Annotated in this window: 49 protein-coding genes, 1 other RNA gene and 1 other annotated feature (1 of these 51 running past the window's edge); of the genes, 41 read left to right on the forward strand and 9 right to left on the reverse strand. The window is 45.2% G+C overall.

The annotated features are described in order from the left end of the window. Positions 1-370 precede the first annotated feature (370 nt). The 5 genes from DWX28_RS08300 (at position 371) to DWX28_RS20245 (ending at position 5405) form a co-directional block, all read left to right on the forward strand. Complete coding sequence (locus DWX28_RS08300; protein ID WP_118252426.1) at positions 371-2464, forward strand: hypothetical protein; 2094 nt, start codon at positions 371-373, stop codon at positions 2462-2464. Beyond that, a complete protein-coding gene (locus DWX28_RS08305) occupies positions 2461-3099 on the forward strand; it encodes an ABC transporter ATP-binding protein (protein ID WP_022213714.1) in 639 nt (212 codons plus the stop codon). The genes DWX28_RS08300 and DWX28_RS08305 overlap by 4 nt, the downstream gene beginning before the upstream one ends. A gap of 41 nt (positions 3100-3140) precedes the next feature. After that, positions 3141-3329 carry a hypothetical protein gene (locus DWX28_RS19520; RefSeq protein ID WP_118252427.1) on the forward strand — a complete coding sequence of 63 codons (189 nt, stop codon included), beginning with the start codon at positions 3141-3143 and terminating at the stop codon, positions 3327-3329. Positions 3330-3558: 229 nt separating this feature from the next. Next, positions 3559-5253: an IS1634 family transposase gene (locus tag DWX28_RS08315; RefSeq protein WP_118252428.1), complete on the forward strand. Its 1695-nt coding sequence runs from the start codon at positions 3559-3561 to the stop codon at positions 5251-5253. A gap of 23 nt (positions 5254-5276) precedes the next feature. After that, positions 5277-5405, forward strand: coding sequence for a hypothetical protein (locus tag DWX28_RS20245; protein ID WP_255420398.1), 129 nt, complete (start codon positions 5277-5279; stop codon positions 5403-5405). A 450-nt stretch (positions 5406-5855) separates the two neighbouring features. Here DWX28_RS20245 and DWX28_RS08320 read toward each other — a convergent pair whose 3' ends face one another. Next, positions 5856-7235: an aldehyde dehydrogenase gene (locus DWX28_RS08320; protein WP_118252429.1), complete on the reverse strand. Its 1380-nt coding sequence runs from the start codon at positions 7233-7235 to the stop codon at positions 5856-5858. Positions 7236-7388: 153 nt separating this feature from the next. Here DWX28_RS08320 and DWX28_RS08325 point away from each other — a divergent pair, with 153 nt between their 5' ends. After that, the gene (locus DWX28_RS08325) at positions 7389-9011 is read left to right on the forward strand and encodes a hypothetical protein (protein ID WP_118252430.1); all 1623 of its coding nucleotides are present in this window, start codon (positions 7389-7391) and stop codon (positions 9009-9011) included. Positions 9012-9048: 37 nt separating this feature from the next. Here the strand turns inward: DWX28_RS08325 and DWX28_RS08330 are convergent, their stop codons facing one another. Further along, a complete protein-coding gene (locus DWX28_RS08330) occupies positions 9049-9738 on the reverse strand; it encodes a YoaK family protein (RefSeq protein WP_118252431.1) in 690 nt (229 codons plus the stop codon). Between the two features lie 176 nt (positions 9739-9914). On the opposite strand from DWX28_RS08330, the gene DWX28_RS08335 reads away from it, so the two are divergent. After that, positions 9915-10829, forward strand: a complete 915-nt coding sequence (locus DWX28_RS08335; protein WP_118252432.1) for a LysR family transcriptional regulator — start codon at positions 9915-9917, stop codon at positions 10827-10829. 45 nt (positions 10830-10874) lie between these two features. On the opposite strand, the gene DWX28_RS08340 is transcribed toward DWX28_RS08335, so the two are convergent. Next, a complete protein-coding gene (locus tag DWX28_RS08340; protein ID WP_118252433.1) occupies positions 10875-12245 on the reverse strand; it encodes a CapA family protein in 1371 nt (456 codons plus the stop codon). Between the two features lie 153 nt (positions 12246-12398). Between DWX28_RS08340 and DWX28_RS08345 the strand changes: the two genes are divergently transcribed. Continuing rightward, complete coding sequence (locus DWX28_RS08345; RefSeq protein WP_118252434.1) at positions 12399-13250, forward strand: deoxyribonuclease IV; 852 nt, start codon at positions 12399-12401, stop codon at positions 13248-13250. 104 nt (positions 13251-13354) lie between these two features. Here the strand turns inward: DWX28_RS08345 and DWX28_RS08350 are convergent, their stop codons facing one another. The 3 genes from DWX28_RS08350 to DWX28_RS08360 all read right to left on the reverse strand — a co-directional run bounded on the left by DWX28_RS08350 (position 13355) and on the right by DWX28_RS08360 (position 16910). Further along, positions 13355-14344 (reverse strand): 2-hydroxyacid dehydrogenase, encoded by a 990-nt coding sequence (locus DWX28_RS08350; RefSeq protein ID WP_022215292.1) that lies wholly within the window; start codon positions 14342-14344, stop codon positions 13355-13357. A 172-nt stretch (positions 14345-14516) separates the two neighbouring features. Then, a complete protein-coding gene (aroA, locus tag DWX28_RS08355; RefSeq protein WP_118252435.1) occupies positions 14517-15803 on the reverse strand; it encodes a 3-phosphoshikimate 1-carboxyvinyltransferase in 1287 nt (428 codons plus the stop codon). A 15-nt stretch (positions 15804-15818) separates the two neighbouring features. Further along, on the reverse strand, positions 15819-16910 hold the full coding sequence (locus tag DWX28_RS08360) for a prephenate dehydrogenase (protein WP_022215294.1): 1092 nt from the start codon (positions 16908-16910) through the stop codon (positions 15819-15821). 228 nt (positions 16911-17138) lie between these two features. Between DWX28_RS08360 and DWX28_RS08365 the strand changes: the two genes are divergently transcribed. Next, the gene (locus tag DWX28_RS08365; protein ID WP_118252436.1) at positions 17139-19229 is read left to right on the forward strand and encodes an elongation factor G; all 2091 of its coding nucleotides are present in this window, start codon (positions 17139-17141) and stop codon (positions 19227-19229) included. A gap of 115 nt (positions 19230-19344) precedes the next feature. Here DWX28_RS08365 and DWX28_RS08370 read toward each other — a convergent pair whose 3' ends face one another. Next, positions 19345-20568 carry a dicarboxylate/amino acid:cation symporter gene (locus tag DWX28_RS08370; RefSeq protein WP_118252437.1) on the reverse strand — a complete coding sequence of 408 codons (1224 nt, stop codon included), beginning with the start codon at positions 20566-20568 and terminating at the stop codon, positions 19345-19347. A 214-nt stretch (positions 20569-20782) separates the two neighbouring features. Here DWX28_RS08370 and leuS point away from each other — a divergent pair, with 214 nt between their 5' ends. The 16 genes from leuS (at position 20783) to pgeF (ending at position 38182) form a co-directional block, all read left to right on the forward strand. Beyond that, entirely contained in the window at positions 20783-23185 is a 2403-nt protein-coding gene (gene leuS / locus DWX28_RS08375) for a leucine--tRNA ligase (protein ID WP_118252438.1), read from the forward strand. Positions 23186-23250: 65 nt separating this feature from the next. Continuing rightward, positions 23251-23429, forward strand: a non-coding RNA gene (ssrS, locus tag DWX28_RS08380) — 6S RNA. A gap of 64 nt (positions 23430-23493) precedes the next feature. Then, entirely contained in the window at positions 23494-24546 is a 1053-nt protein-coding gene (locus DWX28_RS08385; protein ID WP_022215299.1) for an aldose epimerase family protein, read from the forward strand. Positions 24547-24615: 69 nt separating this feature from the next. Next, on the forward strand, positions 24616-25779 hold the full coding sequence (locus tag DWX28_RS08390; RefSeq protein ID WP_118252439.1) for a SpoIID/LytB domain-containing protein: 1164 nt from the start codon (positions 24616-24618) through the stop codon (positions 25777-25779). A 114-nt stretch (positions 25780-25893) separates the two neighbouring features. Beyond that, positions 25894-26799 carry a YihY/virulence factor BrkB family protein gene (locus DWX28_RS08395; RefSeq protein WP_118252440.1) on the forward strand — a complete coding sequence of 302 codons (906 nt, stop codon included), beginning with the start codon at positions 25894-25896 and terminating at the stop codon, positions 26797-26799. A gap of 1 nt (position 26800) precedes the next feature. Then, positions 26801-27023 (forward strand) — a binding site (T-box leader). A gap of 66 nt (positions 27024-27089) precedes the next feature. After that, positions 27090-28109 carry a phenylalanine--tRNA ligase subunit alpha gene (pheS, locus tag DWX28_RS08400; RefSeq protein WP_118252470.1) on the forward strand — a complete coding sequence of 340 codons (1020 nt, stop codon included), beginning with the start codon at positions 27090-27092 and terminating at the stop codon, positions 28107-28109. Between the two features lie 155 nt (positions 28110-28264). Further along, positions 28265-30682, forward strand: coding sequence for a phenylalanine--tRNA ligase subunit beta (gene pheT / locus DWX28_RS08405; protein WP_118252441.1), 2418 nt, complete (start codon positions 28265-28267; stop codon positions 30680-30682). After that, entirely contained in the window at positions 30682-31296 is a 615-nt protein-coding gene (locus tag DWX28_RS08410; RefSeq protein WP_118252442.1) for a histidine phosphatase family protein, read from the forward strand. Before pheT ends, DWX28_RS08410 begins: the two co-directional genes overlap by 1 nt. 170 nt (positions 31297-31466) lie before the next feature. Continuing rightward, positions 31467-33098, forward strand: coding sequence for a MotA/TolQ/ExbB proton channel family protein (locus tag DWX28_RS08415; RefSeq protein WP_118252443.1), 1632 nt, complete (start codon positions 31467-31469; stop codon positions 33096-33098). 14 nt (positions 33099-33112) lie between these two features. Next, positions 33113-34129: an OmpA family protein gene (locus tag DWX28_RS08420; protein WP_118252444.1), complete on the forward strand. Its 1017-nt coding sequence runs from the start codon at positions 33113-33115 to the stop codon at positions 34127-34129. 121 nt (positions 34130-34250) lie between these two features. Then, positions 34251-34598, forward strand: a complete 348-nt coding sequence (gene rplS / locus DWX28_RS08425; protein ID WP_022215307.1) for a 50S ribosomal protein L19 — start codon at positions 34251-34253, stop codon at positions 34596-34598. Between the two features lie 90 nt (positions 34599-34688). Then, positions 34689-35282, forward strand: a complete 594-nt coding sequence (lepB, locus tag DWX28_RS08430) for a signal peptidase I (protein ID WP_118252445.1) — start codon at positions 34689-34691, stop codon at positions 35280-35282. 7 nt (positions 35283-35289) lie between these two features. Then, positions 35290-36147: a ribosome biogenesis GTPase YlqF gene (gene ylqF, locus DWX28_RS08435; RefSeq protein WP_022215309.1), complete on the forward strand. Its 858-nt coding sequence runs from the start codon at positions 35290-35292 to the stop codon at positions 36145-36147. Continuing rightward, a complete protein-coding gene (locus DWX28_RS08440) occupies positions 36148-36903 on the forward strand; it encodes a ribonuclease HII (protein ID WP_118252446.1) in 756 nt (251 codons plus the stop codon). It begins immediately after the preceding gene. Positions 36904-36957: 54 nt separating this feature from the next. After that, positions 36958-37308, forward strand: a complete 351-nt coding sequence (locus DWX28_RS08445; RefSeq protein ID WP_118252447.1) for a YraN family protein — start codon at positions 36958-36960, stop codon at positions 37306-37308. A 22-nt stretch (positions 37309-37330) separates the two neighbouring features. Continuing rightward, a complete protein-coding gene (gene pgeF / locus DWX28_RS08450) occupies positions 37331-38182 on the forward strand; it encodes a peptidoglycan editing factor PgeF (RefSeq protein ID WP_022215311.1) in 852 nt (283 codons plus the stop codon). A 95-nt stretch (positions 38183-38277) separates the two neighbouring features. Here pgeF and DWX28_RS08455 read toward each other — a convergent pair whose 3' ends face one another. Further along, entirely contained in the window at positions 38278-39450 is a 1173-nt protein-coding gene (locus DWX28_RS08455) for a ribose-phosphate pyrophosphokinase (RefSeq protein ID WP_022215312.1), read from the reverse strand. 167 nt (positions 39451-39617) lie between these two features. Between DWX28_RS08455 and DWX28_RS08460 the strand changes: the two genes are divergently transcribed. From DWX28_RS08460 to DWX28_RS08480, 5 genes are read left to right on the forward strand one after another with little or no spacing between them, the layout of a single operon-like run. After that, positions 39618-41000, forward strand: coding sequence for a DUF512 domain-containing protein (locus DWX28_RS08460; protein ID WP_022215313.1), 1383 nt, complete (start codon positions 39618-39620; stop codon positions 40998-41000). Next, positions 40963-42288 (forward strand): ribosome biogenesis GTPase Der, encoded by a 1326-nt coding sequence (gene der, locus DWX28_RS08465; RefSeq protein WP_022215314.1) that lies wholly within the window; start codon positions 40963-40965, stop codon positions 42286-42288. Before DWX28_RS08460 ends, der begins: the two co-directional genes overlap by 38 nt. Before the next feature lie 5 nt (positions 42289-42293). Then, the gene (plsY, locus tag DWX28_RS08470) at positions 42294-42944 is read left to right on the forward strand and encodes a glycerol-3-phosphate 1-O-acyltransferase PlsY (RefSeq protein ID WP_022215315.1); all 651 of its coding nucleotides are present in this window, start codon (positions 42294-42296) and stop codon (positions 42942-42944) included. An 11-nt stretch (positions 42945-42955) separates the two neighbouring features. After that, positions 42956-43963, forward strand: a complete 1008-nt coding sequence (locus DWX28_RS08475; RefSeq protein WP_022215316.1) for an NAD(P)H-dependent glycerol-3-phosphate dehydrogenase — start codon at positions 42956-42958, stop codon at positions 43961-43963. Next, positions 43957-45321, forward strand: coding sequence for an MATE family efflux transporter (locus DWX28_RS08480; RefSeq protein WP_022215317.1), 1365 nt, complete (start codon positions 43957-43959; stop codon positions 45319-45321). The genes DWX28_RS08475 and DWX28_RS08480 overlap by 7 nt, the downstream gene beginning before the upstream one ends. An 83-nt stretch (positions 45322-45404) precedes the next feature. Here DWX28_RS08480 and DWX28_RS08485 read toward each other — a convergent pair whose 3' ends face one another. Continuing rightward, entirely contained in the window at positions 45405-46232 is an 828-nt protein-coding gene (locus DWX28_RS08485; RefSeq protein WP_243002388.1) for an aldo/keto reductase, read from the reverse strand. A gap of 365 nt (positions 46233-46597) precedes the next feature. On the opposite strand from DWX28_RS08485, the gene DWX28_RS08490 reads away from it, so the two are divergent. From DWX28_RS08490 to acsV, 11 genes are all read left to right on the forward strand, one after another. Continuing rightward, a complete protein-coding gene (locus DWX28_RS08490; RefSeq protein WP_022213879.1) occupies positions 46598-47002 on the forward strand; it encodes a hypothetical protein in 405 nt (134 codons plus the stop codon). 80 nt (positions 47003-47082) lie between these two features. Next, complete coding sequence (locus tag DWX28_RS08495) at positions 47083-47268, forward strand: CooT family nickel-binding protein (protein ID WP_118252448.1); 186 nt, start codon at positions 47083-47085, stop codon at positions 47266-47268. Between the two features lie 46 nt (positions 47269-47314). Beyond that, a complete protein-coding gene (locus DWX28_RS08500; RefSeq protein WP_022213881.1) occupies positions 47315-48241 on the forward strand; it encodes a methylenetetrahydrofolate reductase in 927 nt (308 codons plus the stop codon). 28 nt (positions 48242-48269) lie between these two features. Then, on the forward strand, positions 48270-49040 hold the full coding sequence (locus DWX28_RS08505) for an ATP-binding protein (RefSeq protein ID WP_022213882.1): 771 nt from the start codon (positions 48270-48272) through the stop codon (positions 49038-49040). A gap of 187 nt (positions 49041-49227) precedes the next feature. After that, positions 49228-51120: an anaerobic carbon-monoxide dehydrogenase catalytic subunit gene (cooS, locus tag DWX28_RS08510; RefSeq protein WP_022213883.1), complete on the forward strand. Its 1893-nt coding sequence runs from the start codon at positions 49228-49230 to the stop codon at positions 51118-51120. 24 nt (positions 51121-51144) lie between these two features. Further along, the gene (locus DWX28_RS08515; protein ID WP_022213884.1) at positions 51145-51918 is read left to right on the forward strand and encodes an ATP-binding protein; all 774 of its coding nucleotides are present in this window, start codon (positions 51145-51147) and stop codon (positions 51916-51918) included. Between the two features lie 17 nt (positions 51919-51935). Next, positions 51936-54065: an acetyl-CoA decarbonylase/synthase complex subunit alpha/beta gene (acsB, locus tag DWX28_RS08520; RefSeq protein ID WP_022213885.1), complete on the forward strand. Its 2130-nt coding sequence runs from the start codon at positions 51936-51938 to the stop codon at positions 54063-54065. Positions 54066-54260: 195 nt separating this feature from the next. Beyond that, positions 54261-55202 carry an acetyl-CoA decarbonylase/synthase complex subunit delta gene (acsD, locus tag DWX28_RS08525; RefSeq protein ID WP_022213886.1) on the forward strand — a complete coding sequence of 314 codons (942 nt, stop codon included), beginning with the start codon at positions 54261-54263 and terminating at the stop codon, positions 55200-55202. Between the two features lie 25 nt (positions 55203-55227). Next, positions 55228-56574 carry an acetyl-CoA decarbonylase/synthase complex subunit gamma gene (gene acsC, locus DWX28_RS08530; RefSeq protein ID WP_022213887.1) on the forward strand — a complete coding sequence of 449 codons (1347 nt, stop codon included), beginning with the start codon at positions 55228-55230 and terminating at the stop codon, positions 56572-56574. 75 nt (positions 56575-56649) lie between these two features. Continuing rightward, entirely contained in the window at positions 56650-57438 is a 789-nt protein-coding gene (gene acsE / locus DWX28_RS08535; RefSeq protein ID WP_022213888.1) for a carbon monoxide dehydrogenase/acetyl-CoA synthase methytransferase subunit, read from the forward strand. Positions 57439-57582: 144 nt separating this feature from the next. Further along, positions 57583-57671 carry the 5' portion of a corrinoid activation/regeneration protein AcsV gene (gene acsV / locus DWX28_RS08540; RefSeq protein WP_118252449.1) on the forward strand. Its footprint extends 1840 nt past the window's final position, so only the first 89 of its 1929 coding nucleotides appear in the window; it begins with the start codon at positions 57583-57585; the stop codon falls past the right edge of the window.

The raw sequence follows: 57671 nt of genomic DNA on the forward strand, positions 1-57671 counted from the left end.
GTACTATATTCATTGCTTGCTTATCGAAATTATCTTGTATAAATATGGGTCAAGTTAAGGTGAAAGCAAGGGGTAATCAAATATAGAGTGTAATATGAAATGAAAAAACTTCGTTGTACAATGAATGTGTGTCTAATAAGTCATCAAGCACAAAATGGTCGATTTTCGAATACAGGAACTCTGGTTTCCAAATTTACGGAAGTACGATTTCACCGCACAAGAATATTCAGTATTTGTTATAAAATTCTAAAGTATAGAAGAAAAGTGATGTTTGAAAGGTTACGAGAAATTGAAATATTCTCAGACATTGAAAAAACTATGAAAACTAAAAGCGAAATTGTTAAATGTGTAGAATAGAGAGGTTGGATGCGTGGAAAAAAAGGTTGTGATATTGCTTACTATTATGACTATGGTAATCAATATATTTTCATTTTTGTATATCAATCAAAAAACTATAGATAAAATATTATACGATAAAACTACCGTATCTTTTAAAATCCATACAGATAAGGATTTGCCAGATATTTTGACAAAGGTAGATAAGTTCTCGGAAACAAATAAAGTTGAGATCGCACAATATAGCTTTTTGAGTTCTAACAAAACAGACATATATTCTACAATGCAGGAAAAGTATAGTGAAGCTTTGAATGTATTAGCCAGCTTTTCGGACAAAAAAATAAAGGTACATGAATTTGAAGAGCTTCTTGATGTAGGGTTTAAGAACTTATTATATATAGATACTAAGGATGAAGAAATGATTCAAAAGTTTTCAAATGAACTTGAAGAAGAGTGCGAGATTCAATATTCACTGCCAAGTAGTTTGAAAAATATGAGTTTTATTTCTACAAACATAAATCCTTTGCCGGTCTTTGTTCTTTTTTATTTCCTATTTATATTAATTGTATTTTTTTATTATTCAAGAAACAGGAAAAAAATTGCTATCTGTAGATTATGGGGATATACACATGTACAAATCTATGGCATGGTAAGCAGATTTATATATATGCCGTTATTTTTACCTCTTGTCCTGAATGGATTGCTGGTCGGCGGAATCATATATAGGTTTGGATTTTCTAATCCATTGCTTCAAGTTGTTTACGGGACGATAAAATTAAATCTAAGTATCATATTTTTTCTGATGTTTTCGTCGATCATTGCGTTTCTGATTTCTTTTGTTACTGTAAGCAATACTAGAAGACAGATGATGTCGAGAGGAATGATTATATCAAATATTTTAAGGCTTTTTTTACTTTTTTTAATACTTCTCTTTATTAATAATCTTTTTGAAGAGAAAAAGGAGCTGGACAGAGATCTAGATAGCTTAATGGCGTGGAGTGATACCAAAAATCTTTTTAACTTACAGGAAATCTATTCACCGTTTAATTATAAGGATTTAGCTTCTGAAGATGTACTCAACAATAAAATCTTAAAGGTGTACCAGGATTTAAGTGGTTTGGATAAAGTATTTATAATCAGCACACGCAATTTCGAACGTTCAAATGTCACCGATGATAATTATGACTATACTTATTTGCATGATTTAAAGAATGAGGGAGATTTGTATTCTCCTTATGGTCGAAATATAGTGGTAGATAAGAATTATTTGAAAAGACATGAAATCAAATCTGTTAATGGAAAAAGTGTCGCTGATATAATAGATGTAGATGGTGATGTTTTAAATATATTAGTGCCAAAAAAATATAAAAAATATGAAAGGATCATAGAGGATTCATTTAGAGATTGGTTTTATTTCCAAAGAGTCACAGTGACAAATATGTATAGGGCGGCTGGCAATAAAACGGAGATCCACAAAAATCTTGATGATCTAAATATTAATATCATTTATATAGAAAACAATCAGAGATATTTTACATATAATCCGTATTCCGGAGACAGTATGAATACAATTGCAGACACTATCGTTACTGTATATACAGAAAATATAGATGCATCTACGCTAGGATCATATGTAGGAAGCAGCGTGTTTGTGGAGGCTGAAGATGAGTATAGCGCTTTGAAAGAAATTAGTTCCATAACTGAAAAATATGATGCCAATGAATTAAATTCGGTAGCATCAGTGTATGATAAAAAAGGAGTAGAAATCCAGTATCTGAAAAATAAGATGGGGCAGTTGATATTAAATACTATAATCATATTTCTGTTTCTGATTATGTTTATGATGGTTACTACATACTTCTATTATAAGTTGTTTTTTCGGGAACTTATCATAAAATCATTATACGGGTATCCGTTTGTATATATCTATAGATTTCTATTTCGGACAAATCTGCTTATAAATATAGGTGTAATACCGTTCGTGGTAATTGCCTGTAAACAGCTGCCATTATATATGATTTCCATAATTGGAGGGCTGCTTCTTATAGACTATTTTGTGGTTTGGATAGTTAACAAGTATTTATTTGCGAAAGGCGAGGCTCAGTTTATAAAAGGAGAGTTTAAATGATAAAATTGTCAAAAGTTTATAAATGTTTTGATAAACGAGTGGTTTTATCAGACGTATCTCTGTCTGTCAGCAAAAACGAGTTCATTTGTATAACAGGTGAGAGTGGTGCCGGGAAAACAACATTATTAAATCTTATCGGTTTACTGGACAAACCGGACAGCGGGGAAATAAGTATAAATGAAAAAAATTATTTTACCTCCAAGGAGATATTGAAGCTGAGAAGAAATTTTTTTGGATATATATTTCAGGATTATTTATTAATGGAAGACAAAACAGTCCAGGACAATCTCAATATATCTAAAAACATATTTAAATATGAAAATAGGAGACAGGATGAAAAAGATATAAATGAAATTCTGGAGATGGTAAGACTGAATCCTGCTTATTTAAATAAAAAGGTCTATCAATTAAGTGGAGGAGAGCAACAAAAAGTAGCGATAGCAAGGATGCTGTTAAAACCTTATGAGCTAGTATTAGCAGATGAGCCTACTGGGAATTTAGATTATAGAAATAAAAATGAGATTATAGAAATATTTAAAGAAATTAAAAAAAATGGAAAAACTATCATTTGTGTTACCCATGATAAAGATGTGGCTGACTCTGCTGACAGAGTTATCAATTTAAGTAGCCTATAAAATAAAAACTTGAAATAGGAGGAACAAAGAATGTCGAAGAAATGGAAAGTGATTCTTACTATATTAACAGTGATTTTTCTGCTATTTATTTTCCTTGTATACAGATATGGCTTTCAGCATTTGATGATTATATTTCGAAGAATATGGTATTTAGTGTTTTAATAGTTGCTGCCGGAAAAAATAATGAAGAATTATTAATTCACATGTTTGATGATGTGGATCTGCTTTAGCCATGGTATACGTCCTCCATATTTTTATGGAATTAGTATACCACAGTGTGAACTTCCGAAAAAATCTCCCCTAAACAAATTTTAGAGCTGATGAGGAATAAAAAAATATTGAAAATCCGGCATTTGCGGGCGATTTGGCTTGCAAACGACCGGATTTTATGATAAAATAATTATAGGGTATTTATACCCTATAATTATGAGAGAATTTATCTAAAATGGAGGGAGTTCCATGTTCCTGAAATATAAAGTTGACATTCCAGTTGTGCCGGGAAAACTGGTGAGAAAAAAACGTGGTGGACACACATATATAGAGTATGAATATGAGCGGATTTATGATCCGGCGAAGCAGTATACATATCCAAAACGGGCATCCATTGGACGCGTAGATCCAGAAAATCCGAACAGAATGACTCCGAACGAAAACTTTTTAAAGTACTTTCCTGATGCAGATATTCCAGAAGAAATAGACCGTTCAGAGAGGAGTCCGTATTTAAATATTGGTCCATATGTTGTACTTCAAAAACTCATAAGGGACAGCAAGTTAAGAGAAATCTTAGGTGAATATATGGATGAAAAGGACACTGGGTTTTTGTTGGATCTGGCCTGCTACAGCATTATTGAAGAGAATAATGCCGGGCAGTATTATCCGGATTATGCGTATGATCATGCTCTTTTTACACCAGATATGAAGCTATATACTGACTCGAAAGTATCCGATTTTTTTCGAAAATTAAGGCCGGAACAGTCGGTTGGTTTTCTAAATAGTTGGAATAAATCGAAGAATAAAAGACAGAAAATTTATCTGTTCTATGATTCTACAAATAAAAACTGCCAGGCAGGAGATATAGATCTTTTAGAGTATGGAAATGCTAAGACAGATGCAAGTCTTCCTATCTTTAATTACTTGGTTGCATGTGATTCTGCGAACAGAGAACCTCTTTTTTATGAACTGTATCCGGGAAGCCTTAATGATATTTCCCAGCTGACCTGTATGATTGACAAGGCACATGGATATGACTACAGGAACATTGGATTTATTCTGGACAGAGGGTATTTCAGTAAAGGAAATCTGGAATACATGGAAAAAAACGGTTACAGTTTTCTGATCATGGTAAAGGGGATGAAGGATTTTATTCGTGAGATTGTGATAGAAAACCAGGGCAGCTTTGAGAACAGCAGAGGAAAATATATTGATCGTTATGATCTGTATGGAACAACTGTCAAGAGCCTGTTATACGAAGGGGATGCGAAAAAAAGAAATATCCATATTTACTACAGTGATGGAAAAGCATATGGTGAAAAACAGGAGATCAAGCAGAAGATACGCCGGCTGAAAAAATATCTGGACGGATGTGTTGGAAAAGAATGTGTAGCATTTGGACCGGAAATCATGAAGTATTTTTACCTGAATTTTGAGAAGGATGGAAAGACGCTGAAGCTTGCAGAAGAGAACACTTCAGCAGTAGAAAAGGAACTGTCCCTGGCAGGATATTTTGCCATTGTTTCATCGGAAAATATGACGGCACGGGAAGCAATTGAGTTACATAAAAGCAGAGATGCATCAGAAAAACTATTCCGCAGTGACAAATCTTATCTTGGAAATAAGAGCATACGCGTATATAGTGATGAAGCATTGTCATCAAAGGTATTTATCCAGTTTATTGCCCTGATCTTGCGGAGCAGGATCTATATAGCATTAAAAGAAAAAAGCGAAAAAATGTTGAAAAAGCCGAATTATCTAACAGTTCCGGCAGCATTAAAAGAACTGGAAAAGATAGTAATGATACGTCAGCTTGACGGCGTTTATCGTCTGGATCATGCCGTCACCGCAACCCAGAAAACCATACTGGATGCCTTCGGTTTAAACGAAGGAAATGTACGGTATCAAGCGAAAGAAATTGAAAAAATCTTACAGAGCAAGTAAGAAAAACAAAGGAGAAAAAGGATATGACAAGAATGAGAAGGAGCAGCGAACAAACCCTGGAATACAAGATTGAACAGGCAGAAGCAAAGGTCGCAAAAACGAGAGAAGCACATGAAAAAGCGGTTGATGAATTAAAAAACTGTATGATATAAGAAAGGCATATCAGAGAGATGAATTGTTAAAAGCGATGAAAAACAGCAGCCGTTCTTATAAAGAAATCCTGGCATATATTACCTTGGGAGAGCCATCAGAGGATGAGCAAAAGAGAACGGAATAAGCCTGTTAACGGACGGAACAGGTAAATTTAACCAGTCGTTTGAAGGAAGATACAGCATTTAGGGGATTTATTTTCGGAAGTTAACATTTATCTTTCTCACCCTGACTTTCTATATACTGACGGATTGATTTTATTTCTACGAACATATTGTTCTTTTTTATTATAATATATTTGTTTTATAAGAACAAGTGTTTTTATGAACTATTCGAGCAGATATGCTCAAAGGTGCAATTCATCCCTTCACCTATAGAGATGAGGGAATTCTTGCTACATTTGTTAAAAAAAGCATAACACAAAAAATAAAATTGTACTACCTCAGATACAATTATTTCAAAAATCTGTGGAGCAGTTTTTCGTTGCGTGGTTTGTACGGCTGGTAGCGCATCGAAAGGTCGATCCATGTTTTCTTGTCCACGATACTCTTGTAATGGGAAAAAGTCCGGAAGCCTTCTTCGCCGTGGTATGCACCCATGCCGCTTTCGCCAAAGCCACCAAATCCCATCTCAGAAGTGGCAAGATGGATCAGCGTATCATTGATACAGCCGCCGCCGAAACTGCATTCTTCCATGAACTTTCGGGCTGTTTTACGCCGTGAAGTAAAAATATAGAGCGCGAGGGGATGTGCCATGGAATTGATTTTTGGAATAACCTCATCCATAGAATCATAAGTTATAATTGGAAGGACCGGGCCAAAGATCTCCTGCTGCATCACAGGATCCTCGAAGGACACAGAGTCGAGGATAGTCGGTTCAATGCGAAGGGTATCAGGATCGGATTTCCCGCCATAAGCGACTTTGCCGGAAGAGATCAGGTCGCAGAGCCGGTCAAAATGTTTCTCATTGATGATCTTGCCGTAATCAGGATTCTGAAGTGGTGTTTCAGAATACTGCCGCCGGATCTGTTTGATCAGATGCTTCATGAGACGGTCCTTGATCTTGCGGTCGCAGTAGATATAATCCGGGGCGACGCAGGTCTGCCCGCAGTTTAAGAATTTACCGAAGACGATCCTGCGTGCGGCGAGCTTGAGATTACATTTCCGGTCTACGATGCAGGGACTTTTGCCGCCAAGTTCCAGGGTGACCGGGGTGAGGAACTGACTTGCCTTTGCCATGACTTCCCTGCCGACATGCTGGCTTCCGGTAAAAAAGATATAGTCAAAATGCTGGTTCAAAAGGTTGGTATTTTCATCCCGACCGCCGGTGACAACAGAGACAAGTTCCGGTTTAAAACATTCCTGTACCAGAGTCTGAATGAGCGTTGTCGTGGCAGGAGAGTAGGCACTTGGCTTGAGGATCACGGTATTTCCGGCTGCAAGCGCGTCGATCAGCGGTTCGATCGAGAGGAGAAACGGATAGTTCCACGGACTCATAACAAGGACTATCCCGTAAGGAACAGGCTTCTTGTAACTGCGCGCGGCAAACTGGGACATCGGAGTATGGACATCCTGTTCTTCAGCATATTCATCGACATTTCGGATCATATGTGTCAATTCGTTCAGGACCAGACCGATTTCACACATGTAACTTTCGAAAGAACTTTTGCCAAGGTCTTCTCCAAGGGCTTTGTTGATATCTTCTTCATGGGCTGTGACCCAGTCTTTTAGTTTTTTCAGATGTTCGATCCTGGTTTTGACAGGACGGGTCGCCCCGGTATAAAAATAACTTCGCTGAAGTTCGACTAGTTTTTTGATTTCTTCTTCTGTCATAATAATTTCCTTTTTTATTTCAAGGATAACAGTCAGAAGAAAAAATGTCAACCCATCGAAAAGTCTGAATATTCAATCGAAAATTGTTGTATAAAGACGATTCCTGTGGTAAAATAAAAAATATAATAATAAGAAAGGGAAGAGGATTTTTATATGAATAAAGGAAGAAAAATACTCAAAAAAGCAGCCTCCGTTGCACTTGGTTCTTCTATGGTCCTGACAGGGGCAAGCATCGCATTTGCAGCAGGATCTTATCAGGAAACAGCCAAAACATCTCTTGATGCTATGGTATCTTCTGTCGCAGGTGCTGTTGATGATTATGCACAGAATATGGACAAGGCATTTGCTGGTTCCACCGGCAAGATGACACTCACCGTGGAGGATACCGGAAAGGCAATCCTCGGAACACTTCTTGGTCAGGAAGACATGAGCTGGCTTCAGGATCTGACTATGGATATGAAAGTTTCTGTCAAGGACGGAACAGAGGCAATCGCTTCCACGATCCTTTTGAATGACCAGAAACTCTGTGATCTCAATATATACGAAGATCTGTCAGAGATGAAACAATACATTCAGATCCCGGAAGTTTCTGATGCATATCTTGCACTGGATCCTGCTGGCAGTGCAGACGAGACAACGCAGGAATTTATGAAGGAATATATGAATGCTTTATCTGATATCACCAGTGTAATACCAGATGGAAAGACGGTCAGCACACTTTTTGACCGCTATGGAAATCTTGTGATCGATAATATGGAAGAGGGAACCGCGACAGAGGAGACACTTTCTGTAGAAGGAATCGGTGAGGACTGTACCGTATATGAAGGCGTTGTTACTGATGATTCCGCACGTTCCATGGTGGAAGAAATCCTCACAACTGCGAGAGATGATAAGGAGATCAAGGGACTCTTCGATCTCTGGAATCAGGGCGAAGATCAGTACGCATCTTATCAGTCTGGAATTGATGATCTGCTGAATGATATCAAATCAGCAGAATCTGAGGACAGTGAAAGTACAGAAAGTTTTTCTGAGAAACTTTGGGTAAACAGTGAGAATAAAGTTGTAGGACGTGAGATTGGAATTTCTGACGGAACAGATTCTCAGCCGGTATTTTCACTCAAGACACCATCCAGTGACGGACAGACTGCACTTCTTCTGGAATTTGGAGCAGATGACAGTTATGTGACTGTTACCGGAACAGGTTCTTCCACTGACGGACTTTGGAACGGCGATTATATCCTGGCTGTGAACCATACAGAGGCAATGGATATCGGTGTAACAGATCTGGAACTCAAACCGGAAAAAGCCGGCTATTATAATGGAACTTTTACAATTTCCTTCCCGGAGGCACAGACAGATGATGAAAATGCTGATGTCACCAGCATGCTGAATGGATTCAGTGCAGTGCTCAAGATGGATTCTGATGCCACAGCTGAAACCAGCAGTATGGAGCTTTCTGTACTGACATCCGGTGTATCACTTGGAACACTTTCTATTACAGGTGGATATGGAGAAGGTGCAGAAATCCCGGATCTTGCAAATCCTGGAACTGTTTATGCAGTGGATAATGAGGAAGAAATGACAGAATATGTCAAGAACGCAGACTGGAGTGTCATCACAGAAAACATGAAGACAGCAGGCGTTCCGGCAGACCTGGCAGATGGATTTTTACAGATCCTGGAATCTTCCGTGGAAGAAACTTCCACAGAAGATGCAGAAGGATCCACAGATGAGACAACAGCACAGGAAACATCCGCAGAAGATGCGGCAGCATAAGAAAAGCAATAATTGATAAGAACCAAAAAGGAGGCTCTCAGGCGTGAACCCTGAGAACCTCCTCTTTTTCTGCTGCTCTGGAAAGAGCGCGTTCCTCATTGACAAGGACGAGTGCGGTGCATACCGGGAGAAGTCCTGCCCATGCGCCTGCCAGATGGAATCTGGAGCAGAACAGGAAGCACACTGCAACTCCGAAATGAAAGGAAAGAAGCACTTTTCCATAGAAGATACCTCTTCGGAGTGCTTCGGAATCTCTGCTGTAAAGGTACTCTGCAAATCCTGTCGTACACTGACGGAGATTGTTGGTGGAGAAGATGCTGGAGCTGTTAAAACCATCGGCACCTTTGAAGGAACACCATTGAAATGCAGTAGCAAAAAAAATTGGATACAGAGCAACAAACGGATCCATGTCCTGTGGAAGAAATGCCAGAAGAACAAAGGCAAGACCATCGATCAGGACACTGATAAATTTCAAGGTTGTCCGTTCCATCTTATGTGAAAGGAATACGGTGGAGACCATCGCGAATATGTAGATCAGCAGTGCGGAGAAACGGAAAAAGATTTCGGCATCCGTACGTCCTACCAGATCCATCACAAAGGAGATCAGGTTTCCGGTCTGTGCAGATCCAAAAATATCACTGCGGTTAAAGATTGCATAACATCCCATAAAACCACCGATAAAAGTCACCGTCAGGTGAAGGCGGCGTTCAAGGACTGCTTTATCCATGTATATCATTCCTATCTTTCTGATTTTGAGCTTATTATAGTATCAAAATATTATATTGTAAATTCGATATTTTATCTATATAATATAAACAGAATTTATAGGTTGCTGTGAATGGAGTGAACAGTAATATTATAGGTTGAACAAATACATAAGAAGACATCACAGAAGGAGGAACCATGAATTACCAGGACATCAAGACATTTCTTACGATCGTATCCAGCTCATCTTTATCCAAAGCAGCGGAGGTGCTGTTTGTATCACAGCCGGCACTCAGCCATCGCCTGTCTGCACTGGAAGAAGAACTGGGAACAGAACTGATCATCCGTAAAAAAGGTTCTCGCACACTGGAGCTTACCGATGCAGGACAGCGTTTTGTCCCGCTTGCGCGTAAGTGGGAGCAGTTGTGGCTGGAGACAAGCAAGATCCAGTACGAGAAGCCACAGGACATTCTTCGGATCGCAAATGTAGACAGTCTGAATTTTTATTTCATGCCGCAGGTCATCGGCAGTTTCTTGGAGAAACACAAGAGATGCAGTTTTCATATTGATACCATGCGGTCAAATGTGTCCTACAAGGCGGTCGAAAACAAAGAAGTCGACATGGGACTGATCACCAATCCGCATTTTTTCAAAAAAGTGCAGACGGTGCCGCTTTTTGAAGAAAAACTGGTCCTGGTCTGCAGCAAAGATACCGCGTATGAGGATGGAATCCTGCCTTCCCGTCTGAAAAGCGAGGATGAGATCTACATTCCATGGAGTGATTCTTTTATCATGTGGCACGATTACTGGTTTGGAAATAATTCCGAAGTAAAAGTATCACTCGACAATATGGCACTTCTGCGCCAGCTCCTCGATCTCGAAAAAACATGGGCGATCATGCCGGCAACAATAGGAAAGAAACTCTCTCAGGAGGGGGAATGCCGCATTGTAGCACTGGAGAATGGTCCGGAATACCGTACCTGCTATGCGATCATGGGAGACCGGCGGAATGCAGCTCCTCTGGTGATGGATTTCCTGCAGGAACTTCTCGACACAGTAAAAGGAATCCCGGAGATCAGAGTGCTCACGGAATATATCCGTCAGGCACCCTGAATCTCCGGGATTCCCGGGTTTTGATGAGGTTACTGCAGGTAGTATCTATTCTTCTTCATCATAACTGTAATCATAAGAATCATCTTCGTCGTAATCGCTGTAGGAATCATCATAAGAATCGTCATAGGAATCATCATAATACGAGTCATCATAGGAATCGGATCCTTCATCATAGCTGGAATCGTCGTAAGAATCCTCTGAGGAATCTTCATTGTCTTCTTCCGAAGAATCCGAACTGTCAGAAGATGATGTCGCGTCGCCGGTGATCATGGCAGTGCGCTCCTGGATCTTACTGAGGATACGTGTGGCTTCATCTCCCTCGGCAGGAGTTGGCTGATAGTTGTTATAGTCAGAATCAGAGGAGATCGAGCATGGGATGATGTTTGTTATATTGTTTGCTTTTACTCCATCCTGATCTACGGTGAAAGTCTGCTGGAAGATCATAGTATCCATATCGCTTGGATACTGGTTTCCGCCAAAGCAGAAGTTTCCGAGGCTGTAGACGATGTTTTTGCCCTTGTATTCTTCGATTCCCTGGAGAACATGCGGGTGATGGCCGCATACCAGATCCGCTCCTTCGTCGATTGCAAGGTGCGCAAGTGTAGTCTGGTTGCTGTCCGGGACTTCTTCTTTTTCATTGCCCCAGTGGAAGATCACGATCGTGATCTGCGCGCCGTCTGCTTTTACCTTGGCGATGTTCTGCTTGAGCTGTTCTTCACGGCCGAGGTGATCCTTGAGCTCGTAGATTCCTACAAGTCCGATCTTGATCCCCTTCACTTCCGTTACAACAGTCTTATCATAACCAAAATTCAGGATACCGGCATTGTCAAGTGCCTGAATGGTGTCGGTATAGCTCTGATCGCCATAATCATGACTGTGGTTGTTGGCAGTGTTGACTGCTTCGACGGAACCGGCAGTGAGGATACTGGTATACTCGGCAGGAGCTTTGAAAGCATATTCCTTGTCCTCGCGCTCATCAGAATCAGTGAGAGTTCCTTCAAAGTTGGCGATCGTCAGATCATCTGCGGAAAAAATGCTCTTCACATTGGAGAAGAAATAATCTGCTCCGTAATTTTCGTAATAAGCATTAAGACTGGTATCGTAGTCAAAGTTTTCATCTGTACCGAGCGTACAGTCACCTACGACACTGACGGTCAGGGATACCGGAGCCATGGTCGGTGTTGGTGTGAGGTCTGCATCTGAGGCAGAAGTCTCATCCTGTGATTTCGCTGAAGCGTTTGTTTTAACGGTACCATTTTTGCGTGCAGAACAGCCACGGACCAGGATGATAAGAAGCAGCAGGATAAGAACGGCACCGCAGCCTATGAGAAGACGTTCAGTGAGCTGCTGCCTTCTGCGGTAGTAGCGGGATTTTCTGTACGCACGTTTTTTGTGTTTTTTCTTTTTTGGCGGCATGGGAAACTCCTTGTTTTATGTATTTTTTTGTTTATAAAAAGTATAGGGAATTTTATACAATTCGTCAATATGTTTGCAGTTTTTGATTTTTTTTGTATAATCAAAGGATAGAAGCGGAACGGTCCGCAGATGCTAAGAAAAAAGGAGATTTTTATGAGTACAGCAAAAAGTCCATTATATATTGGAAACCACACAACTTCATCCAAAGGCTATACCAGGATGGCACGCCAGATGATCGCAAACGGGGGAAATACGTTTGCATTTTTTACCAGAAATCCGAGAGGCGGACGGGCGAAGGAGATCGATCCGGAGGATGTGCGTAAATTTCTGGAACTGACAGAAGAATATAAATTTGGGAAGATCGTAGCACACGCACCATATACACTGAATGCATGTGCGGCAAAGGAAAATATCCGGGAATTTGCCAGGGAAACGATGGCAGATGACCTGAAGCGTATGGAATGGACACCGGGAAATTATTATAATTTTCATCCGGGAAGCCATGTAGGACAGGGAGCAGAAGCAGGAGTCCGCATGATCGCGGAAATGCTGAATGAGGTACTGACCGAAGACCAGACCACAACGGTGCTTCTTGAAACGATGTCCGGCAAAGGGACGGAGATGGGAAGAAATTTCGAAGAACTCCGTCAGATCCTCGACCTGGTAGAAAAGAAGGACAAGATGGGAATTTGTCTGGATACCTGCCATGTCTGGGATGGAGGCTATGACATCGTGAATGATTTCGATGGTGTCCTTGAAGAATTTGACCGGATCATCGGGCTTGAGAAATTAAAAGCCATTCATTTAAATGACAGCCTGAACGATCTTGGCAGCCACAAAGACCGCCATGCAAGGATCGGCGAGGGCCGGATCGGGCTGGAAGCACTGGTAAGGGTGATCCGTTATCCGCGCCTGGAGGGAATTCCGTTTATTCTGGAAACGCCGAATGATGATGAAGGGTGGGCGGCAGAGATTCGGATGCTGAGAGAAGCATACGAGAAATAAATGGACGCGCGACAAGTGCTTCCATGATTGTGTGATATAGAAAATGGAAAGCACTTTGCACCTTCCAGAAGAAATTAAAGTGTTGTCAGGAATGGACAATAAGATTAAATATGCACTTCGTTTCTGAGTTCCTGCCCTGTGCGAAAAGCCTCAGCATTCTCAAGTGTCGTCTCAGCGATATTGGTAAGCGCCTCCTCTGTAAAAAATCCCTGGTGGGAAGTGAGCGCAACGTTCGGGAAAGAGAGCAGTCTCTGCACGGTAGAGGTTTTGAGGATATGCTCGGACATATCTTCATAGACAAAATCAGACTCTTCTTCATAAACATCGAGCCCTACAGCGAAAAATTTGTGATCCCGGATACCTGCGATCAGGTCTTCGGTGCAGATCAGGCCGCCGCGGGAGGTGTTTACGAGAATGACACCGTCTTTCATCCGGGAGAGGCTTTCCTTATTGATCATATGGTAAGTGTCCGGCGTGAGCGGGCAGTGCAGGCTGATCAGGTCACTGGAAGAAAGAAGCGTTTCAAGAGAAACATAATTAAGATCTGTCTGCGTTTTGTCCGGATACAGGTCGTAGGCGAGCAGTTTCATGCCGAAGCCGCGGCAGATACGCGCCATGGCAAGCCCGATCTTGCCGGTTCCGACGATCCCGGCTGTTTTTTTATACAGGTTTACTCCCATGAGACCATTGAGGGAAAAATTGTTTTCGCGGCATTTGATATAAGCTTTGTGGGTATGACGGTTGGCAGTGAGGACGAGAGCCATCGCAAGCTCGGCGACTGCTTCCGGAGAATAACCGGGAACGCGGAGGACTTTGATGTCACATTCAGCAGCAGTTTTGAGATCTACATTATTATAACCGGCACAGCGCATCAGGATCAGACGGATACCCTGATGTGCGAGCTCTTCGATCACTTCTGTTCCAAGGTCTGCGTTTACAAAAGCGCAGATCCCATCGTAACCGGCGGCGAGGGAAACAGTCTCTGCGTAGAGATTTGCTTCAATAAAGGTAATGTCGATATCAGGATGCTCCGGTTTCAGTTTATCAAAAAATCTCTGGTCATAATCTCTTGCACCATAAAATAATATTTTCATCGTGTACACTCCCTTGTCTTGATTTTCATTTTCCATCTCAGACTTAGAATGCCCTGAGAGAAAAAAGAGTATGCACGGAAAGATACAGAAACAAAAAACTGCTGTCTGCATGAAAATAGATCATGGAAACAGCAGTTTTTATTATAGAATCGTTTTAATTGTGTGCAGGTATTTATTTTTGTCTACTTGAATCTAAGCTATAAAGATCATGATAGAATTCCGGATAGGAGATATTAACGCATTCTCCATTCAGGATATCCACGGTGCCATCACAGATCGTTCCTGCCACAGCAAAAGACATGGCAATGCGGTGGTCGAGATGGGAGTCGATCACTGCACCGTGAAGCGGTTTGCCGCCGTGAATGATCATGCCGTCATCTGTGCCCTCGATATCAGCACCCATGCGAGTGAGATTGTCAACCATAACTGCGATACGGTCAGATTCTTTGACTTTGAGTTCCTGTGCATCGCGGATGATCGTGGTTCCCTCGGCAAAAGCAGCCATAACTGCGATCATCGGGATCTCATCGATCAGGGTCGGGATGATGCCGCCCTCGATGACAGTTCCCTTAAGAGAGCTGGTGCGGATCAGAAGATCAGCTGTCGGCTCTCCCTCAGTGCTTTCGTTCAGAAGAGTGATATCAGCGCCCATATCCATGCAGACCTTGAGGATTCCGGCACGGGTCGGGTTGATCCCTACATTCTTAAGAAGGATCTCACTTCCAGGGGTCAGAAGTCCGGCTGCGATAAAGTAAGCGGCAGAAGAGATATCACCAGGAACCTGGACTTCTCTTCCCTCAAGGACCGGTTCCGGCTTGATGGAAGCGGTCGTTCCCTCGGAGGTGATATCAGCACCGAAATAATTCAGCATGATCTCTGTATGGTTACGGGAAAGAAATGGCTCTGTTACGCTGGTGATCCCGTCCGCATACATACCGGCAAGCAGAACGCAGGATTTGACCTGTGCAGAAGCAACCGGTGAATCGTAATGAGTGGCGTGAAGCGGCTTTCCGTGGATGATAAGTGGTGCACATCCATTGTCCAGCTTACTTGTGATATCAGCGCCCATGGAAGTAAGAGGAGTCATGATACGCTTCATCGGGCGGGTGCGGATCGAATCGTCTCCGTCAAGTTCAGAAGTAAATTTCTGTCCGGCAAGGATTCCTGAGATCAGACGGGTCGTGGTTCCGCTGTTGCCGACATCAAGGATACCTGTCGGTGCACTGAGTCCGTGAAGACCTTTGCCGTGTACAAGGATCTTGTCGCCGTTCCGGTCAATATCGATCCCCATTTTGCGGAAGCAGGAGATCGTCGAGAGACAGTCAGCACCCTCGAGAAAATGCGTGATCCTGGTGGTGCCATTGGCGAGTGAGCCAAACATGACTGCACGGTGTGAGATGGATTTATCGCCCGGAACTGTAAGAGTTCCTCTTAAATTGGTTTGTTTTTTGATTTCCATTATTTTATTCTACTCCTACCGTTCGTATACGATGTAATTACGTTTCTTAAGAAGGGCAGTTCCGCGCTTCATCGCATCTTCCTCATAGAATTCGATCTTCAGGACACCTTGCTCAAATTCACGGTTGTGGATGATGCCGATGTTCTTGATACTGATCCCTTCCATAGCAAGAATTGTGGCAATTGTGGCAATTCCACCAGCTTCATCAACAATATCAATATACAGGACATAAGTCTTGTTGATAAGTCCGGAAGAAGTGGTGTCGATGGAGTCGCGGTAATCTCTGGAGTTGGCGAACATATCATAGAGGGTTTCTGCCTCAAGATTGTCAACAGAGCAGCGTGCCTGGATCAGCATCTTGATGTATTCGTCCAGCACATGAGAGATGTTCTCATGGTTTTCGAGGCAGATCTGCTCCCACATGACAGGGGAGGAGGATGCGATACGTGTGATATCGCGGAAACCGCCTGCTGCGATCGTCTTCATGTATTCAGCATCGTTATCCAGCTCTCTGACGAGATTTACCAGAGTGGAAGCAATGATATGCGGAAGATGGCTGACGCCGGCTGTGATAAAATCGTGTTCCTCACAGGTAAGGACCATCGGGATCGAACCAAGAGAATCGATCAGTTCAGAAAACTCGGTGATTTTTTCAAGAGGAACCTGTCCGCCCGGAGTCAGGATATAGTAAGCATTCTCAAGCAGATGGTCGGATGAATATTCAAATCCGGAACGCTCAGAACCAGCCATAGGATGTCCACCGATAAAGCAGTATTCCATGCCGAGTTCCTCGACTGCTTTGTGGATCGGTCCTTTGACGCTTCCTGCGTCTGTAATGATACATCCTTCCTTGATGACATCCTTGAGATATCTGAGATATTCAATATTATACTCTACCGGAGCGCAGAGAAAAATATAATCACACATGGCATAACGGTCATCCCGTTCTTCCAGTGTGGCGTCAATAGCACCGCAGTTCAGTGCGGCAGCCAGAGTTTCTTTGTGTTTCGCATATGCGAGAATGTGATAATCCGGGTGAAACTTGCGGATCGTTTTGGCAATAGATCCTCCGATCAGGCCGAGCCCGATAAAACCTATGGTTTTCATGATGTCTGTGTCCTTTCCAGTTACTACTTATCTATTAGTAGACAAAACTATGGTTCTATTTTAAAAGATACGAGGAAAAATGTCAAACATAGGTACAAAATAGGTGAATTCGATGAATAATTGCAAAAACAGCTCAAAAAAAGTTGTTAAAATTATATAAAATACTTGAAAAGTTGAAAGAATTTTAGTAAAATATGGACATATCAGACAAACAGGGAGGTATTACATATGGACGTTTATAGAACTGACCGAATTCGCAATGTGGTTCTTTTGGGTCATGGGGGATCCGGCAAGACCACATTAGCAGAGGCAATGGCTTATCTGGCAGGAATGACAAGTCGTCTTGGCAGAGTAGAAGATGGAAATACCGTCAGCGATTTTGATAAGGAGGAGATCAAGAGACATTTTTCAATCTCCACATCTGTGATCCCGGTTCCGTGGGACAAGGTGAAGATCAATATCCTGGATACTCCTGGTTACTTTGACTTCGTAGGAGAAGTAGAGGAAGCGGTCAGCGCAGCAGACGCAGCCATCATCGTTGTTTCCGGTAAGGCCGGAGTTCAGGTCGGTACACAGAAAGCATGGAATCTCTGCGAGAAATATAAATTACCTCGTATGATCTTTGTAACAGATATGGACGTGGATGATGTCAGCTATCGTAAAGTAGTAGAGGATCTTACCGAACTTTATGGCAAGAAGATCGCGCCGCTGCATTTCCCGATCCGTGAAGATGGCAAGTTCGTCGGCTATGTCAATGTCGTGAAGCAGGCAGGCCGAAGATATATCGACAAAGCAGGCAAGGAGCCTTGCGATGTTCCGGAATATCTGGAAGAATACCTTGAGAAATATCATGAAACTCTGATGGAATCTGTTGCTGAGACGAGTGAAGAGTTCATGGACCGTTATTTCGAGGGAGATACCTTCTCCGTAACAGAAGTTTCCGCAGCACTTGCAACCAATGTACAGGACGCAAGCATCGTTCCGGTATGCATGGGATCACCGATCAACCTTCGAGGCGTTTCCAACCTTCTCGATGATATCTGTGGATATTTCCCGAGCCCGGACAAGCGCGCATGCAACGGTATTTCCCAGAAGACCAATGAGATCTTTGAAGCAAACTATGACTTTGCCAAAGCGAAATCTGCATACGTATGGAAGACCATCGCAGATCCGTTCCTCGGCAAATATTCTCTGATCAAAGTTGTTTCCGGTGTTATCAAATCCGATGATACTCTGCTCAACGTAGAGAAGGGTGAGGAAGAACGACTGAACAAATTATATGTTCTTGAGGGCTCCAAACCGATCGAAGTTCCGGAACTCCACGCAGGTGATATCGGCGCGATCGCCAAACTCGCAAGCGTACAGACCGGCGACAGCCTTGCAACAAAGGCAGCTCCGGTGCTCTATCCGAAGGCTCTCATTTCCACTCCTTATACCTATAAGAGATATAAGGCAGTCAAGAAGGGCGACGAGGACAAGATCGCACAGGCTCTCGCCAAGATGATGAGTGAGGACAAGACCCTCCGTGCAGTCAATGATTCTGCCAACAGACAGACATTACTCTATGGTATGGGCGACCAGCACCTTGATATCGTAGTAAGCAAGCTCAAAGAACGCTACAAAGTAGACGTAGAACTTTCCAAACCGAAGGTAGCTTTCCGCGAGACCATCCGCAAGAACTCCGACGTAGAGGGCAAACATAAGAAACAGTCCGGTGGACACGGACAGTACGGACATGTCAAGATGCGCTTCGAGCCATCCGGCGACCTGGAGACACCTTATGTATTTGAGCAGGTAGTCGTAGGCGGTGCTGTTCCGAAGAACTACTTCCCGGCAGTTGAGAAGGGCCTTCAGGAAAGCGTTCAGAAGGGACCTCTGGCTGCTTATCCGGTAGTAGGCGTTAAGGCTACACTTTACGATGGATCTTATCATCCGGTAGACTCTTCCGAGATGGCATTCAAGATGGCAACGATCCTGGCGTTCAAGAAAGGCTTTATGGATGCATCTCCTGTACTCCTTGAGCCGATCGTAAGCATGAAGATCACTGTTCCGGACAAATACACCGGTGATGTTATGGGCGATCTCAACAAGAGACGTGGACGTGTTCTTGGAATGAACCCGGATCATGAAGGCAATACCATCATCGAGGCTGATGTACCACAGCTTGAAATCTATGGATATTCTACAACACTTCGTTCCATGACTGGTGGAAGCGGCGACTTCTCCTATGAGTTCGCACGCTATGAGCAGGCTCCGAGCGATATCCAGGCTAAGGAGATTGAGGCACGTGCAAGCAAAGTAGACAACGCAGATGCATAAATGATCAGACTCCTGTGAATTAAGAAATAAAGAAAACCGGCTGCTGAATCTGTTTTGAATAGATTCAGCAGCTGGTTTTTGCTGTGCATAAAATATGTAATTCAGAAAAACCGGATCATTCTTTGATCTTGATCTTGTTTTTTAGTACAACGCAACAGGCAAGGTCTCCAATAACATTGACGCAGGTTGCACCCATATCACACAGAGTGTTGATACTGATGTAAACACCAAGGATACCTGCCGGAAGTCCTGCCATGGTTGCCAGTGCTGCAAAAGAAGCGATCGCACCGCCAGGGATACCAGGAGTACCTACAGACAGAAGCACGTTTGCCAGAAGGATCACGATCATCAAGGAAACGCTGACATTGATTCCGCAGGCGTTGGCGAAGAACATGATCATAAAGGACATTACGATGGATACCGCGTCCATGTTGACAGTGGCACCAAGCGGGATCGCGATACTGGTGATCTGGTTGGAAACACCCATCTCTTCCTCCATACACTGTTTGCTGATCGGGATAGTAGCGGAGCTTGAACAGGTTCCGAATGCATTCAGTGCAGCAGGCATGATCGCTTTGAAGAAGCGGATCGGGCTTTCTTTGCCAAGGATCTTGACAGACAGACCATACACGAGAAAAGCAAAACCGAAAAATGCCACATAAAGGATGATGAGCTGTGTTGCCAGTGAAAGGATGGTCTCTGTTCCGTTTGCCTCAACGACCGGTACGATCGTACAGAAGACACCGATCGGGGTAAAGTACATGATCGTGCCGATGATCTTCAGACAGATCTCATTCAGTGAATCAATAAAATCAAGGAATGGTTTGCCTTTTTCTCCGATGGAGATCAGGGTAAAACCGATGATCACTGCGAATACGAGAACCTGGAGCATATTTCCCTCGGCAAAAGCCTTGACAGGGTTTGACGGGATCAGGTTTTTGATCGTATCCAGGATACTGCTCATCTCGGTTGCCTGGATATCGGCAGTTGCCATCTCAAAAGAAACACCTCTTCCAAGATGGATCAGACGCGGGATGATAAGACCGACGAGGCTGGCAAGTGCGGTGGTACTGAGAAAATATACCATGGCAGAGCCTGTGATCTTTCCGGTGGTGCGGATATTTCCGATGCTGCAGATACCGATGACGATCGAACAGAAGACCATAGGGAAGATCATCATGTTCAGGGCATTCATGTAGATGCCTCCGATCAGACTGGTGACAGTCAGAACCGGTGCATATCGTCCGGCAAGAAAAAGTCCGGTCAGGATACCAAGGACCAGTCCGGTAAAGATCGCCTGGGTGATATGCTTCTTGTACCAGGAATAAAACGACTTCATTATATTGTTCCCTCCTCATAAAAATAATAAAAAACACGAAAAAAAATTATATCATGTCGAAAAATGTGCGTCAACAGAAATGCTTTACTTTGATAAAGTTCGCCTTTTTGTTGAGAATAAGCGGATAATCGCGAAACGTTACATTGACAAAACGCTCTCCTTGAATTAAAATTAATTCTCAGATACAACAATGAATGTTGGAGGAACCATAGAGATGAAATACTTTTTTAAAAAAATTGAGCCCAAGTGGCAGGCGAAATGGGAAGAAAGCAAAGTCTTCGAAGCCAAGGACAACAGTGACAAACCGAAGTTCTATGGTCTGGTAGAGTTTCCATATCCAAGTGGCGCAGGTATGCATGTAGGACACATCAAAGCATACTCAAGCCTTGAGGTTATTTCCAGAAAACGTCGTATGGAAGGCTACAATGTACTTTTCCCGATCGGATTTGATGCATTCGGTCTTCCTACCGAGAACTATGCAGTCAAGACAGGAACACACCCACGTATCATCACAGATGAGAACATCAAGAAATTCTCCAACCAGTTAAAGAAAGTTGGATTTTCCTTTGACTGGAACCGTGTGATCGATACTACAGATGAGGATTACTACAAATGGACACAGTGGATCTTCCTCAAAATGTTTGAGAAGGGTCTCGTATTCAGAGACAGAACTCTTGTAAACTACTGCCCGCACTGCAAGGTCGTTCTTTCCAATGAGGACAGCCAGGGCGGCAAATGCGATATCTGCCACAGCGAAGTTGTGCAGAAATCCAAGGACGTATGGTATCTGAGGATCACTCAGTACGCAGACAAACTCCTGGAAGGCCTCAAGGACGTTGACTATCCGGACAATGTAAAGCAGCAGCAGATCCACTGGATCGGTAAATCCAAGGGCGCTTTTGTAGACTTCGACATCGACGGAATCGACGAGAAGCTTGAGATTTATACAACCAGACCGGATACTCTGTTTGGTGTTACTTTCATGGTAATCGCACCGGAGCATCCGATCATCGACAAATACAAAGACAAAGTCGCAAACATGGACGAGATCACTGCATACCGTAATGAATGTGCCAAGAAGACAGAGTTCGAGAGAACTCAGCTTGTCAAGGACAAGACAGGTGTGCGTATCCAGGGATTTGAGGGAATCAACCCTGTAAACGGCAAGAAGATCCCGATCTACATTGCAGACTATGTAATGATGGGTTATGGTACAGGTGCGATCATGGCAGTACCGGCTCATGACCAGCGTGACTATGATTTCGCAAAGAAATTCGGCATCGACATCATCGAAGTCATCAAGGGTGGAGACATCACCAAGGAAGCCTACACAGGTGACGGAGAGATGGTCAACTCTGAATTCCTCAACGGATACACCAAGAAAAAAGATTCTATCGAGCGTATGCTGGAAGAACTTGAGAAGAAGGGCATCGGTAAAGCAGGCGTTCAGTACAAGATGAAAGACTGGGCATTCAACCGCCAGAGATACTGGGGTGAGCCGATCCCGCTGATCCATTGCCCGAACTGCGGTGTTGTAGCTGTTCCGGAAGAAGAACTTCCGCTTCGTCTGCCGGATGTCAAGGACTTCGAGCCGGGTGAGGACGGACAGTCACCACTTGCCAAGATCGATTCCTTCGTAAACTGCACCTGCCCGAAATGTGGCGCTGCAGCGAAACGTGAGACAGACACCATGCCTCAGTGGGCAGGATCTTCCTGGTATTTCCTGAGATATACAGATCCGCACAATACACATGCACTGGCTGATATGGACAAACTGAAATACTGGATGCCGGTTGACTGGTACAATGGTGGTATGGAACACGTTACCAGACATATGATCTACTCCAGATTCTGGCATCATTTCCTGTATGACCTGGGTGTTGTCAATACACCGGAACCATATGCAAAACGTTCCATCCAGGGACTGATCCTCGGACCGGACGGAGACAAGATGAGTAAATCCAAGGGAAACGTTGTTGACCCGCTTGACATCGTAGAAGAATATGGTGCAGATACTCTTCGTACCTATGTACTGTTCATGGGTGATTACGGCGCAGCAACTCCATGGAGTGACAGCTCTGTAAAAGGCTGCAAGAAATTCCTTGACCGTGTGGCAGGTCTGACAGATCTCATTTCTGAGGAACCTGTTTCCGATGAACTGGAAATGAAGATCCACCGTACCATCAAGAAAGTTTCTTCCGATATCGAGAACCTGAAGTTCAACACAGCGATCGCCAGCCTGATGACTCTTCTTAACGAGATCACAGCAGAAGGACGCCTCAGCAAAGATGACCTGGGCATCTTTATCAAGCTCTTAAGCCCGTTTGCTCCGCATCTCTGCGAAGAAATCTGGGAGTTCCTCGGCGGAGAAGGTCTGCTTGCAGTTGCTTCCTGGCCGGTATACGATGAAGGCAAGACTGTTGCCAAGACAGTTGAGATCGGTGTACAGGTAAATGGTAAGGTAAGAGGAACTGTAGTTCTTCCAAACGGCTGTGAGAAAGAGAAGGCATTCGAGATCGCCAAAGCAGATGAGAGGATCGCTTCCTTCCTCGAAGGCAAGAACCTCATCAAAGAGATCTATGTACCGAACAAGATCATCAACTTTGTTGCAAAATAATAAATTTTTCCAACATTTTATGTTGAAAAATCACATACAATAGAGTACAATAAAATACAACAAAAGAATTCCTGGAATGTGCGATGCCCCTTTTTTTATTTGAACCTACATTTATTAATAGGGAATCCAACATCGCTGCTGTGATGTCAGGCCTCTCGTCGTGGAAGGCAGATCATCAGTTGAGGACACCCAACCTGGCGAAAGCTAGGCGTCAAATGGAAGGGAACGGCATTCCGGGGGAATTAAGAAAGAATGAGCCATTTGTATATGGCTCTTTTTTTGAAGAATGAATCGGGAGGAATTACAGCATGGTAACAGAGAGGATTTTTGGAAATTTACCTTCAGGTGAAGAATCACATATTTATCACATTGAGAATGCGGCAGGAGCTTACATAGAAGTTTCACAGTATGGTGCGATCCTGGTGAATGTCTGCGTGCCGGATAAGGATGGCAGACTGACAGACGTAGTCCTTGGATACGATGATCTTGAGAGCTATTTTGTAAATGGATGCTTTTTCGGAGCATGCATCGGCAGAAGCGGCAACCGTATCGCAGATTCCAGATTTATGCTGGATGGCACAGAGATCAAACTGACGCCAAACGAAGGCAAGAACAATCTCCACAGCGGCCCGGACGGATTTGAGAAGAAACTGTGGAATGCATCTGCAGTAGAGGGACAGAATGCAGTTACTTTTTCCAGGATCAGTCCTGATGGAGAGAATGGCTATCCGGGAGAATTCGAAGTTTCTGTTACTTATGAGCTGACAGAGGAGAATGCAGTCCGCATCGTTTACTCCGGTGTGAGCGACAAGACAACCGTTGCAAACATGACGAACCACTCCTATTTCAACCTGAACGGAGAGGGCAGCGGCACTGCAATGGACCAGTATCTTACCATTCATGCGCAGGAATACACTCCGGTCCGTGAGGATTCCATTCCGCTTGGCGAGAATGCATCTGTTGAGGGAACTCCGATGGATTTCCGTACCGCAAAGCAGATCGGCAGAGATATCGAGGCTGATTTTGAACAGCTCAAATTCACAGGAGGTTTTGACCATAACTATGTGACAGACGGATACAACAAGGCGAGTATCCGTGAGATCGCTTCTGCGTGGTCAGAGAAATCCGGTATCCAGATGGATGTTCTTACAGATTGCCCATGCGTACAGTTCTATGCGGCAAACTTCGTGGAGGATGAGCACGGTAAGAACGGACATGTTTATAATAAACGTGAGGCATTCTGCCTTGAGACACAGGTAGAGCCGAATGCAGTCAATGTAGAGAATTTCCATTCACCAGTTCTGGAAGCAGGAGAGAAATATTACTCTGAGACAGTTTACAGATTCTCTGTAAGAAAATAACAGCCATGTTTTCTGGCTTTCCTCATATAATGGATTATGAGGAAAGCCAGATTTTTTTATGTGCATTTAATGTTGCTTGTGGTGCTGCTGAATGAACTGTGTATACATGACGGTGCAGCAGCCGGACAGACGAAAGAAAACAAGACAGAACCCGAGATCCGGGTAGCACTTACGGATTCTGATTTTCAGTCTGTATATCATGATTCTGTGACAATTTCCTTAAATGGAGAAGAGACTGTCTATGAAGCGGAGGCACTGCGTGGAAGAAATGAGATCATCTCGATCCCGGAGCAGGAAGGAGGAATCCTGATCCCGTCGATCCACAGGCAGTGCGGGACACCTTCCTATGGCGGCAGACTTGAGATCCGGCCGTGTGAAGAGGGACTTCTGGCGATCAATATTCTTCCGCTGGAAAAATATCTGGAGGCAGTTGTCCCGAGTGAGATGCCATCCACATACGAAAAAGAAGCGCTCAAAGCGCAGGCAGTCTGTGCGAGAACCTACGCCTGGAAGCAGATGCAGGGCAGCAGACTCCATGAATATGGTGCAGATGTGGATGACAGCGTAAGTTATCAGGTTTACCAGAATGTTGCACCGCAGGAATCGACAACAAAAGCGGTCAGGGAAACCGAAGGAATGATCCTGTCCCAGAATGGACAGCCTGTAGAGGCGTATTATTTTTCTACCTCGGCGGGTGTGACGAGCACGGATGAGATCTGGGGAGTTAGCGAAACTGCATCTTATCTCAAAAGCGTTCCCTGTGAATTTGACGCAGAAGAGCCCTGGAGTGCATGGACGGTGCAGATCCCCTGGACTGCTCTGGAAGAGAAGGCCGTTTCCCTTCTGAACCTCGCAGGAAAACTGAAAGCAGTTTCTGTTCAGAAGAAAAGCCAGAGCGGTGCAGTGACAGAACTTACCGTAACGACAGAGGGTGGAACAGGAACGGTTGACGGAGAGTATTCCATAAGGGAATTTCTTTCTCCCAGGGGCTGCAAGATCACAGAAAAAGACGGCAGCGTTACAGAAGGGGGAAAACTTCTCCCCAGTGCCTACTTCGAGATCCAGAGCCAGGATGCGGATGGAATCACCCTGAAAGGCGGGGGATACGGGCACGGCGTAGGAATGAGTCAGACTGCCGCGAATGAGATGGCGAAGGAAGGATACAGCTATGAGGAGATCCTGGAATATTTTTTTCGGGAGATTGAGTTTGTAGACATTTATGGTGTGAAATAAGTGTTTTTTGCTCAGTAGCTGTGTGCGGAGCGAACAGTAACTCAAACTTGTCACATTGTACACGATATGGTACAATGGTCAATAGACAAATTTGCTGATACCAGGAGAAGAAATATGGAAGAGAAGAAAGCCAAAAGCACGGTACAGTTGATCCTGGGCTTTATGGACCGGACCAAAAATGACCATATCGGTGCTTACGCTGCACAGGCGGCATACTTTTTGATCATGTCGTTTATTCCCTTTGTGCTGGTTCTTACCGCACTGATCCAATATACCCCGCTGACCTATCGGATGCTTCGACAGGTTATTATCGGGTTTGTTCCGACAAACCTTCAGGATTTTGTACTCAAGATCATTGCAGAAGTATTTACCAAGAGCGCAGCGGTCGTGCCGATCTCAGGTGTTTTTGCTCTGTGGTCCTCCTGCAAGGGTATGCAGTCACTCATTACGGGACTGAATGTGATCTATCATGTCAAAGAGACCCGAAACTGGCTGATAAACAGACTGTATTCTATGCTGTATATGTTTCTGTTTGTGATCGCAATTATCATAAGCCTTCTGCTTCTTGTCATGGGAAACCGGATCCATGCGGTGCTTGTGATTCATATGCCGTTTCTGGGGAAAGTCCTTGGAAGGATATTGAGTGCCAAGACATTTCTTGTATTTGTAGTATTGTTTCTTGTATTTCTGGTGCTGTACCGTTACCTTCCGAACCGTAAAGCATCGCTCAAGAGCCAGATTCCGGGAGCTTTTATCATAGCTGTCGCGTGGTTGCTGTTTTCGTACTTTTTTTCGCTGTATTTTACATTTTTCCCGAATTTCAGCAACATGTACGGAAGTCTGTCGGCACTGATCATGGTCATGCTGTGGCTCTACTGCTGTATGAACCTTCTGCTTTACGGTGCAGAGATCAATGCTTATTTTGAGAATCAGTTCCGTCAGGCACAGATTACTTTATGGCAGATGGTCAAAAAAAATCTTGACAGATTTTTCACTATGTGGCATAGTAAGAAAAGATAAGTCAAAGGCTTTGAAGGCGTTTCAGGGAATTGTTTCCTTTCAGAGAGAGGGAGTCAGCGGCTGTAAGCCCCCTTAAGTTCAGACAGTTTCTTATTTTCCCGCCGGAGCTTCATCTTTGAACTATTTCAGTAGGAGATGACGTTGATGCGCGTTAAGCATGACTCGAGTGCCTGCTCTTTAGCAGGAAACAGGGTGGTACCGCGGATAATGACTCCGTCCCTTTTTATGTGGGACGGGGTCTTTTTTGATGCTGTAATAAATAAACAAAAAGGAGATACAAAACCATGGATATGAAGGAAAGACTTCAGGAACTGGCAGAAGCAGCCAGAAAACGGATCGAAGAATCAGACGGTCCGGATAAACTGAATGAAGTAAAAGTTGCTTACCTTGGCAAAAAAGGTGAGCTGACAGCAATCTTAAAAAGTATGAAAGATGTTGCTCCGGAAGACCGTCCGAAAGTAGGACAGATGGTTAACGAGACAAGAACCAGGATCGAGGAACATCTGGAAGCAACCAGAAAGAAACTGGAAGAAGCACTTCGCGAAGAAAAAATGAAAGCAGAAGTGATCGACGTTACACTTCCTGCAAAAAAGGCAATGATCGGACATCGTCATCCGAACAGCATCGCACTGGAAGAAGTAGAGCGTATCTTTATCGGAATGGGCTACGAAGTAGTCGAAGGTCCGGAAGTAGAATATGCAGACTACAACTTCACCAAACTGAACATTCCGGAAGACCATCCGGCAAGAGACGAGCAGGATACTTTCTTTATCAATGATTCTATCCTTCTTCGTTCCCAGACTTCCCCGGTACAGGCACGTACCATGGAAAAAGGCAAACTTCCGATCCGTATGATCGCACCGGGACGTGTATTCCGTTCTGACGAAGTAGATGCAACACATTCCCCGTCTTTCCATCAGATCGAAGGTCTGGTCATCGACAAGAACATCACATTTGCAGACCTTAAGGGAACTCTTCAGGAGTTTGCACAGGAATTGTTCGGACCAGAGACAAAGACAAAATTCAGACCACATCACTTCCCATTCACAGAGCCAAGCGCAGAGGTAGACGTTTCCTGCTTCAAGTGCGGCGGCAAAGGATGCCGTTTCTGCAAGGGTTCCGGCTGGATCGAGATCCTCGGCTGCGGTACTGTTCATCCAAACGTACTGAGAATGTGCGGCATCGACCCGAATGAATATACAGGATTCGCATTTGGTGTAGGTCTTGAGCGTATCGCACTTCTCAAATATGAGATCGACGATATGAGACTTCTGTATGAGAACGATGTACGTTTCCTTAAACAATTCTAGTGTGCTGTCTCATTGACTTTCAGTTAAATAACGCAGAATGTTTTTTCATCGACAAGGCGACTGAACGAGGCGATGCGGTGGCATCGTTGAGCGAAGTACACTAGTTCAATTCTTGCATAGTCTATTATGAAAAATTCGAAAGGTGGATATAAAACATGAATACATCAATGTCCTGGATTAAAATGTATGTGCCGGATCTGGATGTAACAGCCCAGGAATACACAGATGCCATGACACTGTCAGGAACAAAAGTGGAAGGCTTCGAAAAACTGGATGCAGATCTCGACAAGATCGTGATCGGACAGATTGACAAAATAGAAAGACACCCTGATGCAGACAAACTCATCATCTGCCAGGTAAACATCGGAACAGAGACCATTCAGATCGTAACAGGTGCCCCGAATGTCAAAGAAGGAGACAAAGTACCGGTCGTTCTGGACGGCGGACGTGTTGCAGGCGGTCATGACGGCAAAATGACTCCTGGCGGCATCAAGATCAAAAAAGGTAAACTCAGAGGCGTAGAATCCTGCGGTATGATGTGCTCCATCGAAGAACTTGGAAGCACAAGAGAAATGTATCCGGAAGCTCCGGAATACGGCATCTACATTTTCCCGGAAGATGCAGTTGTAGGCGAGAGCGCGATCAAAGCACTCGGTCTTGATGATGTTGTTATTGAATACGAGATCACATCCAACCGTGTAGACTGCTACGGTGTACTTGGAATCGCAAGAGAAGCAGCAGCCACTTTTGACAAAAAATTCGTTCCTCCTGTAGTAAAAGAAACAGGAAACGACGAAAAAGCATCTGACTATGTCAAAGTTACCGTAGAAGATCCGGAACTTTGCCCGAGATATACAGCAAGAGTTGTCAAAAACGTCAAGATCGGACCATCCCCGAAATGGATGCAGAGATGTCTGGCTTCCAACGGAATCCGCCCGATCAACAACCTCGTTGATATCACAAACTATGTTATGGAAGAATATGGCCAGCCGATGCATGCATACGATCTGGATACCATCGAAGGCAGAGAGATCATTGTACGCCGTGCAAAGGCAGGCGAGAAATTTGTAACTCTGGATGGTCAGGAACGTGAGATGGACGACCAGGTTCTGATGATCTGCGACGGCAAGAAAGCAGTCGGCATCGCCGGAATCATGGGTGGAGAAAACTCCATGATCACAGACAATGTACACACGGTACTTTTTGAGGCAGCATGCTTCAACGGAACAAACATCCGTCTTTCTTCCAAGAGGATCGGACTTCGTACCGATGCATCCGGTAAATTCGAAAAAGGTCTTGACCCGAACAATGCCAAAGCAGCAATCGACCGTGCATGCCAGCTTATGGAAGAACTGGGAGCAGGTGAAGTCGTAGGCGGAATCGTAGATATCTGTAACGAGACAAGAGAACCTTCCAGAGTACCGTTTGAGCCGGAGCGCATCAACGCACTTCTCGGAACAGACCTTACAAAAGAAGAAATGCTTGCATACCTTGCAAAAGTAGAACTGACTCTGGACCCGGAGACAAATGAGATCGTAGCTCCGACATTCCGTCAGGATATCCACTGCATGGCAGACGTGGCAGAGGAAGTTGCAAGATTCTTCGGATATGACAAGATTCCGACCACACTTCCGACAGGAGAAGCTACCACAGGAAGACTTCCATTCAAACTCCGCATCGAGAACGTGGCAAGAGATATCGCTGAGTACTGCGGATTTTCAGAGGGAATGACCTACTCCTTCGAAAGCCCGAAAGTATTCGACAAACTTCGCATTCCGGAGGATAGCGACCTTCGCAAAGCGATCACAATCAGCAACCCGCTTGGAGAGGACTACAGCATCATGCGTACAACAACTCTGCATGGCATGCTTTCTTCTCTGGCAACAAACTACAACAGAAGAAACAAAGGCGTTCGTCTGTATGAGATCGGCAAAGTATATCTGCCAAAAGCACTGCCGCTGACAGAACTTCCGGATGAGAGAACACACTTCACTCTTGGAATGTACGGCGCAGGAGACTTCTTTGATATGAAGGGCGTTGTAGAAGAATTCTTCGAAAAATCCGGAATGAAGAAAAAAGTCCACTACACACCGGACAGCAACAAGACTTATCTGCATCCGGGCAGACAGGCAAACATCAGCTACGAAGGCAAAGTAGTCGGTTACCTCGGAGAAGTTCATCCGATCGTTGCAGATAACTATGGAATCGGTGAGAGAACTTACATCGCAGTCATCGATATCCAGAATATCCTTGAATTCTGCGGATTCAACCACAAATTTACAGGAATCGCCAAATATCCGGCAGTTACCCGTGACTTAAGTATGGTTGTTCCGAAACATGTCCTTGCAGGACAGATCGAGGATGTCCTTGAGCAGAGAGGCGGCAAGATCCTTGAATCCTACCAGCTCTTCGATATCTACGAGGGTGCACAGATCAAACCTGGATACAAGTCCATGGCTTATTCTGTGGTATTCCGTGATCATGAAAAGACTCTTGAAGAAGCTGAGATCACAACAGCAATGAAGAAGATCCTGAATGGTCTGACAGACCTTGGAATCGAGCTGAGAAGCTGATGAAACTTTATGTTGTACGGCACGGGGAAACTGTGTGGAACAAACTTCATAAGGTACAGGGAACAGCAGATATCCCGCTTGCCGAAAATGGAATCCTTCTTGCCGAAAAGACAGGGGAAGCATTAAAAGATGTTTCTTTTGACCTCTGTATCACCAGCCCGCTCATAAGAGCCAGAAAGACAGCCGAGCTGATCCTTGAGAAACAGTCGGGAAAGGTTTCGGTGATCGAGGATGCAAGGATCCAGGAGATCAACTTCGGTGTCCTGGAAGGTGTCGTGTGCATGAACGATGCGCGTGAATATCTGGATCCGCAGATGGAGAAGTTTTTTACAGATCCATGGAACTTTGAACGTCCGAAGGATGGGGAAAACATTCAGGATATCCTCACTCGGACAAAGGACTTCTGGGAAGAACTCATCCACGATCCCGCTCTTCAGGATAAGACGATCCTGATCGCATCTCATGGATGTGCGGTAAGAGCACTTCTTCATAATGTATATAATGATCCGAAGGATTTCTGGCATGGTTTTGTTCCTCCAAACTGCAGTGTCAATGTAGTTGAGGTCACAGATGGCAAGGCCGTTCTTCTGGAAGATGACAAAGTATATGCATAAATAAAACGAAATAAGACAGCCTGGAAACTTTTTGACAGAGTTTCCGGGCTGTTTTTGTGTTATCCGGGGAAAATGTGTCTAAAGTGTGAGACTTTTGGTAAAGTGGAGAAAACAACTTGTTCACAAAAAAGTGGTATGATATGATAAGAAACAGAAATAGGAGGTAAGCTATGAGAAAAAAAGCGTTAAATGTAATACTTTTTCTGGCAGTTGTGATCGCGGCTGTCGGAATGACACTTTATGTTGGCCGCGGAGCTGCCAGCATACTGGTTTACAACTTCTGCTTTCTGGGAATTATGGTGATCGCTTATGCGGTGGGAATGTTCGGCGGAATGTTCCGCATGAATGACCTTTCCAGAGCATTCCGTGATGCGGCAGATGAGCTTAAGGATATTTTTCAGTCACCAGGCAAGATCGATACAAGCAAGCTTTCTTCCCTGAACGGCATTTTTCATCACCGTTATCTGGATGACAAGATGCAGGCATTCACCGATACGATCTCTCAGAGTCAGGAGGGAATTGGTGATATTGAGGAATATTTGAATGAGGAAGACGTGGATGAACACATTCACAAGAGGCTTCTGGAAATGGTGCCGGATATCTTTACCAGCCTTGGTATCCTTGGTACTTTCGTAGGTCTTGTATGGGGACTTAAGAACTTTGAACCAAGCAACTATGAGGCGATGACAACTTCCGTTGCGTCTCTGGTAGATGGTATCAAGGTTGCGTTCCTGACTTCTATTTATGGTATTGCGATGTCCATCGTTTACAGCTGTGGCATGAAATCAGAATATTCTTCTCTGACATCCAATCTCCAGAGATTTCTGGATCGTTTCCATACATATGTCATGCCGACTGCTGAGAGCGAGTCCATGAACATTCTGGTTGCAAGCCAGAAGAACCAGACAGCAGCCATGGAACAGATGGCAGAGAAATTCTCTGTGCAGATGGCAGACAGCTTTGAGAAAGTCATCACTCCGACTTTCCAGAAGATGAACGATTCTCTCGATGTGCTGGTCAATTCTGTCACCAGATGCCAGGAAGATGCGATCAAGGAGATCCTGGATACGTTCCTTAAGGAAATGAATCTTTCCTTCAAGACACAGTTCGAGGATTTTGGCAGAGCACTTACACAGCTTAAGGATGCACAGACGGATAATACGAATTACACGACAAATCTCTATCAGTCCATGAGTCGTCAGTTAAGTGAGGCCTATGCGGAGCATGAGCATATGATGAGAAGCATGCTTGAGGATACCAGCGCCGCTCAGAAGGATTATCTGGATATGGCTGGCCGCATCCTCAAGGACAACCAGGCGATCCAGAAGGAACAGCAGGCAGATTATCAGCACCTTGCGGATTATCTCAAGGAAGCAGAATCTTCTTCCGCGAAGTTCTGGGTTGCATGTAACCAGACTATGCAGAAATATGTCGAGGCGGCTGCACAGGGAATGGATAAGATTACAGCATCCGGCAAGCGGAATGCAGAACTTGCACAGGCAAATCAGCAGGTTGTTGCAGAGTTCGATGCGAGACTTCAGGAATTTATGAATTACCAGAAACTGTCTTACAAGACCATGGATCAGGTACGCCGTCTTCTTGCGGATATTTCCGCGGCAGGAAGCAGCAAGAATGTGACACTGACTGCCGGACAGATGACACAGAAGCAGTCTTTCGACAAATTAGAAGAACTTCTGGAGCAGCAGGGAGATCAGCAGCAGGCGCTTCTTGAAGAATTGAACCGCAATTTACGCGAACTGACCAAGGGAGCACAGAAAGGCAAATTTGGTATATTCAGATAGAATAGGAGAATCAGATGCGCAGAAAGAAAAAATCAGAAAACAACGGCTTCAATGTCTGGCGTTCTTATTCTGATATGATGGCAGGTGTCCTTCTGCTTTTTGTGCTGATCATGTGTGTGACCCTTTTTCAAGCCCAAAAAAGCTACAACGAGAGTATCCAGGAGAGAGATGACAAAATCGCTCTTCAGGAAGAATACACACAGCAGCTTCTGGACAAGCAGACTGCCCTCGATGAGAAGGAAGGAACGATCCAGAATCAGGACGAACAGCTCAAGAGCCAGGATGAACAGCTCAAGACACAGCAGGAAAAACTGGATGAGCAGCAGCAACAGCTGACTGCACTGGCGGCCAAGCTCAAAGAACAGGAAGCAACACTCAAGAACCAGCAGTCCGCTCTTGATACCAAAACTGCACAGCTTAAGAGCCAGCAGGAACAGATCGACCAGATCATCGGTGTCAAGGCAGAGGTTATCGAGGCACTGAAGAATGAATTTTCCAAAAATAATATCAATGTAGATATCGATGCACAGACCGGTGCGCTGACGCTGGAAGCAAGTGTCATGTTCGACTATGACCAGGCAGAACTGACCGATGCCGGTAAGCAGGCACTGGAGCAGATCCTTCCGATCTACTGTAAAGTTCTTCTGCAGGATGATTATATGAAGTATCTTGCAGAGATCATCATTGACGGTTATACCGATACAGACGGAGATTACAGCTATAACCTCCAGCTCTCCCAGCAGAGATCTCTGGCGGTGGCTCAGTATCTTCTTGATATTCAGGGGAATTTCCTGGATTCCACACAGTCAGCGAACCTTCAGAATTATCTGACAGTAAACGGGCATTCCATGGCGAATCCTGTCCTTGACGCAGATGGAAATGTCGATAAGGATGCATCCAGACGAGTGGAGATCAAGTTCCGCCTGAAGGATGAAGAGATGATCGATGAACTGAATCAGATCATGAGCAGTTCTTCAGATACTGCTTCTGCGGATACTGCTTCCTCTTCCGACAATACATCTGCGAATTAAATAAAAAACTTCTTGCAATTAAGAATCTTTTATAGTATAATCGTACATGTTGTAAAAACGATGGTCCTCTGTTACAAGATTATGTATTAAGAACATCCAGATAAGAATAGGAGAGAATAAAATGAACGACATTATCAAAAACATTGAGTCTGCTCAGTTAAAAGCAGAAGTACCGCAGTTCCGCGTTGGTGACACAGTAAGAGTACATGCTATGATCAAAGAGGGAAACCGTGAGAGAATCCAGATCTTTGAGGGAACTGTTCTTAAGAGACAGGGCGGAAGCACAAGAGAAACTTTCACAGTAAGAAAGAGCTCCAACGGTGTTGGTGTTGAGAAGACATGGCCGCTTCACTCCCCACACGTTGTTAAAGTAGAAGTTATCCGTCAGGGTAAAGTTCGCCGTGCTAAGCTGAACTACCTGAGAGATCGTGTAGGTAAAGCTGCAAAGGTTAAAGAACGCGTTAGATAATGTATTTTATCTGAAAATTTCAAAAGTTTTAAAAGCAGGGACAATAACGAACAGCTATTGTCCCTCTTTTCCATTATGGAGAGAACAGTTATGGATATAAAAAACTGGAAAGAACATCCCAAAGTCCTGGAACTGAGGGCGAAACTGGAGGACCGCAAGACCCGGGGAATCCTGAAATGGGCCTTTCAGATCACCGTGACACTTGTGTTTGCAGCAGTTGTGGCATTGATGATGTTTCAGACTGTGACAATGCAGGAGAATTCTATGGAACCGACGATCTCCGTCGGTGACCGTTTTTTTGTAAATAAAGCAGTATATAAGTTTTCTTCGCCGCAGAGAGGCGATCTGATTGTTTTTCGGACGAGTGCCAGTGATGATGCGGCTCTGCATATCCGGAGAGTGATCGGGCTTCCGGGGGAACGGATCCAGATCTCGAATGGCAAGATCCTGATCGACGGCAAAGAATGCGAAGAGGCAAACCAGTTTCCTGAGATCACGAATCCGGGGCTGGCTTCCACTACAGTAACACTGGAATCCGGGGAGTATTTCGTCCTGGGAGACAAACGGAACAACAGTGAGGACAGCCGATATGCAGATATTGGAAATGTGAAGAAACGATACATTGTCGGTAAGCTGTGGTTTACCTGCTCGCCGATGAAGAAGTTTGGTTTTATGAAAGGTTAAGACAGATATGAATATACAATGGTATCCTGGTCATATGACCAAGGCAAAAAGACAGATGCAGGAAGATTTGAAACTGATCGATCTGATCATAGAGCTGGTAGATGCCAGAGTGCCGCTTTCCAGCAGGAACCCGGATATCGACCAGCTTGGACAGAACAAATCCCGTCTGATCCTTCTGAACAAGGCTGATCTCGCAGACGAGAGACAGAATGAAGCATGGAAGGAATACTTTCAGAGCAAGGGCTTTTATGTAGTCAAAGTCGATTCACGCAGTGGTTCGGGAATGAAAATGATCCAGAACGTGATCCAGGAGGCCTGCAAAGAAAAAATCGAGCGTGATCGCAGAAGAGGGATCAAGAACCGTCCGATCCGTGCGATGGTAGCCGGAATCCCGAATGTTGGTAAATCCACATTTATCAACACCTTTGCCGGAAAAGCCTGTGCCAAGACCGGAAACAAACCGGGTGTGACCAAGGGTAAACAGTGGATTCGCCTGAACAAGAACGTAGAACTTCTGGACACCCCGGGAATTCTCTGGCCGAAATTTGAAGACCAGCTTGTAGGAATCCGCCTTGCCTGTGTCGGCTCTATCAAGGATGATATCCTGAACATCGAGGAACTGGCTCTCTGGCTTCTCGAGAAACTGAAAAAGGATTATCCGGGAGCCCTTGAGAAACGTTATGGGATTTCTGAGGAGGGAACTCCACTTGAGACACTTGAGGCGATCGCCAGAGCGAGGGGCTGCCTGAAACGTGGAGAAGAACTGGACTATGTGAAGACTTCCGGGCTGATCTTCGACGATTTCCGCGGAGGCAAGATCGGACGCATTACCCTGGAATGGGCAGGACAGCAGGAGAATAATTAAATGCAAAAGATAGGCGAGATCAAAGAAGAATTTGCCGCAGCCAGTGAAGGTCAGTGGGCAGATCTGTGTGCAGGTTACGCGGAGGACCAGAGAAGCGGCGTACAGAAGATCGTTTCTCAGTATCAGAAGAAATTGGAGAATCTTGAGAAGGAAAAACTCCGCATGGAGCAGATGATGCAGTATGAGCATGAATATGAACATCTGGGATGCCTCTGCGGTATTGATGAGGTTGGAAGGGGACCGCTTGCAGGACCGGTGGTTGCCTGCGCAGTGATTCTGCCGAAGGATCATGATATCCTTTATCTGAACGATTCCAAGAAACTGACAGCACACAAGAGAGAAGAACTCTATGATGTCATCATGGAGAAAGCTGTCGCGGTAGGCATCGGCATGGCAAGTCCACAGAGGATCGATGAGATCAACATTCTCCAGGCGACTTATGAGGCAATGCAGGAGGCAATCAGTAAGCTTAAAGTCACTCCGCAGCTTCTTCTCAACGATGCAGTGACGATTCCGCAGGTGACGATCCCGCAGGTTCCGATCATCAAGGGAGATGCCAAGAGCGCATCCATTGCAGCGGCCAGCATTGTTGCCAAGGTCACAAGGGACAGAATGATGGTTGAGTATGACAAGACTCTGCCGGGATACGGATTTGCTTCCAATAAGGGCTATGGCTCATCGGAGCACATTGAAGCCCTCAAGAAATATGGTCCGTCCCCGATACACAGAGCAAGTTTTATCACACACTTCGTATAAAATTTTATAAATACCAAAGATACCGACACATAAAAAAGAAAAGAGCGGGCGCGTATCAACAAACGTAAAGTAGGCAGTCGTCATGAAGAACAGGCGGCTGCCTTTCTGGAAAAACAAGGGCTTAAGATCCTTGAACACAATTTTTTCTGCCGGGGAGGCGAGATTGACCTGGTTGCGAAAGACGGAAAATATCTTGTCTTTGTAGAAGTGAAATACCGGGCGACAACAACTTCCGGAGAAGCGGCAGCAGCCGTAGACTTTAAGAAACAGCGTCGGATCAGCAGGGCGGCACAGTTTTATCTGCTCCGTTATGGATATGGGGAGCCTCCATGCAGATTTGATGTGGTGGCAATTGACGGAGATGAGATCCAGTGGATCAGAAATGCATTTGATTACTGCGGATAAAATGCAGAGAGGAGAGTACACGATGATAAAGATAAAATGGCATCAGGAAAACGAACCCAGGATGCATGTGAATACAAGAGAAGGTGTAACGTATCTTACCTATCCGGAATTTGACAGACTGCCGGGATTTGTGCATGCATTCAGCACCAGACTTGGCGGTGTCAGTGAGGGAATCTATTCTTCTATGAACTTAAGTTTTACAAGAGGTGACAAAGACGAGGCGGTAAGAGAAAATTATCGCAGACTGGCAGATGCAGTCGGTTTCAAAATGGAAGATATCGTGACTTCTGACCAGACACATACAGCAAATGTGCGCCTTGTCACAGAAGAAGACCGCGGAAACGGCATCACGAAACCAAGACCGTACACAGACGTGGATGGGATGATCACCAATGTACCGGGGCTGGTCCTTGCGACATTTTACGCGGATTGTGTGCCTCTGTACTTTATCGATCCGGTGCACCGAGCGATCGGACTTTCTCATTCCGGATGGAGAGGAACGGTGGCAAAGATCGGGGAGGTCACAGTTCGAAGGATGCAGGAAGAATTCGGCTCTGACCCGTCGGAGATCTACGGCGCAGTCGGTCCATCCATCTGCCAGGACTGTTATGAAGTGAGTGAAGATGTGATCGAACAGTTCCGCGCTGCTTTCCCACAAGACAAGTGGGATGCTCTGTTTTATGGTAAGCCGGATGGCAAATACCAGCTGGATCTCTGGGAGGCAAATCACCAGATCATGCTGGGAGCAGGCTTGAAAGAAGAGCATATTTCCATGCCAAATCTGTGCACCTGCTGCAATCCGGAATTCCTTTTTTCGCACAGGGCTTCCCATGGCAGGAGAGGAAATCTGGGGGCATTTCTGGGGATCCGCTGATAAGATACAACTAACAACTGCACAGGCAATAAAAAACGGGCTGCATACAGTACAAAAACTGTATACAGCCCGTAAATATACATGTAAGAGAAAAATCAGCGTTTGCTTACTTTTTCCATCAGCTCCATGATCTTTTCGTTGCTGGAACGAACTTTCTCTACAGATAAGTCATGGTTGATGATGTCCATGATACTTGCAAGGTATTTGCTCATGTTTGCTTCGACGTAATATGGTCTTGTGAGCAGTTCAGGATCACGGTAGTTCAGGTTGGTGGTGATAACCTTGTCGATCCAGCCTTTCTCATAGTATTCATCGAATTTCTTGAGACCGTCTGTGAACAGACCGTAAGTAGTACAGATGAAGACACGCTTTGCTTTACGTTCCTTGATCTGCTTGGCAACATCGAGCATACTCTCTCCGGAAGAGATCATATCGTCGATGATGACAACATCCTTGCCCTCTACGGAATCTCCGAGGAACTCATGGGCAACGATCGGGTTCTTGCCGTTGACAACGGTAGAATAATCACGACGTTTGTAGAACATACCCATATCAACACCGAGAATGTTAGAGAAATATACTGCTCGTGACATCGCACCCTCATCTGGGCTGATGATCATCAGATGATCGTTGTCAAGCTTGAAGTCCTTGACTTCTTTAACCAGTGCTTTGAGGAACTGGTAGGTCGGGAAGAAGTTATCAAATCCGTTGAGCGGGATGGAGTTCTGTACACGTGGGTCATGCGCATCAAAAGTGATAAAGTTGGAAACGCCCATATCACTTAATTCCTTGAGCATCAGTGCACAGTCAAGAGATTCTCTCTTGGTACGGCGGTGCTGACGTCCTTCGTAAAGGAACGGCATGATGACGTTGATACGATGAGCTTTGCCGGTAGCTGCGGAAATGATCCTCTTGAGATCCTGATAATGGTTGTCCGGTGACATGTGGTTCTCATGACCGCATACGGTGTAAGTTTCTGTGTAGTTGGTGATATCTACCATGATAAAGAGATCGGCACCACGTACAGATTCTTTGATGTAACCCTTGCCCTCGCCGGTACCGAAGCGGACGCATTCGCACTCGACAAGGAAAGAAGGAAGGCTGTATCCCTGTGGTACAGTGCTCGGTTTCTTCTTTGCTACAAGTTCTTTACGGAATTTTACAAGTTTCTTGTCAACCTCTTTTGCAAGATCCTGACATCCGGCAAGTGCTGCAATACGGATGGGAGCAACCGGGGTCGCTTTTTCAAGTAACTCTATATTTGGCATAATATTCCTCCTAGGTATAGTTTTTCAAACTGAGTCCTACTACATTTATAACATTTGACCTAAATCCCGTCAAGGAATTTATTGATTTTTACCCGGAGAATTGTTATCATAGTAATGATCCGGATATGGACGAAGGCATATCCGAATGACAAAAAGAAAGGAACACCATGAAAAAAAAGAAACATAAGATTTCCAAAGTTCTTCCTGGAAGCATCGGCGAGGAGCTGGAGCTGGAGCCGGGAGATGTGCTGGCAGAGATCAATCATCAGGCGGTGGAGGATGTTTTTGATTACCGTTATCTGATGAACGATGAATATATAGAACTTCTTATAGAGAAAGCCAACGGAGAGATCTGGGAGCTGGAAGTGGAGAAGGATTATGATGAGGATCTGGGAATAGAGTTTGAGAATGGCCTGATGGATGATTACCGTTCCTGTAGCAACCATTGCATGTTCTGCTTTATCGACCAGATGCCGCCGGGAATGAGGGAGACTCTCTATTTTAAGGATGATGATTCCAGGCTTTCCTTCCTGCAGGGAAACTATGTGACATTGACGAATATGAGCCAGGAGGATATTCAGAGGGTGATCAAATATCACCTGTCTCCGATCAATGTTTCTTTCCAGGCAATGAATCCGAAGCTTCGCTGCAAGATGCTCCACAATCGTTTCGCGGGGGATGCCCTCAAGAAAGTGGACCAGCTTTACGAGGCGGGGATCACCATGAACGGACAGATCGTTCTGTGCAAGGGAGTCAACGATGGTGAGGAACTGGAGTACAGCCTGGAGAAACTTTCTGCATATGCGCCGGTCCTTCAGAGTGTATCAGTGGTCCCAGTAGGCCTGACGAAATTCCGTGACGGACTTTACCCGCTGGAAAGTTTTGAACGTGAGGATGCGATCAAGGTTCTCGAACAGATCCATCGCTGGCAGCGCAAGATGTACAAGGAACATGGAATCCATTTCATCCACGCTTCTGATGAGTGGTATATTCTCGCAGGACTGGAACTTCCGGAGGAAGAGCGGTATGATGGTTATCTTCAGCTTGAGAACGGAGTGGGAATGCTGAGACTTCTGGATACAGAGGTCAGACTAGCTGTTGAGAAACGTACGGGAGATGAGAAACCAAGATCCATTACCGTTGCGACCGGCAAGCTGGCAGCACCTTATATCGAGAAATGTCTCGAAAAGATTTCCACGAAATATCCGAATCTTGAATATGAAGTGATCACGATCAGGAACAATTTCTTCGGCGAAAAGATCACAGTTTCCGGGCTTATCACAGGCACCGACCTGAAAGAACAGCTTTCGAACCGCAAGCTGGGTGAGAGAGTTCTGATCCCGTGCAATATGCTCAGAAGCGGTGAGAATGTTTTTCTGGATGATCTGACCGTGGATGATGTTTCAAAGGCAATTGGAAGAGAAATCGTAATCGTAGAGGAAGACGGGGAAGATCTGGTATCTTCTGTACTGGATCCCGTTCAGAATAAAAAACAGACAAGGAGACAAATGTATGAGCAAACCAGTAGTAGCAATAGTGGGCAGGCCTAATGTCGGCAAATCCACGTTGTTTAACGCCCTGGCAGGCGAAATGATATCTATTGTAAAAGATACACCGGGTGTGACCCGTGACAGAATTTATGCTGATGTGACATGGCTGGACAAATCCTTTACCATGATCGATACTGGCGGAATTGAGCCGGACAGCGGTGACATCATTCTTTCTCAGATGAGAGAGCAGGCACAGATTGCGATCGACACTGCCGATGTTATCGTATTTATCACAGATGTACAGCAGGGACTTGTGGATTCTGATGCGAAGGTTGCAGATATGCTGCGCCGCAGCCAGAAACCGGTCATTCTTGTTGTAAACAAGGTAGACAGCGTTCAGAAATATATGATGGACGTTTATGAATTTTATAACCTTGGTATCGGAGAACCGATACCGATCTCCGCAGCCAACCGTACCGGACTTGGCGATATGCTGGATGAGATCGTCAAGGAATTCCCGGAAGGACTTGACACAGAAGAGGACGACGACATTCCGAAGATCGCTGTTGTAGGTAAACCGAACGTAGGTAAGTCTTCCTTGATCAACCGTCTGCTTGGTGAGGACCGTGTGATCGTATCCGATATTGCAGGAACTACAAGAGATGCCGTCGATGCCAAAGTCAAATGGCAGGGCAAAGAATACATCTTTATCGACACCGCAGGACTCCGCCGCAAAGGCAAGATCAAAGAAGAGATCGAGCGTTACAGCGTGATCCGTACTGTGACAGCAGTAGAGCGTGCACATGTTGTCGTGATCGTGATCGATGCGACAGAGGGTGTCACTGAGCAGGATGCTAAGATCGCCGGAATCGCACATGAGCGCGGCAAGGGCGTTATCATCGCGGTCAATAAATGGGATGCCGTTGAGAAGGACGACAAGACCATCTACAAACACACAAACCGCATCAGAGAAGTGCTGGCGTATATGCCGTATGCAGAACTTGTTTTTATCTCTGCCAAGACAGGCCAGCGTCTGCCGAAGCTTTTTGAGACCATTGATGCAGTTATCGAGAACCAGACACTCCGTATCCAGACCGGTGTTCTTAATGAGATCCTCGCAGAAGCCGTTGCCATGCAGCAGCCGCCGTCTGACCGTGGCAAGCGTCTCAAGATCTTCTATATGACTCAGGTTGGAGTGCGCCCGCCGACATTCGTGATCTTTGTAAATGACAAAGAACTGATGCATTTCTCCTACACCCGTTACATCGAGAACAAGGTAAGGGATGCATTCGGTTTCCGCGGCACACCGCTGAAATTTATTATCCGTGAACGCGGGGAAAAGAGTTGAATGAAATGACTGAACGTTTGATATGCCTTCTGGTAGGTTATGTTTTTGGACTGTTCCAGACTTCTTATATTATTGGAAAGATGCATAAGACAGATATCCGTGAACATGGAAGTGGCAATGCAGGAACCACCAATGCCCTGCGCACGTTTGGCAAAAAAGCCGGCGCGATGACGCTTCTTGGCGACTGCCTCAAATGTGTGCTGGCGATCGTGGTCGTGCGATTGATCTTCCGTAACTCTGCCGCTGGTGTCATGCCTCTGCTTGCAATCTATGCGGCAGCAGGCTGTGTCCTTGGTCATAACTTTCCTATCAACCTTGGATTCCGCGGCGGAAAGGGAATCGCGGCATCTGTTGGATTTCTGATCGCTTTTGACTGGAGAATTTTTGTCCTCTGTGCGATCGTGTTCTTTGTGATCTTTTTCCTGACACATTATGTTTCACTGTGCTCATTAAGCTGCTATATGGTTGCACTGATCGCACTGATCGTGCGCGGCGAGCATGGTGCTTACGGGATGGACAGACCACACACCCTGGAGATGTACGGGGTGATGGTGTTTCTGACCTGCCTTGCGTTCTGGAGACACAGAGCCAATATCGTGAGGCTGGTACGCGGAGAAGAAAACAAAGTACTTGTCGGAAAATCAAAGAAAGGTTAAAAGGTAGCATAATGGCAAAAATCAGTGTATTGGGAGCAGGAAGCTGGGGAACTGCACTTTCGGTCCTTCTGAGCAATAATGGACATGAGGTTCGTCTCTGGTCCAGATTTCAGGAAGAAGTAGATGCTCTCAAAGAAACGAGAGAACTTACTTCCAAACTGCCGGGGGTACATATCCCGGAGAATATCGATCTTACTGCAGATGTGAAAAGTTGCGTGGAAACCGCAGAAGTGATCGTTCTGGCTGTGCCGTCCCCATATATCAGAAGTACATCGAAATTGATGGCAGCTGATGTAAAGGAAGGACAGATCATTGTCAATGTTGCCAAGGGAATCGAAGAAAAGACCCTGATGACCATGACAGACATCATCAGCGAAGAGATCCCGGCAGCAGGCGTCTACGTGCTTTCCGGACCGAGCCACGCAGAGGAAGTGGGAAGAGGGCTTCCGACGACCTGCGTGATCAGCGGACCGAAGAGAGAGACAGCAGAGTATCTCCAGGGGATTTTTACAAGTCCTGTATTCCGCGTTTATACGACACCGGATACGCTCGGCGTAGAACTTGGAGGCTCACTCAAGAATGTAATCGCACTTGCGGCAGGAACCGCAGACGGACTTGGATATGGAGACAACACCAAGGCGGCTCTGATCACACGAGGGATTGCGGAGATCGCACGCCTTGGAACGAAGATGGGCGCCAGAGTGGAGACTTTTGGAGGGCTTTCCGGGATCGGAGATCTGATCGTAACCTGCGCGAGTGTCCACAGCCGTAACCGCAAGGCCGGCTATCTGATCGGTAAGGGATACACGATGCAGCAGGCAATGGATGAAGTTCAGATGGTCGTCGAGGGCGTTTATTCCGCCAAGGCAGCCAAGAGCCTTGCTGAGAAATACGAAGTAGAGATGCCGATCATCATGGAAGTCAACAAAGTCCTGTTTGAAGACAAACCAGCAGCCGACGCCGTAAGAGACCTGATGCTCCGCGACAAAAAAGTAGAAACACCAATGCTGCCATGGTAAAAACAGTCAAAAAAGACGATTTTTACCGGCAGATGTTCAAGCTTGCGATTCCGATCATCATTCAGAACCTGCTCAGTGCGGCAGTAAACTCATCGGATGTGATCATGCTGAATTATGTAGGACAGTCTGCGATCTCGGCAGTATCACTGGCAGCAAATTATTCTAACATTCTGTTTATGGTATATTATGGACTGGGCACTGGAGCATCCCTTTTGTGTGCACAGTACTTTGGCAAGAAAAACATGCAGGCGATCCATGCCGTAGAGGGAATTGCCCTTCGCTTTTCGCTTGCAATCTCAGTACTTGTGGCACTGGCTGCATTTACCATGCCGCAGAGGATGTTATTATTATTCACTTCAGATCAGGAACTGATCGCGATCGGATCTTCTTACATACGGATCATGGGGATCACCTATCTCTGCTGGGGAGTGACAGAAATCTACCTTGCGATCCTTCGAAGCATCGGCCGCGTGACGATCAGTATGACATTGAATATGCTGGCATTTGGACTAAACATTCTGTTGAATGCCGTTTTTATTTTTGGACTGTTTGGAGCACCGAAGCTTGGAGTGACCGGTGTGGCGATCGCAACGGCATCTTCCAGGCTGATACAGCTCGTTGCCTGCGTGATCGTATCTTTGTTGAGCAAAGATGTAAAACTGAATCCAGCTTATATGTTTATCCGAAGCAAGACGCTGCTGAATGATTTCATCCACCTTTCTCTCCCGGCACTTGGAAATGACCTTTCCTGGAGTGTGGCTTTTTCCATGTATTCTGTAATTCTGGGACATCTTGGAACAGAGGCGGTGGCAGCCAATTCACTGGTTACTGTTGTTCGAAACGTAGGATCTGTTTTCTGCTTTGCGATCGCGAGTGCAGGAACGATCCTTCTCGGCAGAGTGATGGGACAGGAAGAACTCGAGAAATCCAAATCCTATGCGTCCAGAATGCTGAAGATGACAGTTGTAGCAGGAGCAGTAGGAGGTGTGATCGTACTGGCGGTAACTCCGTTTGTACTGAGATTTGCATTTCTGAATGATACGGCAATGCACTATCTGAAATATATGCTCCTGATCAACAGCTACTATATCATGGGATCTGCGGTAAACACAGCGCTGATCGCCGGGGTTTTCCGTGCAGGAGGCGATACGAAATTCGGTCTGATCTGTGATACGATCGATATGTGGGTCTATGCAGTACCGCTTGGATTCTTTGCGGCGTTCGTGCTGAAGCTTCCGGTGCTCTGGGTATATTTCCTTCTGTGCACCGATGAATTTGTAAAATGGCCATGGGTCATCCGTCATTACCGCAAGGGAGAATGGGCAAAGAATATCACAAGAGAAGATATCTTCGAATAACTGAATGTAAGGCTTAAAAAAGCCGGTCGATCATACACAAAAGGTGATCAACCGGCTTTTGACCGCGTATAATATGAAAATAATCAAAAAATAGTATCTCTCAGATCCTCCGGAACATGAGAACTGTGGTAATTCTGATTGAGCGTGTCGAGAAGATCCATGTCCTCCTGCTCAATCTCAAAATCAAAAATACGTGCATTGGCAGCAATACGCTCCGGGCGGGTGGATTTTGGAATTACGGAGATACCCTTCTGAACAGCCCAGCGAAGTCCGATCTGAGCAGGCGTATGTGCATATTTCGTACCAAGTACGCAGAGGATATCATTGTCCAGATAAGCGCCTCGCGCCAGTGGAGCATAAGCCTGTACCTGGATCCCGTTTGCCTGGCAGTATTCAATGAGCTCCCGCGGATAGCAGAGAGGATGGCATTCGATCTGGTTGACTGCAGGAATGATCCCGGATACCTTACGAAGTTCTTCGAGATGACGGATCTCAAAATTGCTGACACCGATAGAAAGAGCCCGTCCAGATTCAAGAAATTTCTCCATTTCCTTCCAGGTATTGAGATAACATCCCGGAACCGGCCAGTGGATCAGATAAAGATCGATATAATCAAGACCAAGACGGTCAAGGCTTCGCTCAAAAGCCCCGTCCACATCTCCGAGACGCTGTGCGTTATTCCAGATCTTGGTGGTGATAAAAAGATCCTTACGCGGAACTCCGCATCGTGCAATACCACGTCCGACACTCTCTTCGTTCTTGTATGCAGAAGCAGTATCGAACAGGCGGTAGCCGTTCTTGGCTGCGGATATGATGGCATTCTCTGCCTCGTCGTCAGCGGTGGCTTTATATAGACCCAGCCCCAGAAGCGGCATGGTTCTGTCATTATTTAAGAATACAGAAGTAGTCAAAATGCTTCCTCCTTGCTTATCAATTTAAAAATTTTTATATATTATAACATAAAAATGTGAAAGAAGAACATCAAATATGTTAAATATTTAATACATGAATTTACATAGGCATGGAAAAAAGGTGAAAATAAAGATTGTTAATATTAAAACGATAGCGTTATTTATATAACGAGAAAAATAATCAGCAGATGCGAAAAATGCAAAAAAAGAAATAGAAACAGGAATGATTTTTGTGCGTTTTTTCTCAATATAGCCTTGATTAACTATAACAAAAGATGTATAATGAATTTAATTGATAAATTCTTGTCAGAAGTTTGTCACGTTTAAGACAGACTGACAGGGATTTGTGCAGAAAGGAGTAGACAATGCACTTAATAAAAGATGAAAACGGAAACCTTGTCCAGCACGGACATGAACATACAGAGGGACACACACATGAACATACACATGCGGACGGTGTGACCCATACACATTCTCATTCTCACGGAGACGGAGAACATGCACATACACACGACAGCAGCTGTTCCAGCCAGGAACACTGTGGATCCTGTGAGGGCGGGGACTGCAAGAAAGAGACAGTAGCACTTCTGACTTACATGCTGCAGCACAATGAGCATCACGCAGCAGAACTCGACCAGATGGCCGACAACCTGGAGAAGATGGGGCTTGCAAGTTCAGCCAAGACGATCAAGGAAGCAGTTGCAGATTTCCAGAAGGGCAACATGCGCCTGGGACTTGCACTTACACTTGTTAAGGAAGAAATGAAATAGGATCTGTTACAGTGAACGGTAATATTGACTTTTAATATGACACAATAATATGACACAACAGAATGGCGGAGGTGAGAGTTATGTGTCTTGCAACTGTATACAAAGAAAACGATAATTCTGTTATCTTTAAGAATGTATCCAGAATTGATGTAGATGGAAATAAACTGGTGCTCAGAGACATTATGGGAGATGAGCGTGTCGTAGAGGGACATATCCTTATGGTAGACCTGGCAAACAGCATTGTAAAGCTTTGCTGCGATGACTGATCGTCCGGGACTTACAAGCATTAGTTTAATATAAGGAGGTGCAGCTATGGCATCAGTAAAATTGACTGAGCTGATGAAGGAAAGACAACTCCTTTCTTTTGAATTGTTCCCGCCCAAGACCGACAAGGGTATGGAGAATCTTCCGGGAACGATCGAGCATCTTTGTCAGTTTGAACCAGAATATATCTCTGTTACATACGGAGCCGGAGGCGGCAATGTAGGAGCGAACAGAGAAGTATGTCAGATGGTAAAGAAAGCCGGTACTGTTCCGGTAACTCATTTTACGGTTATCAAGAACACCAAAGAAGGAATCAGGGACCAGCTTGAGACATACCTGAGAGAGGGCGTTGATCACATCCTTGCTCTTCGTGGGGATTTCCCGAGAGGAGAACACTCCACGGGCGGAGATTTTAACTATGCGACAGATCTTGTCAAGTTTATCCGCCGGGAATTTGGAGACAAGTTTGAAATTGCAGTAGCAGGTTCGCCGGAAGGGCATATCGCATGCCGCAGCCTGGATGCAGATGTTTCCGTCCTTAAGATGAAACAGGACAATGGTGCTGATTATATCATGACGCAGCTCTGCTGGGATATGGAGCAGTTCGCACGCTGGCAGGACAAGATCCGCAAGGCCGGTGTCACGATGCCGATCGATGTAGGGATCATGCCGATCCTGGATCAGGCAGCTACGATCAGCATGGCTCTTTCACGTAATGGCTGTGTTATGGATCGAGAACTTTCCAGACTTATCTCTAAATACTGGATCTTCCCGAATCCGTTCGATAAAGCACCATTCGACGATAACCTTGAACAGAAGAAAGAAGATTTCAAGAAAGCCGGTATTGAGTACACGATCAGGCAGATTGACAAATACCGTGCTCTTGGCGTAGAAGGTATCCACCTGTATGCGCTGAATAAATGGAAAGACGTAAGCGAGATCATCAATGCATCTGGCATGCGTACACTAATATGAAAATAGAGTAGGAGGCACTCTTTAAGTTATGGCACATGTGATTGCTGTCGCCGGTAAAGGCGGCGTAGGTAAAACTACTTTATGTGGAATGCTGATCCAGTATCTCTGCGAACAGAACAAAGGACCGATCCTTGCAGTTGATGCAGATGCGAATTCCAACCTGAACGAAGTCCTGGGAGTAAAGGTTGACACAACTCTCGGTGATGTACGTGAGGAGATCGCACAGGCAGAGATCGCAAAGGAAAACCCGATTCCGAAAGGAATGTCCAAGGCAGATTATGCTGAACTCAGATTTGAGGATGCACTGGTTGAGGAAGATGATTTTGATCTGCTCGTAATGGGCAGAACACAGGGAAAGGGCTGCTACTGTTATGTAAACGGCCTGCTTCAGGCTCAGCTTGCCAAGTATCAGAATCATTATCCATATATCGTAGTAGATAACGAAGCAGGTATGGAGCATATCAGCAGAGGCGTTCTTCCGTCCATGCAGACTGCGATCCTGGTGAGCGACTGCTCCCGAAGAGGAATCCAGGCTGTTGGAAGGATCGCGAAACTGATCGATGAATGCGGAATGAAACCGGACACGGTAGGACTGATCGTCAACCGTGCACCGAAGGGAGAACTGAATGACGGGATCAAAGAAGAGATCGCCAATCAGGGACTTCATCTTCTCGGTGTAGTACCGCAGGATGAAACTGTTTATGAATATGACTGTGATGGCAAACCTACAGCCAGTCTTCCGGAGGACAATCCGGTCAAGAAGGCATTAAGGGAAATTGCCGGCAAGTTAAGTTTATAATCATGATTTTCCTGCGATCACAGCAGGAGAATTTATAACAGATGCTGAACAATACAGGATTCAGCAGATTTTTTACAGGAAAATAACCCATGGGCGGGGATGGGTTCTGTCTGGAGGGTTATTATATAAAACTTTATAGAAAGGTAAAAATACATGACTCATCATGTATAATAAAAGGAGGTCTATAATGAGTGAATTCAAATTAACTACAGTGGAAGAATTTGAAGCTGCTACCAACCGACTGTTGGAAACTGGCGCAAAGGTAGGCGCAGACGCTTGGCAGTTCCGTGTAAAAAACCAGACTCCACACTGTAAGTTCGGTGAGCAGGGTATCTGCTGCCGTATCTGTTCCATGGGACCATGTCGTATTACTCCAAAGGCTCCGAGAGGAATCTGCGGATGCGATGCACACGGTATCGTAGGAAGAAACTTCCTTCGCTTCACAGCAGGCGGAGCAGCTACACATTCCGATCATGGACGTGAGATCTGTATCACCCTCGGACATGCAAAAGAAGGCGGCGACTATCAGGTAAAAGATCCTGAGAAACTGATCCGTATCGCAAAAGAATGGGGCGTTGAGACAGAGGGCAAAGACATCTACGATCTTGCTCATGAGATGTCTGACCTGGCTCAGGAAGAATACGGAAAGATCAGAGGCATTTCCAGATGGCTTAAGAGAGCACCTCAGCATACACAGGATCTGTGGCACGAAGCAGGAATCGAGCCAAGAGCAATCGACCGTGAGGTTTCCTGTGCATTACATATGACCCATATGGGTAACACCTGCAAACCGGAGGCACTGATCCGTCAGGCACTTCGTAACGGACTTTCTGATGGATGGGGCGGTTCCATGTGTGGAACAGAGTTCTCTGACGTACTGTTCGGAACTCCGAAGCCGATCGAAACAGAAGCAAACCTTGGCGTTATGAACGCAGAAAACGTAAACATCGTAGTACACGGACATGATCCGAGTCTTTCTGAGATGATCTGTGAAGTTGCAGACAGCAAAGAAATGATCGACTACGCAAAATCCATGGGTGCAAAAGGCATCACTATTTCCGGTGTATGTTGTACATCAAACGAAGTAGCTATGCGTCGTGGTATCCCGATGGCTGGTAACTTCTTACAGCAGGAAAACGTTGTTCTGACCGGTGCATGTGAAGCGATCGTTGTTGACGTTCAGTGTATCTTCCCGGCATTAGGACCTCTGAGCAAATGTTTCCATACTAAATTCATCACAACTTCTCCGATCTGTCAGATGCCAGATTCCGAATTCATCGAATTCAGCGCAGGCGCAGCAGGAGAAAAAGCACGTCAGATCGTTAAACTGGCATGTGAGAACTTCAAGAACAGAAAACCGGATCTCGTATATATCCCGGATATGAAACAGAAAGCAACTGTTGGATACTCTGTTGAAGCAATCGTTAAGACACTTGACGGTGTAACAAACTCTCAGGTAGATGAGACAGGAACAACCAAACCTCTCCTTGAGTGCATCACATCTGGTGTTATCCGTGGTGCAGTTGCAATGGTTGGATGTAACAACCCGAAGATCAGACCTGACTCCGCTCATATCGAGCTGATGAAGAAACTGCTTGCAAACGATATCGTTATCATCGCTTCCGGATGTTCAGCACAGGCAGCAGCAAAAGCCGGCCTTATGGACAAAGCAGCCAAAGACCTCTGCGGTGCAGGACTGAAACGTGTCTGTGAGCTTGCGGACATCCCGCCAGTATTACACATGGGATCCTGTGTAGATATCAGCCGTATGCTGATCCTCGCATCTGAACTTGCAAAGGATTCCGGACTTAACATTTCCCAGCTTCCAGTAGTAGGATGTGCTCCTGAGTGGATGTCTGAGAAAGCTGTTTCCATCGGAAACTACGTAGTAGCAACAGGTCTTGATACCTTCCTTGGCGTAGATCCATATGTATCCGGATCTGATCAGGTGGCAGGACTTCTTACCGAAGGTGTTCGTGACTGGGTAGAAGCTGCTTACACAGTAGAAAAAGACATTGACAAATTAGGCGATCTGATGATCGAGAGAATCGAAGAGAAGAGAGCAGCTCTCGGCATCTGATAGCAGGAAAGGCGCGATTAACTTATGAAAATAGCAGTAACCGGTAAAGGCGGAGTAGGAAAGACAACTTTTGCGGCAACACTTGCCAGATTATACGCAGACGAAGGAAAGAAGGTCCTTGCGGCAGATGTAGACCCGGATGCAAATCTAGGTCTGGCACTTGGATTTGACGAGGAAACACTGGATTCCATCGTACCGATCTCCAGAATGCGTAAGCTGGTGGAGGAGCGTACCGGAGCCAACAGTCAGAATCAGTTTTATAAACTGAACCCGAAGGTAGACGATATCCCGGATACCTACGGCAAGACCTGCAATGGCGTGAAACTGCTTGTCCTTGGTACCGTGGAAACAGGTGGGGGCGGCTGTGTCTGTCCGGAGCATGTCATGTTGAAACGGATCATTAATAATCTTGTGATTCACAGGGACGATGTGGTGATCCTTGATATGGAAGCCGGTCTGGAGCATCTGGGCCGGGGCACCACGGAAAGCATGGATGAATTTATTGTAGTGATTGAACCAGGGGCAAGAAGTGTGCAGACCTACAAAAATGTAAAACGACTTGCCAAAGATCTCGGTGTCGCACAGGTCAAAGTTGTGGCAAATAAAGTAAGGAACGAGGACGATGAAGCATTCATCCGTTCCAGGATCCCGGCAGAAGATCTTCTTGGAATGATCCACTACAACACAGAAGTTATAGACGCTGACCGTCAGGGAAAATCCCCTTACGATTTCAGCCAGACTGTAACGGCTGAAATAACAAAAATAAAAGAAAAGATTGACCAGAACTCAAGTCTTTAAAAACAGGAGGTATTAACGTGACTTTATTTGATAGAGTATTCGGCGGAAATGATGCTGTATATGGTTTAACAGAGGGCGCTATCGACGGAGCAATCGCTCAGTACGGCGAAGACAAAGCTGTCAGCTTCCCGAACACCGCTTACAGCCTTCCATGTTATTATGCTGTAACAGGAACAAAAGTTACAACATTAAAAGAATTAAAAGAAGCTCTTGGTGTTGTTAAAACACTTATGACAAGAGAAAAAAGATTAAACGATGCATTCATGTCAGGTGTTGCTACAGCACTCTGCGCAGAGTTCATCGAAGTTCTGAAATACATTGATGGTGCAACACCATACGAAGAACCATGCTACGGACATCTTGCAGATGCAGTGATCCGTGAACTTGGTGTACCGCTTGTAACAGGCGATATCCCTGGTGTAGCAGTAATCCTCGGAGCTGCTCCTACAACAGAAGAAGGTGTTGCTCTTGTTAAGAGCTATCAGGCACAGGGTATCCTCGTAACACTGGTTGGCGGAATCATCGACCAGGTTGCAGAAGCTGGAATGAAGACAGGCGCAAACGTTCGTGTTATCCCGCTTGGCAAAGACGTTACAGCAGTTATCCATGTAGTATCTGTAGCACTTCGTGCAGCTCTGATCTTCGGTAACGTAAAACCTGGAGATGCAGGCACACTGATGAAATACACAATGGACCGTGTACCGGCATTCGTAAACGCATTCAAACCTCTGGATGACGTGATCGTAGCTTGTGGTGCAGGTGCTATCGCACTTGGATTCCCGGTAGTTACAAACGAGACAGAGAATATCTTCCGCGTACCGAAGAGCCTTATCGTTCAGGAAGATGTAAGCAAATTCAATGCTACATCCCTGGAAGCACGTGACATCAAGATCAAGATCACAAACATCGATATCCCGGTTGCTTTCGCATCCGCATTCGAAGGTGAGATCATCCGTCGTAAAGACATGCAGGTTGAATTCGATGGTTCCCGTGTTGACTGTGCAGAGCTTGTACAGACCTGTGACGCTTCTGAGATCGAAGATCACAAGATCACAGTAGTTGGACCGGAAGTAGACGACATGGAACTTGGAAGCAAGAACAGCATCGCATATGTTGTTAAAGTTGCAGGCAAGAACATGCAGGCAGACTTCGAACCGGTTATCGAGCGTAAATTCCACAACTACATCAACTGTATCGAGGGTGTATACCACACAGGACAGCGTGATATGCAGCGTATCCGTATCAGCATCGAAGCATTCAACGCAGGCTTCAAGATCAAACATATCGGTGAAGTTCTTTACGCTTCTGTCAAGAACGAATTCGACGCAGTTGTTGACAAATGTGAAGTTGTTATCTATACAGATCCGGCAGAATGTACAAGAATCCGTCATGAGGTTGCTATCCCGACCTTCGACAAACGTGATGAGCGTCTTGACACTCTGACAGATGAGTCTGTAGATGTATACTACAGCTGTATCCTCTGCCAGGCATTCTCTCCAAGCCACGTATGTGTCGTAACACCAGAGAGACTTGGTCTTTGCGGTGCCGTTTCATGGCTGGATGCAAAAGCTACACATCAGCTTGATCCTAACGGACCTTGCCAGATCATCACCAAAGAGCGTCCGATCGATGAGAACCTTGGTTCTTACGAAGACGTTGATGAAGCAGTTCAGAAATTCTCACAGGGTGCTCTGGAGCACGTTACACTGTACTCCATCATGCAGGATCCTATGACTTCCTGTGGATGCTTCGAATGTATCTGTGGTATCGAGCCATTCTCCAATGGTGTAGTTATCGCTAACCGTGAGTATGCAGGCATGACACCTCTTGGAATGACCTTCCCAGAAATGGCTTCCATGACAGGCGGCGGTGTTCAGACTCCTGGATTCATGGGACATGGAAAACACTTCATCTCCTCTAAGAAATTCATGAAGGCTGAAGGCGGTATCGAACGTATCGTATGGATGCCAAAAGAACTGAAAGAATTCGTTGCAGAACGTCTGAACAAGACAGCTCAGGAACTCTACGGAATCGAAAACTTCACAGACATGATCGGTGATGAGACCGTAGCAGAAGATCCAGAAACACTGGTAGCATTCCTGACAGAAAAAGGACATCCGGCACTTGGAATGGATCCGATGATGTAATCTCCGCAAAGGGAATGAATGCTTGCATTCATTCCCTGGGAGATTAATCTTAAATTGTTTATGGAATGCATTACGTTACAATTTTTGATATTTTTTTAACATAAATAGCCAACTTCCCTTGTAACTGGCGATTTTATGTAGTATAATGCTATTTGCTATTTGAGTTATTAATAATTAAGAGGAGGCTTATGAGAAATGCCGTTTAATCAGAAACCACAGAAATTTAATGCAAAGATTAACGCTGTCACAATCGGAAGCGGAGATAAGACTGTGACAATCGGTGGAGAAAATTCTTTCCCGTTCTATACATTTGATGCACCAACAGAGAACACAGCCAAAATCGGTGTAGAGATCTCTGACCTTGGACTGGATGAATTTTCAGAAGGTGTAAAAGCTTATTATGAAGGAGCTACAACAATGGCTGAGATCGCTCAGAAAGCAGCAGCTATTGAAGGAGCTGATTTTGTTGCTCTGATCCTGGATGGTGGAGACCCGAACGGAGCAAACAAATCTATCGAAGAACTTATCGAGGTTGTTAAAGAAGTGGCTGGCGCTATCGACTGTCCACTTGTTGTAGAAGGATGCAAGAACGTAGAGAAGGATGCGGAACTTCTCCCGAAAGTTGCAGAAGTTCTTCAGGGAAGAAATGCACTTCTTCTTTCCGAAAAAGAAGAAAACTACAAAGCAATCGGTGCAGCAGCAGGTCTTGCTTACAATCAGATCGTTGGTGCTGAATCAGCCGTTGATATCAACCTTGCAAAACAGTTAAACGTTGTTACTACACAGCTTGGTGTTGATGCGAAGAAGATCGTTATGAACATCGGTAGTGCAGCAGCTGGTTACGGATATGAGTACGTAGTTTCTACTATGGACCGTATCAAAGGTGCAGCATTAGGTCAGAGCGACAATATGCTGCAGATGCCTATTATTACTCCAGTATCCGCAGAGACATGGGCAGTAAAAGAAGCTACAGCTTCTGAAGCTGATATGCCTGAATGGGGATCAGCAGACGAGCGTGGAATCGATATGGAAGTTATGACTGCAGCAGCAGACCTTGCTGCTGGTTCTGATGCCGTAATCTTAAGACATCCGGAATCTGTTAAGACAATTTCCAAACTGATCAAAGCACTTGCTTAAGGAATAATAGGAGGAATAAATAGCTATGGCACTGAATGGTATTCAGATTTTTAAATTAACACCAAAGAAAAACTGTAAGGAATGTGGATGTCCGACATGTATGGCTTTCTCTATGAAAGTTGCACAGGGCGCTATGCAGATCGAACAGTGTCCACATATGTCTGACGAAGCACTGGCTTCCCTGTCTGAGGCAACTGCTCCGCCGATGAAGACAATCAAGATCGGAACAGGCGATGCAGAGTTCACTCTCGGAGGAGAGACTGTTCTGTTCAGACATGAAAAAACATTCGTAAGCAAACCAAGATACGCTGTATCTCTTTGCACATGCATGGATGATGCAGAAGTTGATGCGAAGCTTGCAGCAATCCCACATGTAGACTATGACCGTATCGGTGAGAGAATGCATGTAGAACTTGTATACGTAAACTGCAGCGCAGATGCAGATGCTGCCAAATACACAGCACTTGTAGAAAAAGCAAAAGGCCTTGGAAGAACTCTCGTTCTTGGATGTACAGATCCTGAGATCGCTAAAGCTGCTCTTGAAGTATGCAAGGATGGCAAACCGGTTCTTAACGGAGCTAACGCTGACAACTATGAAGCAATGAACGCAGTTGCTACAGAAGCTGGCGTAGTTCTCGGAGTATCCGGAAAAGACTTAAACGAGCTCTATGATACCGTAGCAGCTCTTGAAAAACTTGGCAACAAGAACCTTGTTCTTGACACAACAGGCGCTGACATCAAAGAAACCTTTGCAAACACTGTACAGGTTCGTCGTGCAGCTCTGAAAGACCAGGATAGAACATTCGGATATCCGTCTATCGTAAACCTGGTTAAACTTGCTAAGGGTGACTATCATTTACAGGCAGCACTTGCTTCCGTATTTACAATGAAATATGGTTCCATCATCGTTATGGAGCAGATGACATATGCAGAGGCACTTCCGCTGTTCGGTCTTCGTCAGAACGTTTACACAGACCCGCAGAAGCCGATGAAAGTAGAGCCGGGTATCTACCCACTCAACGGTGCAGACGAGAACTCCCTCGTTGTTACAACCGTAGACTTCGCTCTTACATACTTCGTGGTTTCCGGAGAGCTGGAGCGTTCCGGTGTTCCGCTTAACCTGGTTATCAACGATGCAGGCGGACTTTCCGTACTGACATCCTGGGCTGCAGGTAAATTCTCCAGCACCAGCATTTCTGAGTACATCAAAGAAGAAGTTGAGCCGAAGGTTAAATGCCGTAAGCTCGTTATCCCTGGTAAAGTAGCAGTCCTCAAGGGCGACCTTGAAGCTAAACTTCCGGGATGGGAGATCATCGTAGGACCTAGAGAAGCAGTACAGCTTGTAAAATTCTTAAAGGATATGCAGGCATAATTGCCGCATAAAAATAAAATAATGTTCAGGGAGTGAACCTCCCTGAAACATAAAAATGAAAAGGAGATTCAGGGTATGGCAAAATTTGTTACAATTGGAGAGAGACTTTCCACAACAGCACCAGCAGTAAATAAAGCATTCACAGAGAGAGATCCTGAGCCGATCCTCAAGAGAGCAAAACAGCAGCTTGACGCAGGTGCTACATATCTTGATGTAAACATCGGACCAGCTGAGAACGATGGACCGGAACTGATGAAATGGGCTGTAGAACTTTTGCAGGGCAACTTCGACAATGTTCCGCTGGCACTGGATACTTCCAACGTTGCAGCTATCGAAGCTGGTATCTCCGTATACAACCGTTCCAAAGGAAAACCGATCGTAAACTCCGCTGACGCAGCTGGAAGAATCGGATACGTTGATGTTGCAGCAGCTAACGATGCAATCGTTATCGCACTTTGCAACGGCGAAGGAATCGCAAAAGACAATGACGAACGTATGATGTACATGCAGACTCTGATGGAGAGAGGTATGGAGCATGGTATGGACGTTGAGAACGACATGTGGTTTGACCCGTTATTCCTGGTTATCAAAGGAATGCAGGACAAACAGATGGAAGTTCTTGAATTCATCAAAATGATCTCTGATATGGGAATGAAGAGCACCGGTGGTCTTTCCAATAACTCCAACGGTATGCCGAAACACATCCGTCCGATCATGGACTCCGCTATGGTAGCTATGGCTATGATGCAGGGACTTACATCCGCAATCGTTAACCCTAACGATCTGCGTCTGATGGAAACAATCAAATCCTGCGATATCATTAAGAACAACTACCTGTACGCAGATTCCTATCTGGAAATCTAATCAGTCTGACTTTTTTACGGCTGTAGACAAAAAAAGGCTGGAGGCTTCGCGGCCTCTGGCTTTTTTTATCAATTCAGCCAGGTCTGACTCCCAGTGCCACAGGTGAAAAACAAAAATTCACAAGGCGAGAAAGGTGGTTACCGCATGTTTAAGGTGACATTTGCATTTGAAGATGGCAGTAAGGTAGAAGCATTTGCCAATGCGGGGGATAATTTACTCGAAGTTGCACGTGG

The sequence above is a fragment of the Blautia sp. AF19-10LB genome (genome assembly GCF_003461245.1).
GTDB lineage: Bacteria > Bacillota > Clostridia > Lachnospirales > Lachnospiraceae > Blautia_A > Blautia_A intestinihominis.

Excerpts from the sequence above, each read along its gene's own strand:
- DWX28_RS08385 (WP_022215299.1), top strand. The coding sequence starts at position 23,494 with ATGGTAACAGAGAGGATTTTTGGAAATTTACCTTCAGGTGAAGAATCA.
- DWX28_RS08360 (WP_022215294.1), bottom strand. The coding sequence starts at position 16,910 with ATGAAAACCATAGGTTTTATCGGGCTCGGCCTGATCGGAGGATCTATT.
- DWX28_RS08370 (WP_118252437.1), bottom strand. The coding sequence starts at position 20,568 with ATGAAGTCGTTTTATTCCTGGTACAAGAAGCATATCACCCAGGCGATC.
- aroA (WP_118252435.1), bottom strand. The coding sequence starts at position 15,803 with ATGGAAATCAAAAAACAAACCAATTTAAGAGGAACTCTTACAGTTCCG.
- DWX28_RS08350 (WP_022215292.1), bottom strand. The coding sequence starts at position 14,344 with ATGAAAATATTATTTTATGGTGCAAGAGATTATGACCAGAGATTTTTT.
- DWX28_RS08505 (WP_022213882.1), top strand. The coding sequence starts at position 48,270 with ATGGCACATGTGATTGCTGTCGCCGGTAAAGGCGGCGTAGGTAAAACT.
- DWX28_RS08320 (WP_118252429.1), bottom strand. The coding sequence starts at position 7,235 with ATGACAGAAGAAGAAATCAAAAAACTAGTCGAACTTCAGCGAAGTTAT.
- DWX28_RS08330 (WP_118252431.1), bottom strand. The coding sequence starts at position 9,738 with ATGGATAAAGCAGTCCTTGAACGCCGCCTTCACCTGACGGTGACTTTT.
- DWX28_RS08420 (WP_118252444.1), top strand. The coding sequence starts at position 33,113 with ATGCGCAGAAAGAAAAAATCAGAAAACAACGGCTTCAATGTCTGGCGT.
- DWX28_RS08440 (WP_118252446.1), top strand. The coding sequence starts at position 36,148 with ATGCAAAAGATAGGCGAGATCAAAGAAGAATTTGCCGCAGCCAGTGAA.
- DWX28_RS08480 (WP_022215317.1), top strand. The coding sequence starts at position 43,957 with ATGGTAAAAACAGTCAAAAAAGACGATTTTTACCGGCAGATGTTCAAG.
- DWX28_RS08475 (WP_022215316.1), top strand. The coding sequence starts at position 42,956 with ATGGCAAAAATCAGTGTATTGGGAGCAGGAAGCTGGGGAACTGCACTT.
- DWX28_RS08390 (WP_118252439.1), top strand. The coding sequence starts at position 24,616 with ATGTTGCTTGTGGTGCTGCTGAATGAACTGTGTATACATGACGGTGCA.
- DWX28_RS08340 (WP_118252433.1), bottom strand. The coding sequence starts at position 12,245 with ATGCCGCCAAAAAAGAAAAAACACAAAAAACGTGCGTACAGAAAATCC.
- DWX28_RS08500 (WP_022213881.1), top strand. The coding sequence starts at position 47,315 with ATGGCATCAGTAAAATTGACTGAGCTGATGAAGGAAAGACAACTCCTT.
- lepB (WP_118252445.1), top strand. The coding sequence starts at position 34,689 with ATGGATATAAAAAACTGGAAAGAACATCCCAAAGTCCTGGAACTGAGG.
- acsE (WP_022213888.1), top strand. The coding sequence starts at position 56,650 with ATGGCAAAATTTGTTACAATTGGAGAGAGACTTTCCACAACAGCACCA.
- DWX28_RS08395 (WP_118252440.1), top strand. The coding sequence starts at position 25,894 with ATGGAAGAGAAGAAAGCCAAAAGCACGGTACAGTTGATCCTGGGCTTT.
- DWX28_RS08305 (WP_022213714.1), top strand. The coding sequence starts at position 2,461 with ATGATAAAATTGTCAAAAGTTTATAAATGTTTTGATAAACGAGTGGTT.
- DWX28_RS08490 (WP_022213879.1), top strand. The coding sequence starts at position 46,598 with ATGCACTTAATAAAAGATGAAAACGGAAACCTTGTCCAGCACGGACAT.
- leuS (WP_118252438.1), top strand. The coding sequence starts at position 20,783 with ATGAAATACTTTTTTAAAAAAATTGAGCCCAAGTGGCAGGCGAAATGG.
- der (WP_022215314.1), top strand. The coding sequence starts at position 40,963 with ATGAGCAAACCAGTAGTAGCAATAGTGGGCAGGCCTAATGTCGGCAAA.
- plsY (WP_022215315.1), top strand. The coding sequence starts at position 42,294 with ATGACTGAACGTTTGATATGCCTTCTGGTAGGTTATGTTTTTGGACTG.
- ylqF (WP_022215309.1), top strand. The coding sequence starts at position 35,290 with ATGAATATACAATGGTATCCTGGTCATATGACCAAGGCAAAAAGACAG.
- DWX28_RS20245 (WP_255420398.1), top strand. The coding sequence starts at position 5,277 with ATGACAAGAATGAGAAGGAGCAGCGAACAAACCCTGGAATACAAGATT.
- pheT (WP_118252441.1), top strand. The coding sequence starts at position 28,265 with ATGAATACATCAATGTCCTGGATTAAAATGTATGTGCCGGATCTGGAT.
- DWX28_RS08415 (WP_118252443.1), top strand. The coding sequence starts at position 31,467 with ATGAGAAAAAAAGCGTTAAATGTAATACTTTTTCTGGCAGTTGTGATC.
- acsC (WP_022213887.1), top strand. The coding sequence starts at position 55,228 with ATGGCACTGAATGGTATTCAGATTTTTAAATTAACACCAAAGAAAAAC.
- DWX28_RS08365 (WP_118252436.1), top strand. The coding sequence starts at position 17,139 with ATGGACGTTTATAGAACTGACCGAATTCGCAATGTGGTTCTTTTGGGT.
- DWX28_RS08455 (WP_022215312.1), bottom strand. The coding sequence starts at position 39,450 with ATGCCAAATATAGAGTTACTTGAAAAAGCGACCCCGGTTGCTCCCATC.
- DWX28_RS08460 (WP_022215313.1), top strand. The coding sequence starts at position 39,618 with ATGAAAAAAAAGAAACATAAGATTTCCAAAGTTCTTCCTGGAAGCATC.
- DWX28_RS08410 (WP_118252442.1), top strand. The coding sequence starts at position 30,682 with ATGAAACTTTATGTTGTACGGCACGGGGAAACTGTGTGGAACAAACTT.
- pheS (WP_118252470.1), top strand. The coding sequence starts at position 27,090 with ATGAAGGAAAGACTTCAGGAACTGGCAGAAGCAGCCAGAAAACGGATC.
- DWX28_RS08345 (WP_118252434.1), top strand. The coding sequence starts at position 12,399 with ATGAGTACAGCAAAAAGTCCATTATATATTGGAAACCACACAACTTCA.
- pgeF (WP_022215311.1), top strand. The coding sequence starts at position 37,331 with ATGATAAAGATAAAATGGCATCAGGAAAACGAACCCAGGATGCATGTG.
- DWX28_RS19520 (WP_118252427.1), top strand. The coding sequence starts at position 3,141 with ATGGAAAGTGATTCTTACTATATTAACAGTGATTTTTCTGCTATTTAT.
- DWX28_RS08315 (WP_118252428.1), top strand. The coding sequence starts at position 3,559 with ATGTTCCTGAAATATAAAGTTGACATTCCAGTTGTGCCGGGAAAACTG.
- cooS (WP_022213883.1), top strand. The coding sequence starts at position 49,228 with ATGAGTGAATTCAAATTAACTACAGTGGAAGAATTTGAAGCTGCTACC.
- DWX28_RS08325 (WP_118252430.1), top strand. The coding sequence starts at position 7,389 with ATGAATAAAGGAAGAAAAATACTCAAAAAAGCAGCCTCCGTTGCACTT.
- acsD (WP_022213886.1), top strand. The coding sequence starts at position 54,261 with ATGCCGTTTAATCAGAAACCACAGAAATTTAATGCAAAGATTAACGCT.
- DWX28_RS08515 (WP_022213884.1), top strand. The coding sequence starts at position 51,145 with ATGAAAATAGCAGTAACCGGTAAAGGCGGAGTAGGAAAGACAACTTTT.
- DWX28_RS08495 (WP_118252448.1), top strand. The coding sequence starts at position 47,083 with ATGTGTCTTGCAACTGTATACAAAGAAAACGATAATTCTGTTATCTTT.
- DWX28_RS08335 (WP_118252432.1), top strand. The coding sequence starts at position 9,915 with ATGAATTACCAGGACATCAAGACATTTCTTACGATCGTATCCAGCTCA.
- rplS (WP_022215307.1), top strand. The coding sequence starts at position 34,251 with ATGAACGACATTATCAAAAACATTGAGTCTGCTCAGTTAAAAGCAGAA.